The sequence below is a fragment of the Yokenella regensburgei ATCC 49455 genome (genome assembly GCF_000735455.1).
Classification (GTDB): domain Bacteria; phylum Pseudomonadota; class Gammaproteobacteria; order Enterobacterales; family Enterobacteriaceae; genus Yokenella; species Yokenella regensburgei.
The window spans coordinates 1-57,671 of the sequence record NZ_JMPS01000042.1; the positions used below are offsets into that span (position 1 = coordinate 1).

At 53.0% G+C, this 57,671-nt stretch carries 56 protein-coding genes and 1 pseudogene (1 of these 57 running past the window's edge); 5 read left to right on the forward strand and 52 right to left on the reverse strand.

The genetic code is table 11. The features are described from left to right. Nucleotides 1-349 precede the first annotated feature (349 nt). The 36 genes and pseudogenes from GYRE_RS12485 to GYRE_RS12650 all read right to left on the reverse strand — a co-directional run. Nucleotides 350-730, reverse strand: a complete 381-nt coding sequence (locus tag GYRE_RS12485; RefSeq protein ID WP_146748714.1) for a hypothetical protein — start codon at nucleotides 728-730, stop codon at nucleotides 350-352. A gap of 708 nt (nucleotides 731-1,438) precedes the next feature. Next, nucleotides 1,439-1,825: a hypothetical protein gene (locus GYRE_RS24510; RefSeq protein ID WP_146748713.1), complete on the reverse strand. Its 387-nt coding sequence runs from the start codon at nucleotides 1,823-1,825 to the stop codon at nucleotides 1,439-1,441. Nucleotides 1,826-3,114: 1,289 nt separating this feature from the next. After that, nucleotides 3,115-3,414 (reverse strand): hypothetical protein, encoded by a 300-nt coding sequence (locus GYRE_RS12490; protein ID WP_146748712.1) that lies wholly within the window; start codon nucleotides 3,412-3,414, stop codon nucleotides 3,115-3,117. Nucleotides 3,415-3,428: 14 nt separating this feature from the next. Beyond that, nucleotides 3,429-3,713 (reverse strand): PerC family transcriptional regulator, encoded by a 285-nt coding sequence (locus tag GYRE_RS12495; protein WP_038255637.1) that lies wholly within the window; start codon nucleotides 3,711-3,713, stop codon nucleotides 3,429-3,431. Further along, entirely contained in the window at nucleotides 3,703-4,416 is a 714-nt protein-coding gene (locus GYRE_RS12500; RefSeq protein ID WP_038255639.1) for a helix-turn-helix domain-containing protein, read from the reverse strand. Before GYRE_RS12500 ends, GYRE_RS12495 begins: the two co-directional genes overlap by 11 nt. After that, nucleotides 4,417-4,737 (reverse strand): Dabb family protein, encoded by a 321-nt coding sequence (locus GYRE_RS12505; RefSeq protein ID WP_038255641.1) that lies wholly within the window; start codon nucleotides 4,735-4,737, stop codon nucleotides 4,417-4,419. It lies immediately after the preceding gene. Next, nucleotides 4,703-5,524 carry a bestrophin-like domain gene (locus tag GYRE_RS12510; RefSeq protein ID WP_038255643.1) on the reverse strand — a complete coding sequence of 274 codons (822 nt, stop codon included), beginning with the start codon at nucleotides 5,522-5,524 and terminating at the stop codon, nucleotides 4,703-4,705. Before GYRE_RS12510 ends, GYRE_RS12505 begins: the two co-directional genes overlap by 35 nt. Before the next feature lie 234 nt (nucleotides 5,525-5,758). After that, the gene (locus GYRE_RS12515) at nucleotides 5,759-7,954 is read right to left on the reverse strand and encodes a DEAD/DEAH box helicase (RefSeq protein WP_038255829.1); all 2,196 of its coding nucleotides are present in this window, start codon (nucleotides 7,952-7,954) and stop codon (nucleotides 5,759-5,761) included. After that, complete coding sequence (locus tag GYRE_RS12520) at nucleotides 7,954-9,264, reverse strand: ATP-binding protein (protein WP_038255645.1); 1,311 nt, start codon at nucleotides 9,262-9,264, stop codon at nucleotides 7,954-7,956. Before GYRE_RS12520 ends, GYRE_RS12515 begins: the two co-directional genes overlap by 1 nt. 3 nt (nucleotides 9,265-9,267) lie before the next feature. Then, nucleotides 9,268-11,592, reverse strand: a complete 2,325-nt coding sequence (locus GYRE_RS12525; RefSeq protein WP_038255647.1) for a tellurite resistance TerB family protein — start codon at nucleotides 11,590-11,592, stop codon at nucleotides 9,268-9,270. A gap of 127 nt (nucleotides 11,593-11,719) precedes the next feature. Further along, entirely contained in the window at nucleotides 11,720-12,295 is a 576-nt protein-coding gene (locus tag GYRE_RS12530) for a MucR family transcriptional regulator (protein WP_051860957.1), read from the reverse strand. Nucleotides 12,296-12,485: 190 nt separating this feature from the next. Beyond that, the gene (locus GYRE_RS23785) at nucleotides 12,486-13,460 is read right to left on the reverse strand and encodes a TPM domain-containing protein (RefSeq protein ID WP_072009070.1); all 975 of its coding nucleotides are present in this window, start codon (nucleotides 13,458-13,460) and stop codon (nucleotides 12,486-12,488) included. Next, nucleotides 13,457-14,065: a LemA family protein gene (locus tag GYRE_RS12535; protein ID WP_038255649.1), complete on the reverse strand. Its 609-nt coding sequence runs from the start codon at nucleotides 14,063-14,065 to the stop codon at nucleotides 13,457-13,459. The genes GYRE_RS23785 and GYRE_RS12535 overlap by 4 nt, the downstream gene beginning before the upstream one ends. 43 nt (nucleotides 14,066-14,108) lie before the next feature. Next, the gene (locus tag GYRE_RS23790; protein WP_038255651.1) at nucleotides 14,109-14,375 is read right to left on the reverse strand and encodes a PAAR domain-containing protein; all 267 of its coding nucleotides are present in this window, start codon (nucleotides 14,373-14,375) and stop codon (nucleotides 14,109-14,111) included. 36 nt (nucleotides 14,376-14,411) lie between these two features. Further along, nucleotides 14,412-15,269, reverse strand: a complete 858-nt coding sequence (locus GYRE_RS24275) for an IdsF (protein WP_245939506.1) — start codon at nucleotides 15,267-15,269, stop codon at nucleotides 14,412-14,414. Between the two features lie 39 nt (nucleotides 15,270-15,308). After that, nucleotides 15,309-16,916 carry a hypothetical protein gene (locus GYRE_RS25005; RefSeq protein ID WP_038255655.1) on the reverse strand — a complete coding sequence of 536 codons (1,608 nt, stop codon included), beginning with the start codon at nucleotides 16,914-16,916 and terminating at the stop codon, nucleotides 15,309-15,311. Nucleotides 16,917-16,927: 11 nt separating this feature from the next. Continuing rightward, on the reverse strand, nucleotides 16,928-17,746 hold the full coding sequence (locus GYRE_RS12555; RefSeq protein WP_038255657.1) for a DUF4123 domain-containing protein: 819 nt from the start codon (nucleotides 17,744-17,746) through the stop codon (nucleotides 16,928-16,930). Next, nucleotides 17,739-19,715 carry a type VI secretion system Vgr family protein gene (locus GYRE_RS12560; protein ID WP_038255659.1) on the reverse strand — a complete coding sequence of 659 codons (1,977 nt, stop codon included), beginning with the start codon at nucleotides 19,713-19,715 and terminating at the stop codon, nucleotides 17,739-17,741. Before GYRE_RS12560 ends, GYRE_RS12555 begins: the two co-directional genes overlap by 8 nt. Nucleotides 19,716-19,861: 146 nt before the next feature. Then, on the reverse strand, nucleotides 19,862-20,380 hold the full coding sequence (locus tag GYRE_RS12565; RefSeq protein ID WP_038255662.1) for an Hcp family type VI secretion system effector: 519 nt from the start codon (nucleotides 20,378-20,380) through the stop codon (nucleotides 19,862-19,864). Nucleotides 20,381-20,759: 379 nt separating this feature from the next. After that, entirely contained in the window at nucleotides 20,760-22,112 is a 1,353-nt protein-coding gene (locus GYRE_RS12570; protein WP_038255664.1) for an SEL1-like repeat protein, read from the reverse strand. A 35-nt stretch (nucleotides 22,113-22,147) separates the two neighbouring features. After that, complete coding sequence (locus GYRE_RS12575) at nucleotides 22,148-23,578, reverse strand: VasL domain-containing protein (protein ID WP_038255666.1); 1,431 nt, start codon at nucleotides 23,576-23,578, stop codon at nucleotides 22,148-22,150. Nucleotides 23,579-23,624: 46 nt separating this feature from the next. Then, nucleotides 23,625-27,122 (reverse strand): type VI secretion system membrane subunit TssM, encoded by a 3,498-nt coding sequence (gene tssM, locus GYRE_RS12580; protein WP_038255668.1) that lies wholly within the window; start codon nucleotides 27,120-27,122, stop codon nucleotides 23,625-23,627. 28 nt (nucleotides 27,123-27,150) lie between these two features. Next, nucleotides 27,151-28,581, reverse strand: coding sequence for a type VI secretion system protein TssA (tssA, locus tag GYRE_RS12585; RefSeq protein ID WP_038255670.1), 1,431 nt, complete (start codon nucleotides 28,579-28,581; stop codon nucleotides 27,151-27,153). After that, nucleotides 28,581-29,153, reverse strand: a complete 573-nt coding sequence (locus GYRE_RS12590) for a type VI secretion system-associated protein TagO (RefSeq protein ID WP_038255672.1) — start codon at nucleotides 29,151-29,153, stop codon at nucleotides 28,581-28,583. Before GYRE_RS12590 ends, tssA begins: the two co-directional genes overlap by 1 nt. After that, complete coding sequence (locus tag GYRE_RS12595; protein ID WP_038255833.1) at nucleotides 29,129-30,664, reverse strand: sigma-54 interaction domain-containing protein; 1,536 nt, start codon at nucleotides 30,662-30,664, stop codon at nucleotides 29,129-29,131. The genes GYRE_RS12590 and GYRE_RS12595 overlap by 25 nt, the downstream gene beginning before the upstream one ends. Nucleotides 30,665-30,666: 2 nt before the next feature. Further along, nucleotides 30,667-33,255, reverse strand: a complete 2,589-nt coding sequence (gene tssH, locus GYRE_RS12600; RefSeq protein ID WP_038255674.1) for a type VI secretion system ATPase TssH — start codon at nucleotides 33,253-33,255, stop codon at nucleotides 30,667-30,669. Between the two features lie 12 nt (nucleotides 33,256-33,267). Continuing rightward, complete coding sequence (gene icmH / locus GYRE_RS12605; RefSeq protein ID WP_038255676.1) at nucleotides 33,268-34,044, reverse strand: type IVB secretion system protein IcmH/DotU; 777 nt, start codon at nucleotides 34,042-34,044, stop codon at nucleotides 33,268-33,270. A 16-nt stretch (nucleotides 34,045-34,060) separates the two neighbouring features. Continuing rightward, the gene (tssK, locus tag GYRE_RS12610; RefSeq protein WP_038255677.1) at nucleotides 34,061-35,398 is read right to left on the reverse strand and encodes a type VI secretion system baseplate subunit TssK; all 1,338 of its coding nucleotides are present in this window, start codon (nucleotides 35,396-35,398) and stop codon (nucleotides 34,061-34,063) included. A gap of 3 nt (nucleotides 35,399-35,401) precedes the next feature. Continuing rightward, the gene (tssJ, locus tag GYRE_RS12615) at nucleotides 35,402-35,926 is read right to left on the reverse strand and encodes a type VI secretion system lipoprotein TssJ (RefSeq protein ID WP_112471508.1); all 525 of its coding nucleotides are present in this window, start codon (nucleotides 35,924-35,926) and stop codon (nucleotides 35,402-35,404) included. An 8-nt stretch (nucleotides 35,927-35,934) separates the two neighbouring features. Then, nucleotides 35,935-37,146: a type VI secretion system-associated FHA domain protein TagH gene (tagH, locus tag GYRE_RS12620; protein WP_038255679.1), complete on the reverse strand. Its 1,212-nt coding sequence runs from the start codon at nucleotides 37,144-37,146 to the stop codon at nucleotides 35,935-35,937. Between the two features lie 2 nt (nucleotides 37,147-37,148). Continuing rightward, nucleotides 37,149-38,147 carry a type VI secretion system baseplate subunit TssG gene (tssG, locus tag GYRE_RS12625; protein ID WP_038255681.1) on the reverse strand — a complete coding sequence of 333 codons (999 nt, stop codon included), beginning with the start codon at nucleotides 38,145-38,147 and terminating at the stop codon, nucleotides 37,149-37,151. Then, on the reverse strand, nucleotides 38,111-39,877 hold the full coding sequence (gene tssF / locus GYRE_RS12630; RefSeq protein WP_038255682.1) for a type VI secretion system baseplate subunit TssF: 1,767 nt from the start codon (nucleotides 39,875-39,877) through the stop codon (nucleotides 38,111-38,113). The genes tssG and tssF overlap by 37 nt, the downstream gene beginning before the upstream one ends. A gap of 3 nt (nucleotides 39,878-39,880) precedes the next feature. Then, on the reverse strand, nucleotides 39,881-40,312 hold the full coding sequence (gene tssE, locus GYRE_RS12635; RefSeq protein WP_038255683.1) for a type VI secretion system baseplate subunit TssE: 432 nt from the start codon (nucleotides 40,310-40,312) through the stop codon (nucleotides 39,881-39,883). Nucleotides 40,313-40,318: 6 nt separating this feature from the next. Beyond that, a complete protein-coding gene (gene tssC / locus GYRE_RS12640; protein WP_038255685.1) occupies nucleotides 40,319-41,797 on the reverse strand; it encodes a type VI secretion system contractile sheath large subunit in 1,479 nt (492 codons plus the stop codon). Nucleotides 41,798-41,821: 24 nt separating this feature from the next. Further along, nucleotides 41,822-42,325: a type VI secretion system contractile sheath small subunit gene (tssB, locus tag GYRE_RS12645; RefSeq protein ID WP_038255687.1), complete on the reverse strand. Its 504-nt coding sequence runs from the start codon at nucleotides 42,323-42,325 to the stop codon at nucleotides 41,822-41,824. Between the two features lie 598 nt (nucleotides 42,326-42,923). Then, a pseudogene (locus tag GYRE_RS12650) lies at nucleotides 42,924-43,472 on the reverse strand (tyrosine-type DNA invertase); the annotation flags it as partial. 557 nt (nucleotides 43,473-44,029) lie between these two features. Here GYRE_RS12650 and GYRE_RS12660 point away from each other — a divergent pair. Next, nucleotides 44,030-44,842, forward strand: coding sequence for a DUF3658 domain-containing protein (locus tag GYRE_RS12660; RefSeq protein WP_038255691.1), 813 nt, complete (start codon nucleotides 44,030-44,032; stop codon nucleotides 44,840-44,842). A gap of 57 nt (nucleotides 44,843-44,899) precedes the next feature. After that, nucleotides 44,900-45,184 (forward strand): hypothetical protein, encoded by a 285-nt coding sequence (locus GYRE_RS12665; protein WP_038255693.1) that lies wholly within the window; start codon nucleotides 44,900-44,902, stop codon nucleotides 45,182-45,184. A gap of 211 nt (nucleotides 45,185-45,395) precedes the next feature. Here the strand turns inward: GYRE_RS12665 and GYRE_RS12670 are convergent, their stop codons facing one another. The 13 genes from GYRE_RS12670 to GYRE_RS24520 form a co-directional block, all read right to left on the reverse strand. Next, nucleotides 45,396-46,028 carry an ECs1377 family protein gene (locus GYRE_RS12670; protein WP_038255695.1) on the reverse strand — a complete coding sequence of 211 codons (633 nt, stop codon included), beginning with the start codon at nucleotides 46,026-46,028 and terminating at the stop codon, nucleotides 45,396-45,398. Between the two features lie 18 nt (nucleotides 46,029-46,046). Beyond that, the gene (locus GYRE_RS12675) at nucleotides 46,047-46,715 is read right to left on the reverse strand and encodes a DUF2913 family protein (protein ID WP_081874655.1); all 669 of its coding nucleotides are present in this window, start codon (nucleotides 46,713-46,715) and stop codon (nucleotides 46,047-46,049) included. A 98-nt stretch (nucleotides 46,716-46,813) separates the two neighbouring features. Beyond that, nucleotides 46,814-47,146, reverse strand: a complete 333-nt coding sequence (locus tag GYRE_RS12680; protein WP_038255696.1) for a glycine zipper family protein — start codon at nucleotides 47,144-47,146, stop codon at nucleotides 46,814-46,816. A gap of 111 nt (nucleotides 47,147-47,257) precedes the next feature. After that, nucleotides 47,258-47,611, reverse strand: a complete 354-nt coding sequence (locus tag GYRE_RS12685) for a hypothetical protein (RefSeq protein WP_038255698.1) — start codon at nucleotides 47,609-47,611, stop codon at nucleotides 47,258-47,260. A gap of 121 nt (nucleotides 47,612-47,732) precedes the next feature. Next, nucleotides 47,733-49,229, reverse strand: coding sequence for an L-asparagine permease (gene ansP, locus GYRE_RS12690; protein ID WP_038255700.1), 1,497 nt, complete (start codon nucleotides 49,227-49,229; stop codon nucleotides 47,733-47,735). A gap of 403 nt (nucleotides 49,230-49,632) precedes the next feature. After that, a complete protein-coding gene (locus GYRE_RS12695; RefSeq protein ID WP_038255702.1) occupies nucleotides 49,633-49,947 on the reverse strand; it encodes a BON domain-containing protein in 315 nt (104 codons plus the stop codon). 80 nt (nucleotides 49,948-50,027) lie between these two features. Beyond that, complete coding sequence (locus tag GYRE_RS12700) at nucleotides 50,028-50,366, reverse strand: DUF1283 family protein (protein ID WP_038255704.1); 339 nt, start codon at nucleotides 50,364-50,366, stop codon at nucleotides 50,028-50,030. Between the two features lie 558 nt (nucleotides 50,367-50,924). Continuing rightward, nucleotides 50,925-51,119: a hypothetical protein gene (locus GYRE_RS12705; protein ID WP_038255706.1), complete on the reverse strand. Its 195-nt coding sequence runs from the start codon at nucleotides 51,117-51,119 to the stop codon at nucleotides 50,925-50,927. Between the two features lie 35 nt (nucleotides 51,120-51,154). After that, a complete protein-coding gene (locus tag GYRE_RS24515) occupies nucleotides 51,155-51,253 on the reverse strand; it encodes a YoaK family small membrane protein (protein WP_146748706.1) in 99 nt (32 codons plus the stop codon). 289 nt (nucleotides 51,254-51,542) lie between these two features. Beyond that, nucleotides 51,543-51,779 (reverse strand): hypothetical protein, encoded by a 237-nt coding sequence (locus GYRE_RS12710; RefSeq protein WP_146748707.1) that lies wholly within the window; start codon nucleotides 51,777-51,779, stop codon nucleotides 51,543-51,545. A gap of 152 nt (nucleotides 51,780-51,931) precedes the next feature. Next, nucleotides 51,932-52,189 (reverse strand): hypothetical protein, encoded by a 258-nt coding sequence (locus tag GYRE_RS12715; RefSeq protein ID WP_051860961.1) that lies wholly within the window; start codon nucleotides 52,187-52,189, stop codon nucleotides 51,932-51,934. Between the two features lie 187 nt (nucleotides 52,190-52,376). After that, nucleotides 52,377-53,498 carry a porin OmpC gene (gene ompC / locus GYRE_RS12720; RefSeq protein ID WP_038255711.1) on the reverse strand — a complete coding sequence of 374 codons (1,122 nt, stop codon included), beginning with the start codon at nucleotides 53,496-53,498 and terminating at the stop codon, nucleotides 52,377-52,379. A gap of 149 nt (nucleotides 53,499-53,647) precedes the next feature. After that, the gene (locus GYRE_RS24520; RefSeq protein WP_146748708.1) at nucleotides 53,648-53,890 is read right to left on the reverse strand and encodes an ANR family transcriptional regulator; all 243 of its coding nucleotides are present in this window, start codon (nucleotides 53,888-53,890) and stop codon (nucleotides 53,648-53,650) included. A gap of 27 nt (nucleotides 53,891-53,917) precedes the next feature. On the opposite strand from GYRE_RS24520, the gene GYRE_RS25125 reads away from it, so the two are divergent. Beyond that, entirely contained in the window at nucleotides 53,918-54,046 is a 129-nt protein-coding gene (locus GYRE_RS25125; protein WP_258522000.1) for a hypothetical protein, read from the forward strand. 238 nt (nucleotides 54,047-54,284) lie between these two features. Further along, complete coding sequence (locus GYRE_RS25305; protein ID WP_418657816.1) at nucleotides 54,285-54,488, forward strand: ECs_2282 family putative zinc-binding protein; 204 nt, start codon at nucleotides 54,285-54,287, stop codon at nucleotides 54,486-54,488. Between the two features lie 256 nt (nucleotides 54,489-54,744). On the opposite strand, the gene GYRE_RS12730 is transcribed toward GYRE_RS25305, so the two are convergent. Beyond that, nucleotides 54,745-55,572, reverse strand: coding sequence for a LysR family transcriptional regulator (locus GYRE_RS12730; RefSeq protein WP_038255715.1), 828 nt, complete (start codon nucleotides 55,570-55,572; stop codon nucleotides 54,745-54,747). Nucleotides 55,573-55,681: 109 nt separating this feature from the next. Here GYRE_RS12730 and GYRE_RS12735 point away from each other — a divergent pair, with 109 nt between their 5' ends. Next, nucleotides 55,682-56,416 carry an SDR family oxidoreductase gene (locus GYRE_RS12735; protein WP_038255717.1) on the forward strand — a complete coding sequence of 245 codons (735 nt, stop codon included), beginning with the start codon at nucleotides 55,682-55,684 and terminating at the stop codon, nucleotides 56,414-56,416. Between the two features lie 97 nt (nucleotides 56,417-56,513). Here GYRE_RS12735 and GYRE_RS12740 read toward each other — a convergent pair whose 3' ends face one another. Together GYRE_RS12740 and GYRE_RS12745 are read right to left on the reverse strand one after the other, a co-directional pair. Then, on the reverse strand, nucleotides 56,514-57,590 hold the full coding sequence (locus GYRE_RS12740) for an alpha/beta hydrolase (RefSeq protein ID WP_169741881.1): 1,077 nt from the start codon (nucleotides 57,588-57,590) through the stop codon (nucleotides 56,514-56,516). A gap of 11 nt (nucleotides 57,591-57,601) precedes the next feature. Continuing rightward, nucleotides 57,602-57,671: the 3' portion of a 3-hydroxybutyrate dehydrogenase gene (locus tag GYRE_RS12745; protein ID WP_038255719.1), read on the reverse strand. Its footprint extends 716 nt past the window's final position; only the last 70 of its 786 coding nucleotides appear in the window; its start codon lies off the right edge, out of view; its stop codon occupies nucleotides 57,602-57,604.

A 57,671-nucleotide genomic window follows, 5' to 3' on the forward strand; every position in this document is an offset into this window, starting at 1 on the left:
GTTGCACCTCTGCACGCGTTAAATATAGCCTGCCTTTCATGAAGTTCACAAAAATTGTTAATGGGTACACATCATTAAGACTAGGATTAATCTTAGCAAGCGCTTAAGCATCACTTAATGTAAATTTAGTGACGAGAAACCATTTAAAATATGATCGAGCTGTATTTTTACACAGTTTTCCATCACTACGCCGTCCCGAAGACCGCTGCATACAAAAAACTCGCAGTGGACATCAGCATCAGAAAGGGGGAGTAGAGTCAAACAGGGGCGAATCACTTCATTAATGCTTCCGTGGTTGTATCTCCTGACTCGCCAATGTCTATGAATCACACACTACAAACCTCGTATCTTAGCGTTCAGGTCTGTAAGGCAATTCAAGAGGTACCTGCTTGTCCCACAGACCAGTACGACAGGCCACTAGGGGAGGTACTCCATTAAAGGAAAAGAATTGACGTTGTCGACTTTGATCCACAAACCACAGGTCACCGTTTTGAAAGCGGTAGAGCAGGACATTATCGCTGTCTGCAAGATGCACCTTACGCAACTGATGACCAACCAGAAAAATCGATCCCCATTGCACAGTTACCAACCCTCCACTGGACACAGTTGTTGTCATGACAGATCGTCCCGGGCACAACAACGTCTCCTTTTTAACAGCAAGAGCCGGCACTGAAAACACCAGGATGGCGCTCACAAATAGCAGTTCTTTACCGGTCTTCTTCAGCATCATATCCCCCCCCAACAGCAACAGCTCCCCCTTTTGGTTCACCCGGTAATTCTCCCAATTTTTTTAGTAATCTAGGTTGTAAAAAATTGGCACTCGTTGCGCTAATACCTCTCCGAATATAAAATTAGAGGTTAATAATGTCACATTACCTGCTTTACGAACTGCCGATAGAAATCATCACCCTCCATGACTCCATTGCCAATGAAAACCCAGGGCTTGTTCTGCTGCTGTACTGCATCATTGTCCTTTGGTTGATCCTACTATTCTCTCGTCACTGAAATATCCATGATATCTCAGCAGTAAACACCGTACATCATCAACATGACGGCATATGCAACCAAAAACGTAAGCATATCTGTCACAAAGAGACTAATAATGTATCAATGACACCATAAAACCTTCGCCTTCCGATATCGCTGATATATCCCGTTTTTGGAAAAGGGTCCTGAACTCCAATGCCACCGAGATAACTACGAAGGCACTCCGTAAACTATGTGAACGGTGGGAGGTGAGAGTAAAGTCAGGGATGCGCTAATGGAGCAATTGCTACCAAACGGATATAACATTGATGCCGCGCGCAAAGCGATAGCCCTTTGAGTTTATTGAGGAGTGGGTGGGTGCAGCGCAAACCACCCATGATACGCTGCACCCTGTCTGGAAACTGGAGTAGAAAACAGACAGGAAAAATAGTCTAAACGGTTCCCACGAGTGTCAACCACAACTCATCACTTTATTAAAATTAATTTTTACAGGACTGCCACTATTTTTCATTAGTGTATTTTTGTTTATTTCGTTCTCCAAATCAGAATAACGACAACTGTCATTTGAGAAAGGCAACCACTCAGACACCCCACCTTTTCTTAACGGTATTTCCAGTTCAATATAGCTACTATAGCCAGAATAGGATATATTAATCCTATTCCTAAACTCAGGGAGTTGAACTTCTAGTTTTTCCAAAATTGGTTCAGAGTCCCCATACGCATGCAAAGCAAACCAGACAAGTTCATCAGCAGTTATAGCATACTTATCGACTAATGGTTCGACTACAACATTACGCTCCCATGATACTTCAGCTCGCTTAATTTCATGGAGAAACACACATCGCAACTGCTATGAAAAAAATTAGCATTCTATTCATATTTTCACCTGGAGTGATTATGATAACCAGTAGTATTTATTAATACACCTTCGACCATCTTAACTTCTTGAATTTGAGACTCGGGTGCACCTCCCCATTTTTTACTGTACCATGTTCTCAACGGCAACAAATTTAAGGTCATTATATTGTTCGTAAATTTGTAAAGGGATATTATCAAATGTTATTTATGGAAGTAGTTATAGAGTATAGATATGCTACCGCGTACAGGGCATTCACTTTGAGTTTGAGGAAAGCCATCATTCTCCCTATCCTTCAGGAATAGTTGACAATTTTCAGACCCGTGCTGATATTCATTATGGGGAAAATCTTGAGTAGCCATTCAGTGTGCCGTCTATTCTGTCTGAGTAGGCTATGTTTCAACAGGCTCCTCCAGTAGTCCAGACTATTGATGCTCACCGGGTCCCGGCAGGAGGATATAGAAAAACACTTTAATGGAGACAACTTCATGCTCAAATTATTCATAGCACTAATCGCATCACTCTCCGGAGTTACAGCTATTGCTGCAGAGGTGCCCATAAACCCCAGAGACTTCCGCTCCGCTCCACCCACTTACTGTATTCGGGCCCGGACCAGTGATTAATCCGGATAATTCAAAGTATGCGGAAGGAGCAAGTCTTCAACCGCTTCATAATTCTCATCTCCGACACCATCATGGGTTGCTATCACCAACCAAAAATCAGTAACGAGAGTCGACAAATAGGCAATAGAAATGCATCTCGCTTACAGGCACTATGCCGTGTTTTTTTCGACTGTGACGTAACAATTTTACGTTTCGGCGCCACGCCCGGAAGGAACCAGAAAAGCTTTGCAGCATTACCCTGTAATTGCCATCGCCTGGTAATTAATCCCCTCAAGAAAAAGGTTATTACTGTTGAATAACATTCCGTTTTAGCGCCCTGGCTGCAACCACGATCTCACCATACACAGCGAGACAGAAATCAGCGATGTGGACGAAACCGCCTGCATCAACTGCTCTCACTGCGGGTGTACTATCCACAAGGATGACCTAACCCAGCAACCCCATGAGAGTGTATTAACTTCATCAGCATTAAGGGTTTCAGGGTTCTGCATGATAATTACGTTCCAAAGTAAAGATGGTAATACTGAATTATTCGGAATGGAGGATGGGTTGTGGTCTATTTTTAAAACTGGATTGGCCCCTATATTTCACAACGATACGCCTTATTAAATGACGGTTCTCTGTAAAAAAACCGCCCTGATTCATGACTTATTTAACCAGCGTGCTGACTGCTTTTTTCTTCGCCTTTCGCACTGCTTTCTTTTTAGCATGTTTTTTGGTGGCCTTTGTGGCTTCAGACTTCACCGTGGTACTCTGCGCATGCTGAATGGTCTGGCTCAATGGTGATACTGGCTCTGAAGCAAAAGAACCCGCTGCGAAAAGGGACAGCGTATCGCCCAGCAAAACACCCGATAACTTTGACATGGCAACCTCTCCGGTATTTTCAGGGAATATCACCGCTGAAAATGTGACCGGGAGACCCGCAGAGTCAATACAGGTAACTGTCACCGGTTCGCCAGGTATTATTTAGCCCTGTTTTTCTGTGGCTTAATTCTGAATGCTGCACCACCGGTCTGACTGATACCCATTTTTGCCTGCGCAACCGTGGCGGCTTTACTAAGGGCGCTGATATTCAGTTTCTCTGAAACTGGTAGCGCAATGTTTGAATAGCACTGGCGCCGCTTCTGGCTGACCCATTGCCGCTGCGCATCGGTATCACACAGGTCCATCACCGCCAGCCATCGGGCTGCTGCCCGTCGCCAGAGCCCGGCGCTCTCCAGTTTCTCAGCGACTGCATCACTGACCATATCCTGCTCTCCGTATTTCTGTTAATGATTGTTCGTCATTCTGGTTGGGCAGCGTGCCACCCGCCAGTTGTACCAGCACCGACGGTCGCAGTGCTGAGATATTCCTGCCACTGAACCGGAAAGCCCCCGCAGCCACCAGTCTGACAATTTCCCGCGCCACAGTTTCCGGCGTAACGCCAATATAATTCGCGATGTCACACCGCAGCACTGGCAACCGAAACTCCCGGCGTATGTATCCTGGATAGCCATAACGAACAGCGAGGTCGTAAATAAAATGTGCCAGTTTCTCTCCGGCACTCATATGCCTCAGTTGATGGAAGCGTGCCTTGTTAAGGCGTAAGTGCTCACTTATCATCTGGTAAACGTACTGGCGTCCATCACTGGTACCCATAAACTCGCTCAATTGCGTCGGGGGCAGGTTGTGTACCGCACAGTCATCAATCACCTGTGCATACCCCTGGTGCAATTCGCCGGGAAGCTCATCCACACCGATATACTCACCAGGCAGATAAAAACCGGTGATGTGCACCTCCCCGCTGGTATTAAGATAAAACGTTTTGACGGCTCCGAATTTAATCAGCCAGAGTCCGCTGCGTTTATCACCGGCACGCCACAGGTGCTTCTTTTTACCGTATTGCAGTGACGGTCTTTGCCTTATAATGTCCCTCAACGGACTTCTGAACATAGTCAATTCTCCGGTCATTTACCCACCAGCCATGTTTTCAGGTGCAAGCATAAAATCCAGCACAACAATATCCTGCAGTACCGGACGAAAAAGGGTTTTCAGCGCATCATGAGCCGGATGCGGCAGATAGTTCTGGCGGGCAGTTTCGTCTGCAAACGTCATCAGCACGCAGTGGGTATGGCCCGCATTTTTACCTTCCGGGCTGTTATTGATGCCCCATTCCACGCGGGTTACCCCGGTAACCTGTCGGGGTATATGCAGAAATGCCTGCCTGACCACATTAATCTGCTCAGGTGAAGCGTCATCAGTGAATGTGATAAACAGAATGTGTCGGATCATGTTGGGTGCCTGTAGAGAGTGGGGGAAGTGTGAACAGAACGTGCTCAAGGTCGTCCGGCATGACGCGGATGATGCCCTCGCCGGGAATATCGATTTCAGCCACCAGAAACAGCGACAGCGATATCATCACAGGCAGAACCAGCAGATACAGTCCGTGCCGACGGTCTGCATGTTGCCTGCCCGCCATGCAGCAGGTCATCATGGCAAGCAGAAGGATAACCAGCCAGGCTGCATCGGGGATATTCCGTTGATGCAACGCGGTGGTCTGTTGCTGTGCCGTTCTCAGTTCACTCCAGGACGACAACAGCTGCACCATGACCGGGGTAGGGTTGTGCTGCGCCTCAGCAACAACCAGCCCCCATAGTTGCTGCTGGCTCATCTCCGACTGCCGGTTCCAGCTTCGCCCGCCCTGCAGGGAGCTGTCCCTGAAAAAATGAATACGCTCATCCAGGTATTTTCGCATCTGCTCCTGTGCTTTCTGCTGCGTGGGCTCCGGTAACAGCTGCGTATACAGCCAGGCTTTTTCAATGGCCTGCGCCTCCCGGACCTGCGACTGCTTCAGCATCACAAAGCCGTTTATCGCCACCGAAAAGGCAAACCCAATAAGCAGCAGGGATAACGCCAGCGTTCCCGAGGTAATAACAATATCATTGCCTGTACTGACGTTTGCATGGAAATAATGACGAAGATAACGGTCGATATACGACGACATTATCAGTAATGATAAAATCACCGACAGTAATAAAACATCATCGACTGCCGGAAGCATGAAGTAATAAGAAAGCATACACCCATCTCGAAAAATAAAAAAATGAACAGCACGCCACTCTCAATAATAATAAAAAATAAAAATCAACAGATTTATTATGCCACCAATGAAGTGAAATAATTTTCATTTTAGGGGGTGATTATAATTTCAAGAAAAAGAGTCCTTTGCTTATTGGGGCGCAAAGCACAGACTCTCGACATATCACAACTTCCCCGTTCATCTCCTGGTTATGAAAAAAAGCGCCGTTGCTAATTACAGGTGCTCCTGCAACCATAACTTAACCTGTTCCATATTGAACGCACGTAACCCATATTCCTGCGAGAGAAGCGCTTCTGGTAAATACTCATCATATTTCTCAAGGCATTTTTCTATGATGCCTGCCGCCAGCTCTGGCTCTGAAGGCAATCCCTGCAGAAGAACCTTTGCCAGTGCATCCTTAACCTCCCGCACAGTACATTTGTCAACAACAATAACGCCTGCATATGAACTCGCTTTAAAACCACATTGCACAAGTAATGCCGACAACGCATTTACAGTTTGATCGCCCATCCATGAAAAAATACTGACATTTTGCCCCTGTTGAATAAAGCATTCTGAAGCAAGGTTATTATTACGGAAATAATACACCCCTTCCTCAAACAAATTTCTGGCTGTAGTATCTGCAAAATCAGCTTTGCGAGCGCCGACAGTAATACGGTAATCTCCGTCACGATAAATGGCGAGCATTTCCTGTCGAACAACATCATGAATTGACATTCCCTGCCCGCCAAACAAAGGAGGTTGTCCTCCCTTTGTTTCCTCGACATAGATAACTTTTTTATCGTTATCTATGTCGATCACTTTCCAGCGTCGGCCACCAAAAATAATATTCTGGTCAGGTATCAATGGAGAATCCACAGGGATAGCGCCCAGTGTTTTACTCCCTGTAACAATGCGAAACTCCTCCGGAACACTGAATACGGTATAGAAGGTGTATTGATTCACCAGGCGTTCACCCTCCACACCCAGTGTCATTTCCCCACTGGAAAGTTGCGTCAGAAACTGGTGTTCACCCATATGTTTTAACAGCGTTTTGAAATCATCAATGCTGACCTTCTGAAAGGGCCCCTGTTGGCATAACAGTCCCCAAAGCTGCTCCGCGCGTACCCCACCCCATTGTGCAACAATCGACAGGATCTGATGAAATAGCGTGGAATAGTGCATCTGCCTGGTATCTGCTGGCTCAAACCATTTGCTACCAATCAGTAAGCGTATCATTGCCAGAGACTGGACGAGCTGAAGCCTGAGCTGGTCGATAATTTCTGACGTCGGGGTCAGTTCATGTTCAGCAATCAACATTCTCAACACGGATGGCGAACCACGCCTGCCGGAACGGCCCATACGCTGGCGCAGACTGGCAACGGAATGCGGTGCAGTAACCTGTACGACGGAACTGACTTTACCAATATCGATACCCAGCTCAAGCGTCATGGTACAGATTGCTGTCGTCGGGAATTGACCTTTCTGAAGCCGTAGTTCCAGCATTTCACGCAAATCTCGGGACAGTGACCCGTGGTGTGGAAAGAACTCATTAGGAACAATGTTTATTTCACTGAGATCGCTTAGCGTGGCAGCAATACTCTCTGTCCGTTTGCGGCTGTTTGCAAACACCAGATGGGAATCTCCACGACAGAGGCGAAAAATATCATGGCAGATTTGCGTTTCTGCCGACAGGGACACTTGTTGCGATGAATCCGTCAACGGTTCCAGATAACCTTTAACCTGCACTTTTAGCGTAGCATGCGTTTCACTGTCAGTAACAATAACGCAGGGTAAGCGTTGATTTGCTCGCAGGGATAGCGGTACCTGTTTCAGTTCCCCCAGCGTTGCGCTGAGCGCAATTCTGGGAACGGGGTTATTGTTCCGTCCCAGCAGGTGATCAACACGGTTCAACAAAGAAAGAAGCTGCATCCCTCGCTCAGAACCAATGAATGCATGAAATTCATCAATGGCGATATAGGTCAGTTGAGAGAAAGCCTGCTTTACCCATCCCGCATTGCGGAGAATCATTGCTTCCAGCGACTCCGGGGTGATAAGCAAAATACCGGCTGGTTTTTTCTTCGCCTTTAGTTTTTGGCTCTGTGCGACATCCCCATGCCAGGGAGTGACCTGCATTTCCAGCGCGTCACCAAGGCTTTCCAGTCGTCGATACTGATCGTTTATCAGGGCTTTAAGCGGGCTGATGTACAAAATGCCAAAGCTTCCCTTAATATCCGCGATAGCAGAGCATGCGGGCAGAAAAAAAGCTTCTGTTTTACCTGCGGCAGTGGCTGCACTAATGAGCACATCCCGATCGCCTGCCAGTATTGGTGGTATCGCTTTTTTTTGCAGCGCCCTGAGATCTTTCCATCCCTGCTGGTATATCCACTTCTGGATGCGAGGTTCCAGTAAGCAGTATGCATCCATCATCATAATCTGAAGCCGGCCAGGCCGTCCTCATCCTCCGTCAAAGTGATTTCATCCATATCGCCCGGTTTCTCCTCCGCAACAGACACTTCACTAATCAATTGTGACCACTGAATGGACGGGTTTTGCTCCAGAACGGCGAGCATATCCAGGAAGGCTTTAATGGTATTTCGAGGCGTGCGGAAGTAAGCATCACCAATAGCGTTGCTGCAGTGACGCAAGAATGCCGTCAATGCATCATCAGGTACCAGATAGTTATCCACGACCCCGCCAGCGTAAACATGACGGAGGTTTTTCAACAGGATATAAAGCTCTTCAGGTGTCAGGCTGGCTAAATGCAGAGAAGGAGATGAGTAATCAATCACGCCAGCCCGCTGAGCAAAACTGTTTTCTGCCAGCCGTGACTGGAGAGCTTCGTAGCTGTACAGCCCCTTACGCGGATCGAACAAAAACTCGGGAGTGCCCCCCAGTAAAAAACCGATATACTCAGCTGTCCCCTGTAGACAGTCATTCAGAATACGCAGTATTTGTTCATAATTAGCAACCCTGGCCTGGGTATTTCCAAGCTTATAAAGATTGACCATTTCATCCAGGTTCACCAGCAATCCCGCATATCCGGCCTGTCGGACAAACAAGCTCATCAGCTTAAGCGAATCATAGAAGGAAGCATCAGAAATAATGGTACGCACACCAAGATCGGTACGTGCATCAGTTTTTGTTGTGTATTCCCCCCTGAGCCATCGAATAGCATTCGATTTTAATGTTTCGTTATCCTGCTCATGCCCCAGCCAGTAACCTTCAATGACTTTAGCAAAGTCATAGCCACCAACCATCTCAGACAGAGCAGTAAGCTTCTGATGAATAACTGTCGGGACCGGTGTATTTGTACCTTCCGCTTCTTTTCTGGCCTCCGTGATGAAACGTTCAACCACGCTCACTAAAGCATTGCCATCAGGCTTATTTCGGGTGGAAAGATTCTTCATCAATTCAGAATACAGATTTCTTGCCTGTCCTCCGGTAGCATGAATACGGCGATCCGGGGATAAATCAGCACTGACCGACACCAGTTTTTTTTCTAATGCAATTGAACGCACAACACTTAAAAAGAACGTTTTTCCTGAACCGTACTCTCCGATAATCAGGCGGAATCCTGCACCACCATCGGCGATGCGCTCAATATCCTGGCACAACGCTTTCATTTCGTTGATGCGCCCAACCTGAATATGCTGAATACCAATTTTAGGTGTGACACCTGTTTTCAGTGACTGAATAATCGTGTCCTTTTCTTTGAGTCGAATACGAATGCCTGACATAAATTATCCTTTAAGTTCCTGTACAATTTCCTGGTCAACGTAAATATCATCGTCGTCATCAAGGACTGGCGCATCAACCTGCGCATAGGACCAGTCATTAATCGTTTCGATCGCACCACTCAGCATGAGATTATACTGCTGACATAATTCAGTGACTTCATTGCGTGCCCAGCGTTCTTTTTCCAGCAAATGCTGATAGAGCTGGTAATGTGCTTTATCAAGACCCGTACTGGCGTATGACGGAATATCGGCTGATGGTTCATCAGCGGGGTCATCGTCGACAAAAATAGTGTTCAGCAACTGCTGTACGTCTACGGTATCTGACTCATGACGTGCAAGGTTTTGCTCGTCCAGAGAAAATGTTTTACTCGTTTCTGATGTGGTTCGTAAAGTGTCCATCGCCATTTTCTCTGTTGTTGACTGATGATGGATATCACTGATAACCGTATTGCTGTCCAGTCCAAGACTACTGTAAATTTTTTCCAGTTGCTTAATTTTAGCCGGAATGATTTTTCCATTGGCACAGGCAACTCTGACGATAATACTGGCAACAGACGCTTTGTCTTCCCCCTGAAGCAAAGCTATCCTGGCTTTCATACCGATCATGCTGGCAGGAGAATTAAGTCGCCAAATAAGATAGGCATGTAACGACCGTTTTTCTGATGGTAACAATCCAGTACTGTGGTCGACAATATTTTCAAGTGTCATTATTTCTGAATGGTCAACGTGCTTATCCATTTGTGTAACCATGACGCCTAAATGAATCGCTAAAGAGAGTGACTGGAATTCGGTTGAGGGTATAAACAACTCCTCGTGACGTTGAGAAAACAAAACGATATGACCATCTGATGCCGGTCTGGCATGGTGGTACCGTGAATCAGGTACGATGCCGTAACCAGCGCGTTCGGCAAATTGTCGCATCAGCTCAGCCTCTTTCTTATTGATCTTATCAGGGGCTGGCATATCCAGTCTTTTCCAGAAATCAGCAACCGTTGCCAGCCCTGAATTATCATGGATCATTTCATCTGCCCAACGCTTAAACTCTGTGAACAGGTGTTCTGCATTTTCAGTCAGGATTTCATCAGGAAGAAGCATAATGGCAAAAACATCACTTCGGGATGCTTCTTTTTTACCAAGGTAGCGACTATAGGCATCCAGCGAGTCAGTACAGGAGTCTGCAATTTTTAGTAGTTTTTGTACAGGGGCTCTTAATACTCTCGGATCCGGTAAGTCATGATGATTAATTTTAACACCACGAAGCGAACTGCTTGCTGGATAATAATTCACTTTCAGGCGGGTCTTATTCGGCTTAACAATCAGCCCCTTACCAAACGCTTCGGTATAACGTCGTTTAAACAAGGTAGCAAACTCTTCGGCACAGCGTCTCGCCGGAGTCCTGAGCGAATATTCCGTATGATATTTTATCCATGCAAAAGCAAGTTCATCCGATAGTTGTTCTCCTCGTGAAACAGCGGTAGCCAGACGAAACTGAAATAACAGTGAATCGCCAGAAGAATAACACTCGCTCTCGTCTCCGATCCTGACAGACTCAGGCCGAAGAAGACACATTAATTCCATTAACCGGGTTGAATAACGATAAAAAGAGTTGTTTTCCTGAAATACTTCCCTCAGGCGTAATACTTCTTTAAACAGCTCCTGAAATTCATCATCAGAAATGGCTTCCTGTATATCATCCACCAGAATACGACGCTCAAGCCCGTAAAAATAGATGAAAACATAACCAATTGGTGTCGCTGGATCATTACGTTCACCTGCCAGCCAGCTAAGATAAGCTCCCCGGCCACCGGGAGAGAGCGTTGAATAACTGGGCCAGTATCTCAGCAATTCATCCTGATAAAGTTCTGACTCATGTTGTACAGGGAAAACATCGCTCACCAGTGAGGCATCAGAACCATCGTTACAATAATAATGATGTTCTCCCTTCACATCTTTTTTAAACTGCCTGCCAAAATAAAATTTACCGAGAGAAATGACAACATTGTGAATGATAATACTCTCTCCAGGTTTTATCCAGCGTGCAGTTGTTGTCTCGCTTTTGTTACGGACAACGGGTGAATATTCGTCACTACGACGATGGTCAACTGCGCACCCATTAATGAGCGTAAACGTTGTCAGCTCATCCTCCCCGGAGGAAATGGCAGACACACCTGTCTGATGACGATTTATGTTGCAGACCAGTTGTTGTTGAGGATGTTCATTAACAGGTTCTGTTTTTGCTCTTGTAAATCCAGTGAGTGAAATAGTTCTCTTTTTTGAGAAAAATATCCAGAGGATAATCAGTGAGAAAGTTAATATCCAGAAATCCATATATTTATCCTGAATCAAGGATGACACCAGCAATTACTCCCGGGAATAACGATTTAATGACAGACCTGAACTGTAATGGTGGAAGTAATATCAGAGAGATTAATTGGCGCGATGAGCCCATTTTTCTTCATTCAGAAGTATCGGGGTGCAGCGACGTATCACCAGCCCAGCGGTAAAGTGCGCCTATGGAAATATTCATGTCTGCTGAAATATCTGCAACAGTTTCTCCAGTCTGGCGGCGGTATTTCATTCTCCTGACGGCTTCCTGCTTTATGGAGATATCGACCACTTTAATCGCCGGTGATTTTTCCCAGAGTTTGCGTTTTAAAATATCCTTGCGTATTCTTTCAATATCCATCGGCGAATAGACGATTTTCTTTTTTCCCTTACGAGCAACAGCTTCACGCATCATTTTTACTTGCTCTCCCGGGTTAAGTTCACCCTGCAAAATGCGCCTCCTGTTACTGTCACTGCGCATTTTCCTTATCTCAGTCCCCATCAGGGGTACAGACTGGCGGATGTTCCACTTATCCCGGTATTCCTCTATTGTCATTTCATGTACAAAACGGATATGGCGAGGCAAATACTGAAGAATTTTACCACATTCCAGACAAGCAAAGCGTTCCCTGTTGTGGTACTCAGCCGCCTCTTCCTGTGTGGAAAATGGTGTGGCTCTGGGTGGTACCAGCGGTTTCTTGCTCATCACTCGTTCCCCTTTCCAGCCCGAACAATCAGTGCGTAACTGCTCTGTAATTGCAGCAGATGCTGTGCAGCCTGTTGCGCCGCCACAGTCTGACTGCCATCGTTTTTTTTTGTTGTGACAGCTGACATAACTGTTCTTCCAGCGGCACGTTCTGGCTTAACACTTACTCGCAGCATCTCTGGACCATAAATTACCAACTTCCAGATGCACCACCTCCACCACTACTCCCACCACCTCCACGACTACTTCCTCCGCTCGATGAAGATGAAGTTGCGGAGTATGAGCAGGATGATGGAAATGAATGTGAATAACGGGAACGAGAATGTCTTCTAGTCCGAGGATCATAAATAGGATATTTGTTTTTTTTCAGCAATGGAATTTGTAGTTCTTCATTTTTGTATTTGATAAAGGATGTAATACAGGAGATTAAAGATAGAAAAACCAATGGGATAAGAATGATAAATGGCGTAAGTGCAGTTGGGATTAATAGATAAATAACAAAAGGAAAGTCTCGACAAAAATACATCATAATAAATGAGAGTGGAATTGGGTAAAAAACCAATTGTGGTAACCATGATTTCTTAAATTTCGTTATACCAATAACAATGAAAACCCATAAAAGTAATATCCACCACGTACCATTTTGAACCTCTGGAGGCTCCTGAAACTCAGAGCTAGCCTGATGATTTATCAGACCGTTAATACTTTCCACTCCAGATTTTATACCATTGATCAAACTCCCTTGTTTAAACTGTGGAATTATTTCATTTTTTATTATCCGACCAGCGATCGCATCTGTAATTACTCCCTCAAGCCCATATCCAACTTCAATTCGTACTTTACGATCCTGCCATGCGACAAGTAATAAAACACCATCATTTCTCTTAACATCACCGAGCCTCCACTCATCAAATACTTTTGTTGCAAACTGTTCGATCGTATCATCCCCCGTTGAGGGAATGACCAGAACACCGACCTCAGTTCCTGTATTTTTATTATTACCCTCTATAATTCCTCTCAATAAATCATGCTCATAAGGAGTGAGTAATTCTGCAGGATCTGTAAGATGCCCGGTCATAACAGGAACTTCTATTTGTTCAGCCTGAACAAAAGAGATAAAACCAGTAAAAACAAGAATTAATACATATCTATACACGGAACTCATGCTTTATGACCATTTGATATAGAACTGAAATCAATCACGGGAGACCGCTTTATGGATGCACCATTATCAGGGAAATAATTTTGTTTTTCCTGATACCCCATAGTTTTCGCCGTTAATGATGCAGGGAATTCTCTTATCGTAATGTTATAGTTCTCTACCGCTTTAATATACCGACTACGAGCCACTGCAATCCTGTTTTCAGTACCTTCTAATTGAGTTAATAAATCCTGAAAAAGTGCCTGGCTTTTCAGTTCAGGGTAACGTTCATTCACAATCAATAATTGGCTCAAGGCATGGGATAGATTCAGTTGTGCTGTATTCCATTTATCAATTTTCTCTTTATTTTCCAGATCATCATTAAGATTTGATGAAGCATGCTGTACCTGGCTACGAGCCTGAGTTATCGATGTGAGGACTGTGTTCTCTTGGTTAGTATAACCCTTTATTACAGACACAAGTTGTGGGACAAGTTCTGCACGCCTCTGATATTGATTCAACACTTCAGCCCATGTGGTTTTTATCTGCTCATCAGATCGTTGAATATCATTATAACCACAGCCAGATATATTAAAAATGATCACCACGAACAATAACAACCTGAACATCAAGAACCTCTGAATTATTTTTACGTTTATAACAATAGAGTATTTAACCAATATTCACGCTACCGCCACCAATTAACACCCCACCACAACTAACAACATCATTAGTGCGAGCCGCTGGTTTCCCATCAATAAAAACATTTGATGAGCCACTGCCAATCATTCGATTATGACCATGAGATATCAGAGCATCGCCTTTGCGCGCCAATGGTTTATTATCGACATTAACAGATGAGGAACCTGAACTCACTGGTGTAGGAGAATGGCTGTCATGACCAGTATCTTTATCTCCAACTTTTACTGCATTTCCCATATACTTCCCCATTGAATTTATTGATTTAGAAGACAATCAACGAACTAAAACAACCTGACCATTAATGATAGAAAAATATGGCCTATAGGTATAAACAATTTTTCCTTTTGAATTCTGAAATCTTAATGGTGAATTCTGAAAGTAACCGACCCCCATTCTGAATAAACGTCCATGGTTGTAGGTCATTAATTTATAATGATTCCAGTCAATCGGCACGGGTGTCAATGATTTATCCAGCACATGCGCAGGAAAGTCAGTAGAAACAAACATCATCCCTGTAGTCGTTCCTTCCGCATATGCCATCTCTGAGCTTGAAATTTTCGCAATCTCTTTCAGGCCATCAATGTCACGACGCTGCATCATCCACCAGATTTTTTCATATGCATTGCGAATCATGGGAAGATCTTTTTCTGTGACAGGCGTTGCCTTCTCCCATGTCCATAAAGGTAAGTCATGAACAATGAGATTGCTACTCAACTTATATAAACCATTATCATAATGATAACTCCTGTTATTGATTGCATCTCCTTCAATAATTTTAGAGCTATATGGACTACCGTCATAGTGCAAGGATTCACGAGCTGTGATTTTATGTTTATCGTTCACAGTCAATTTAAATCTGGCAATTTCTGTATGAAGATCATTTGTATCTTTACTAACTATAAGCTCGCAAGATGAATCTGGATATAGTGTTTTTGGATCATCTGTATCCTGTCCTCCCATAAGCAATTCAATGGAATTACTGCCATTACCCAACATAGATGATGCGTTAAACCCTGCCGAAATAGTTCCACTGTACACCAAAGTGTTTTCTATTGCCGGAATTTCATTCACTCTTAAAATGCAAGTGCTTTTATTCGTTTTAAAGGAAAAAAGATATTTTTCATTTATCATGTGATCGATTCCATATGAGGGAAATGTCAAAAATAAAAACTAAAAAAGAGTAATCCTGGCTGAAGAGTCTTTCTTTTCAAGTTTTTTATATATATTCCATTCAACATCTTTATTCACCTCTGAATCATTACTTATATTGTTTTTCTTGGTTCGACCACCATCATTATCGCCACCACCGCTTCCTGAATCTCCGCCCAAAGACCATGTATAACTGACATAAACCTTAGCAATAACATCACTATGGTAAAGCACTAAATCGACTTTACTCGGTTCACTGTGATTAGCTTCCAGCCCAACAAATCCTTCTGCCGATGCCTCACCACCAATCTTCAGAGCACCATTAGCTACATAAAACCGAACTCCAGCCCTGAAGTTTACATTCAGTGTTAAACCAAACTTAATGGCCGTATCTTCATTGTACTCTACGTGCCACTTCTCTTTCGTATCCGAGGTACATTGCAACGCTAAATCAAACTCACCTTCAACCACCAGCTCAAAAGTAGAACCGACATAAGCTGAGTTTTTCCCTTCCTTATAATCATCTTCTCCCGCATCCAGACCTTCCCTTGCTGCAGCCAGGACGACATCAGCATGATACCAGGCCGCAAATGCCTGCAATAAATCCAGTGTTAGTCTAACCCCAATAAGTGGGGACAGCTCAATTGATAAATTTCGCTGCAGATAAAGTTGTGTTGAGTTGCTGTCTTCCTTCAGCTCTCCACCACCTTTCATTTCAATTTGCGGATAAACTATTTCCGTACTCAGCAGTTTAATTTTCGCATCGTTTCCTTCATCTGTTGAGAATGTTTTAATGAATGTATTGATTAGTTCATCTGCTTTATTCAGCAACTGTACCTTCTTCTCCTTTCCCTTAAAATCCTTCTTCAGTCTGGGAGAATAATCATATGGAAGAGCACCAAGAGAGCAGTTCAGTTTTCCTTCCATCTCCAGAGCATTACTGATTTCATATTGAGGTTTTTTTGTCCAGCCACGATTCCCGCGCTGACTTTTACCCTGAGATTTATTTTCCGCTTTCTGCTGTTGCTTCCTTTCTTTCTCTGTGTACTCCTTTACTTCATGTTCCAGCCCGATTGCCAGATCCACTTCCCATTTAAAACCGGCAAAGACATGGATCCTAGTTGACAAAACATCAAGTGGGGGTATCGATAATAGTGGAGATGCACCATTGATAAAACTCAGTGACTGACTAACAAAGGCATTACCTTTACATTCCCCCAATCGCAATAGATAATCCGTTTTCGGTAACACATCGAGTACATCAGGTGCAAGGATATAATCCACCAAAAAATCAACCGAATCAGTAACCTTAAAATAATTAACTCTTGGTAAAAAATGCAGAGAATAATTCGTCAAACCTTTATTAAAAGTCTGTAATGTTTTATTGTCTGCCGGGCTATAAATCATCCCTTGTGGACAGGCCGAGTTATTCGACACACATACCTTATCTACCAGAGAAAGTGATAGAGGAACCCCTTTATTACTGACATCCACTACATCCAGGGCAGTAATAAAATTAGCCTGCTTATATACAAAATCACGAGTTCCAGCAGTCATGGAAAACATGTGGATGCACGTATCCGGATTTTTACAGTTACATACCGGAGAACCGGCTTTTAAACTAATCATCGTTTTCCTTATTATACTTGTGGCAAACAACCCATTTCGCGGAGCAGCAGTGATTCCGCCTTAAAAACTCCTGCTTCGTTAGGGTCATTTAGTGCCGTGCGATATTCAGGTGGGAGCGTAGCCAGTGTCAGATATCCCCGTTGATGAAACAGCCGGAATAACCCCAGAATGCTACGTTCATCATCAATACCCTGTTTCTTCAGCCAGTGAAATATTTCACCAGTTGCTTCAGTATTTGCAGGTTCACTATCAGATTCTGACCAGCTGTTGATCTTACCTACCAGTGTTTCAACATATCGCTGGTTAAATATTTCAGTCAGCTTGTCCATCTGCACCTGTGATATTTGCAACATTTTCCGTCGTGAACCACTCTGCGAATGAAAGGTCTTTCTCAGCTCAGTAAAATGTTCACGGCGCTCCTCCCCCTGCCAGTGGGTTGTAATCGCATTTATCGGCCCAAGAAATGAATGTAACTCCCAGGGAGATAAGACCGATATCAAAGGCCAGATATTGCGGGGATCATAGAAGCGAAAATAAACCGGTGTTTTCTCTCCGGGGAGCAGGACATGCAAATATTTACGAAGATGCTGACGCAGAGTGATCATATTGGCCTGACTTTCCAACAGTATTCCCCAGGGCGGCCGACGCACTTTGAGCCATGCAAGTACATCCTGTGTCGCCAGTATCAGAAAGGGTGCCACGTTGAGGATTTCGTCTGTTACTGGTTTGGCATACAAGCAGGTATGAGGTGGATCTAGCGTGTCCAGCATGGTGAAAACTTCTGGCTCCGCCGCCGCGTCCACAATTGCCCAGGTAATAACATTATCCATTGTTTTGTGCCTCCATCGGACAATGTTCTACAAACAAGGCTCCCTGGGCCGCTGCCGCTTTCAGTATCGCCGGTTCTGCGGGGACCAGTAGATCTCCCGGACTGCCACCAGAGTTGAGATTGATAGTGACGCCCTTCGAATCCACGCCACCATCATGCAGAGCAATAAATGTATTACCTACACGTAATGTCAATTTGCTTTTGCTCTGCAACGTGAGATCGCCATGGCTGTCAACACTGAAGGCACCGCTTATCTTTTGTGCTAGGTCCCCCTTAACCGTGACCCCAAAATCCCCATCAGTCTGCTGCAGATTATTACCACTGATTTTCTGATCCTGATTCCCTTCCACCGTCACTTTGCGGTCATTGGCAACCACCAGTTCTTCATCATGTCCGATGCTGCTGGTCCGGTTAAATTCAACGCGTTCGTCTTTTGAATTAAGGACCCGCACAGCCATATTTTTTTGGGCCCGAAGAAGAACCTCTTCACTGCCAGCGGTATCTTCAAAAGAGAGTTCATTATAACCGTCCCCCTGAACTGAGTCTGAACGCAGAACCATCCTGTTCTTATGTAATGGTAACGGATAGGGTGCCAGATTGACCGCATGGTAAGTACGCCCGGTAATGATCGGCTGGTCCGGATCCCCTTCCAGAAAACTCACCACCACTTCATGTCCAATACGCGGAATGGCGACCATCCCGTAACGACCGCCCGCCCAGCCCTGGCTCACCCGCACCCAGCAGGAGCTCAGATCGTCGCTGTTACCATAGCGGTCCCACGGAAACTTCACCTTCACGCGCCCGTGTTCGTCGCAGTAGATTTCTTCGGTAGCTGGCCCGGTGACCGTCGCTATCTGCGGACCGTCCACCATCGGGCGCACCGGTATCAGAGCACGCCAGGCAGTACCGTCTTTGATGACCCCAAATGTATTGGTAAAGGTGGTTGGTTTGTCCCCGCCCTCCTCTTCCAGCGCCTGAGGCTGTTTGCCCTCATGCTTCACAGTTACCACCTGCCATGGCGCATTAAACGCATCGTTCAGGTGCTCTGAGAGCGTAAACACCAGCCCGGGACGTAACTCTGCACAGTTTGACAGTCCATTTCCGGTGATCGCCTCAGCCCGCAGTGCATCCAGCCGGTACGCGCTGAACGCTTTACCGCTTTCGGCCTGCTTGTAACGCCCCGGATAATCATAATGCTCGTAGGCAGTACGTTGATGGCTCAGATCGTTACTGATTTTCTTGTTCGACTGGTTGTAGGCCGGATTTTTAAAGCTATAGTCCCGCAACTCCACGGATGAAGTCTTTACCGCTTCGCGGTAGCTGAACTGGCGGACATAAGCCCCCTGCTCAAGCCCCTTATTCTCCAGCGAAAAAAACAACGATTTCTCTTTCTTCTCCAGCGCCCCGGCCCCGGTATGGTCTGCAAACACCACCCGGTGCGTATCTGCTTCAAACTCGTGGAAAAAGAACATCCCCTCTTCTGCGGCCAGTCGGGTAATAAAAGCCAGATCGCTTTCCCGGTACTGCACGCAGTATTCGCGGGCGGCATGCTCCTGACGCAGCGAAAAGGCATAATCCTGGATGCCCGCCTCTTTGAGGATCTCCTCGATAATATCCTGCGGCTTCTTCGCCTGAAAAATCCGGCAGTTGGTACGAAGTTCTGTGCGCCACAGCGCCGGTCGCACGACGGCCTCATAGCGGGTACGGTGAAAGCCGGTATCCCCCTGCGCAAAGTCGCTGACGATACCGCTGACACGACGCTGCAGTTCGCCGTTGTACCAGACCATCAGCTCGCACGACTGATCGAGCACATCAGCAAAATCAATTCCGGTCTGTGGGCTGGCTAATTTCAGCGTCAGCGTAAATGGCGCATTCAGCGCCTCATCCAGCTCAAATTCTGCCACCGCGAAGGTGCTGGCGGGTAAATCGCCTACCGTCACCGTAAACTGCAGTCCTGTACCGTCCGCCACGTTATTTCTCCTTGTTCAGGGCAATGGCTACCGCACGCCCGGTGTTCACCGTGCGGGGAGTCGATTCATATTCTCAGCGTTCAGGTCTGACCAGCATCACACCTCAGCGCTGAATTACCCGGGCCGGAGCCCGGGTAATGTCGTCGTTATGCGGTAACCGGCTTACGCCAGTCATCGCTGCCGGAAGAACCGGACTTGAGGTGATCCCAGGTGATTTTGCGGTAGGCCAGAGAGACCTCAACCAGTTGGGTGAAGTCGGATTTCTCTGAATCCTGGCAGTGCGGCATATGCAGATCGATATCGACAATCGTGGCGTCCTGCAGCGTGGTGCTGAAGAAATGCTCCTGCTTTCCTTCCACGGAAGTGCGGTACCACTTGAGGGTGACATTTTCCAGCATCTCACCGGAAGCCAGTGCGTTGTACATCAGCGGTACGGCTTTGTTCAGCGCGACGGTGAATTTCAGCGGCTTGTGCACGCGCTGGCCGGACGGCTGGCCGGACTGCGGATCGGTAGGGACGGTCACCTGATGCTTCACTTCCTGCACCAGCATTTCGTCTTTGTGGCCTTCCACATAGATGTTACCGACTGAAGCCGCAGTGAACGCGTTCTCGGTAATGTTGCCCTGAGTTTTACCCTTGATGCTGATATAACACGGTGTTGGCATTTTATTTCTCCATTAAAGTGATGTGTACTTCCGTCAGATATATAGCAATATCCATGCCATATTTTTATGTTGTTGTTTTTGCTTAACTTTGTGTTTTTACCCTTCCAGCAAAAAACGGGGTTGCGCAAGATCTTGCTCAAAACCCGGCAAAAAGTTGCGCAAACCTCGCACTTCCACGGCATCCATTGCGTAAAAAGTGTTTTACTCTGAAAACTCAGCAAGAAGTTGCGCAGATTTTGTTTTTATTCTTTTTCCGGTGCTTTTATGTTCGATTCTGTAATTATTTTTGTGACGTGCATCACTCACAAAATCATTCAGCCGTGTGTGTGGCGATTAAAAAACCACCACACCACCACTATCTACCGGGCGAAAAATCCGGTCAGGGTGTCACCTCGTTCTGTCCCTGAGCGATACGCAGGCTCCACTCCCGGGCCAGCTTTTGTGCAGCCTGTATCTCATTCGGCCTCATTTCTGCTTCCATCGCGTTCAGCGCATCCACCGCCACCTTCATATTTTCCGTTGCCGCCAGCGAGTACCAGGCATAGGCCTGAATACGGTTACGCGGCAACCCCAGCCCGGCCTGGCTCATCATCCCGGCCCGGTACTGCGCCATCCGGTTCCCCGCCATGGCGCTGAGACGGTATTGTTTAAAGGCCTGTGCATAGTCGGGTTTTCCGCCAGTGCCGAGACGCAGCATGTCACCGTAGTGACAACGACCTTCGGCATCGCCACGTTCAGCCAGCTGCTGCCAGGCGCTTCTGGCATTCACCTCATCCCCCTGCGCGTCATACCACGCAGCCAGCGTACGCGCGGCCTGCAGGTCACCGCCTTTCGCCGCAAGCGTCAGATACTTCAGCCGTAGCTCATCGCTCTGCTGGTACTGGCTGTAGAGATACTGCGCACGGGCATCCCCCTGACCGACCGCGCGTCCGAGCCAGGACAGCCCTTCGCGCTCATTTTGAGGGACACCGTCGCCATTCAGGTACGCCTGCGCCAGAACACGTTGTGCCGTGGCATCCCCGCCCTGCGCCGCTTTCTGATACCACGAGAACCGCTCCGCCCCTTCGCTGTGCTCTGCCATCCAGCGCTGCGCCTGCGGGTTACCCAGTGCCGCTGACTGACGGTAATCACGACGGGCGATGTCCGCTGACCTGTCGACGCCGTTTCCGGTGTCATAGCGCCGGGCCAGCAGAGCCAGGGCCACGGGCTCTCCCTGAGCAGCGGCTTTCTGCAGCCAGGAAAGCGCGATTTTCTCACCCGAGGGTTGGGTCTGATACCAGCGGGCCAGCATCAGCTGCGCCTGCGCACTCCCCTGCCGGGCCGCTGTCTCATACAGACTGATACACGCCGTTGCCGGAGCATCACCATGGGGTGCCTGGCACAATCCGGCGAGATTCATACTGGCCTGCGCGTTGCCCAGCGAAGAGGCCCGTTCCCACCAGTGACGGGCAAGCAGCTCGTTGCGGGGTTCGCCCAGCCCGGCGTGATACCAGTCTCCCGCCTGACGTGCTGCATCCGCCCGGGTCGTCCGCGATGCATCCGATGCCGCAGACTGGCTGGCGACCTGTTTCATCAGCGTCAGCGCCTGCGGATAGTCCCGACGTGCCGCCAGCCTCCCGGCCAGCACGTACTGCGCCTGTGCCTCTCCGGCTTTCGCTTTTTGCGCCAGCGCGGATTCCGGGAGCGTCGTCAGTGGCGTACTGCAGGCGCTCAACAGCACGACTGCCAGCATTACTGCTCCCCGTGGCGGCAGAAATGGATACAACCTCATTCCCTGTTCCCTGATACGGGCTGTAGCTGATACAGACGCACGCTGTACGATTTCAGCGTGGCCTGCAGGGTCTCCAGCTCCGCCGGACTGACGGTCTGGTTTGCCTGCTGCTGCGCTTCAAGACGCTTCAGACGAAGGGTAAAAGGCGTGTCGCGGTCCATTTCCCGGCGGATATCGTAAAGCGAGGATTTCAGGTACGAGATGGTGACCGTTTTGTGCTGCCGCTCCAGGGTCTGCAGTTCGGCCAGCAATGCATCCACCCGCTGTGTGGCATCAGGCCAGGGAGAGGCCGAAGGGTCCTGACCACGCTGTGCGGTCAGCATCTGCTGCCACTGGCTGTCCATCGCGCTGACCGCCAGCGACTGCGGGTAGAGCATACGCAGCGACTGACGCAGCCCGTCGGCATACTGATACGACCACAGCGGCGAAAGCTGTTGTACCCGGACCATCTGCGCCTGGTAATCACGGGTTATCTGTGGCTCCATATCACGCAGTGCCTGTTCACCCAGCGCCAGTCGCACATCGCTCAGCCGGGCCGCATCGGGGGCAGCAGGCCAGCTCAGCGCCTGCGTTTCCAGCATCGCCGTCGCGTCATGCAGACGGGTTTCCTGTAACTGACTCCAGTGGCTCCACCCGGCAAGCAACAGCACCGGTATCAGTGCGCTCGCCATACCGCTGGCAAACCAGAACCACGCCGGGCGGGGTGCCTTTTGCGTCCGGATTTTCAGCACCCTCGGTTTCAGCGTGCCTTTTTCGCGCCCGACGATAATGCTGCCGGTCGGTAACGGCGTCATATCCGCTGCTTCACTGCCGCCCGGATCTTCAGAACGGAAATACACCACTGGCGGCACCTGCATCTCTTGCTTCCTGGTCTCCGGCTCCGGGGAGACAATCACAATCTCCGACTCGTCAAAGAGACAGGTATACCCTTCAATAAAGTGCAGCAGGTTCTCGATTCGGGGGACCCGGCTTAGCCCGACGTTGTGCAGCTTCTCGCTGATAAGCTGCAGTGCCCGTTCACAGCGATAAAGCAGTCGCCGATCGTCATGCCCGACGGGGTACTGACGCACCACGTCGCTGACCCGGGCAATAAACCAGTCCAGCATCTCCACCCGTGCACGGGACTGATGGACCGGCGGCCAGACGTTATCCCACTGCGTAACGATTAGGTTGCTCAGAAACTCGCAGCCTTCGGTAAAGCCGCTGAGGCCGTGCAGCCGGGCGCGGGCCAGGGTAAAGTAGAGGGCTGTCTGCAGATCCACCCCCTGCTTTTCAAAAATGGCCTGCGCCATCTGATGAACCAGCCCCCAGTCCACCGCCGGTCTGGAGACGTGGCTGAGTTTATTGATTTCATTGCGCAGTCTTTCGTATTCCGGCAACACGCGGGGATCGCGTCCCACGTTCAGTGCCTGCTGTGTATCATGCATCCGGTGCTTTCCGTCGTCTGATGAGGGGGATGTCGCCCCCCGGTAATTAATAAAGGGTATCCGGCAAACGGAACCGGCTGAACAGACCGATGGCAAACGGGCTGTGATCGGCGTCGCTGTACACTCGCCAGGTCATGGTACCGTCATCCACGCTGAAGCGGGCATCGAACGAACCGCGACGGGCCTGCGTCCGGCTGGCCGCGTCCAGCAGACGGAACATCGCCCACGGCCCGGTATAGCTCAGGCTGCGCGGTGAGCGGGCAGTATCATCCGGCACCAGCGTCAGTTTGCTCTCCGCCCCGTCCCGCAGTGAGTTAGGCCACACCAGCGGCACCTTCTGACGCCGTCCGTGGCTGTACTCCACCAGCTGACCGTCAAGGTTCAGCACGCTGCGGCGTTTGTTGGCGGTCAGCTCCATTGGCTCCACCACAAAATGCACTTCAGGCTGCCCCTGGGCGTTAAACAGCGCATCCCGGATCAGCTGAGCCTGTGCCATCTGGCGCATCAGTGCCTGCAGATTGCCGTTACCCGCCTCCTGTTTCAGCATGCCGCTGTCCAGCAGCGGTTTCAGTTGTGCCTGGTAAAAGCTGTCCAGCGTGCCGCCCGGTGCGAAGAAGCGCGTCACTTCCGACAGGGACGCATCCTGTTCCGAAGCCGGATTAAAGGGGTAGCGGTCCGCCAGGGCGGTATTAAACGGCGTCAGCACCTGCTCGTCCCAGGACTGGTTCAGTGACGACATGGCAAGGGAGGTCGTCACACCGGCGACCTGTGTCGCTATCTGGCTGACCCAGCGATCCAGCGGCGCGGGCAGACCGCGCGCATACTGTTGCAGCGTGAAGGTCGGATCGTTGTACGGGTTACTCTGGCGCAGCTGCAGGGCCTTAAAGGCCGCAGCGCCCGGATCACCGGCTCCGTTGATCTGCTCCAGCCACTGTGCCAGCGCGGTAAGCTTCTGGTTCAGCTCCTGAATCTGAGACGCACTATCACCATGACCTTTCAGCGTCTCATCCAGTTGAGTGAACGGTCGGGCTATCCGCTGGCTGGTGTCACGTTGTTGCACATCCCCCTTGCCCTCGGGAGGGCGCGTTGCCGTGTTATCGCCAAGCAGGGACACCACATGCCGGAAGGGCTGCTCATCACCGGTAATGGTATTCAGCATCGACAGTGCCTGTTCAGGTGTGTCAAAGGGCTGAATATCCAGCGCGGACAACAGCTTCTGCCAGTGCCCGGTATAGTCGCTGATATAGCGATCGTTCACCTGACGCTGGATTTCACGGCGATCGGCATCGCTCAGATGCACCTCATCGCGTTGCCCCAGCACCCACGCATCCAGCCCTGTGAGGTCAAACAGCGTTTTATTCTGATTAAGGAAAAAATCCCGGTAGCCGGACCAGGTGAACAGACGGGGTACCGACCCTGCCTGCGCATCACGCAGCGCAAACACGCTGTCGAAGCTCTGGCCGATCTCATCCTGCACCCGCAGGTCCGGCGGCAGCGTTGAGGAAGCCCGCAGCAGCAGTCCCTGATACACCCGCTGATACAGTGGCAGGCGACTCAGCTCCCGCTGCGCCTCCGCCACCGGCTGTGCAAACGGCGTCCAGGCAGCCATCGCGGCCGGATCCTTTTGTTCACGGGCCTGATGCCAGTCGGTATGCCGGAGGGCATAATCCAGGTGCTGCATCATCTGCTCCTGAACCGCCCCCTGTTCCGGAAACGCCTTTTGCCAGCGCTGCGCCATATACTGCTCCACCAGCGGAATGCTTCGCCCTGAAGCGTCCTCCGTCATACGCATGACGCGCAGCACCGACATTTTCGCTTCGCTGGCGGGAGGCGCCTGCTGCAGATCCTGCTGAAGTCCCGCGAGTACCGCCGGAAGAAACTGCTGCTGCAGTAAGCCGAGGTAAGAGGTTTCAACATAAGGGCCAATACGACTCCCCTGATACAGCCCCATGTCGGCAAGCGGCGAGTTTTTGCGCCGGTAATCGCCAAAGGACAGCGTGGCCTCACGGATAAGATTGAGTCGGGGTAACAGATCCGCACCAAAGGCCTGTTGTCCGCCGGTGTCACGCGCGCTGATGAACTGCCGGGCAGAAAGCAGGACGTTGCGGCCCGCATCGCGGTTAGTCAGGTAATAGTGATACCCGCCGAGGCTGAAAGCACAGGCCACCAGCACCGTGACCGTGGTACCGATGGTCATCCGGCGGCGGCGATACATCTGATGTAAGCGGCTTTCCCCGGCAAGATGAGCCTGTGGAAACACCACATCAGTAAACAGCTGACGCCCAAACCAGGTGGTGGACTCCCCGCGCGCGGCAGGATAAACCGCATCCGCCAGACGGTAACGACGGGCCGTTGCCCGGGAAAATGCATTGAAGGGCACGCCCTGCTGGTAAACGGAGCTCAGATAAAGACCGCGTACGGAAAACGCGGCCATGTCGTCGCCCGCCAGCATGTCGGTCAGATACGTCTGCAGGTACGACTTCAGGCCATCCAGCTGGCGCAGGAACAAAAAGGCGTCTGTCGGTGTTGTCTGCACCGGGGGATGCAGCATCGTGCCCGTCAGTGCCGCATTGAGCTGACTCAGCCAGAGATCCCAGAACGTCTCCAGCTCACCGGCCCAGGACGACTCACCGGTTTTCTCCGGGCTGAAGCTGACGCCCAGTATCGACTGGCGGGTCTGCGTATCCAGTTGACGGAAAAAGTCTCCCGCCCCCTGCAGCAGGTCGACATGGGTGAGTACCACGTACACCGGCAACCGGGTGTGCAGCTCATCGGCAATGTCCATCAGCCGGGTACGCAGCAACTGTGCACTGGCCTCGCGGGCTGAGGTCCCCATCCGCGACAGCTCCCCCAGGTCAAGGGTCAGGACAATACCGTTAAGCGGCTGACGCCGACGGTGCGTTTTGAGCCAGGTCAGCAAATGCCGCCACAGACGGGTATGTCGCTCGCCGTCCTGCGCCGTTGCCTGTCCTGTCTGATGCAGGAGTGCGCCATCGGGGTCGACAATCACCGCCCCTTCCCCCAGCCAGCAATCCAGCTTCTGCCCGTCACGCTGCGCCTGCAGATCGTGATGTAAGCGGGCATTGAGTTTATTGGGCGGACAGGCGCGCTGCAGCAGACTGCTTTTTCCACTGCCCGGCAGACCCAGCATCAGGTACCACGGTTTCGCGTACAGCGCACCATGACCGGGCAGGTTTTTCAGCGCCAGCGACCAGCTGTCCAGAAACTGCTGCTGACCGTCGACCACCGTCTGCAGCGGATCCTGCTGTCTGCCCGCCAGTAACTGCTGCTCCCTTTTAACCTGACGGAGATGACGACCTACCCGCCAGAGTATCGCGATGCAGGCCACCCAAAGCCAGGCCAGGGTGAACACCACCCGCGACCAGACAGAAACCAGAGGGCTGACACCGTACAGGGTGAGGCGGGGTCCGGCCCACCAGGCCGTCACCAGGATAAGGAGCCAGAGCACCGCCGCGAGCAGTTGCCAGGAAAAGGTGATTTTCGGCAGCCCCTGACGCAGAAAGCCGATGAGTTTATTCAGCATACCGTACCATTATTATCTGTATATCCTGTTATCCGTGCGCCTGAACCCGACGCTCCAGCCGCGTCACCAGCCCCGGCTCCCACTGCGCCAGCGCAAGACGCTGCGCTTCCAGCAGGAGCTGCCTGTAATGCGTCATTGCCAGCTGTTTCATCCCTTCCGCCTCCAGCAGTTCTGCCAGCATCAGTCCGCTGTAAAAGCGTTCGCGCGGCTCGCTCTGCGCCTGCATGCGCGCGTCCAGTAACGCCAGCGCAGCGTTCAGCCCCTTTTCCTCACAACAGGCCCGCAGCGCGTCCGTCAGATCCGTTGCACCTTCCGCCGGAGTCTGTACCACCTGCGCACTGCCGAGCCATGTCTGGCAACGCGGTGACAAAAAGGGCGTACCGTCGCTGAATGCCAGGGTTGTCAGTACCGGCAGACGGGCCAGAAACGCCTGCAGCTCACCGACAATGGCCTCCGCCACCTCAGGAAATCCAAGATGAATGGCGACCCGGGCTGACAACCAGTGACCGTCGAACCAGTAGGGGGACAGAGTGAGGCTCTGTTCAATCTGCCCCCACAGGGAGATATCCGCGTTCGAAAGTGCAGATTCGTATTCGCTGACCCGGTCAGGGGACACCGCCGCGAGCGGCGTTCTGTTCTCCCGGCTGATAACCGGTGCCGAAGTGATGGTGTTCCAGATCGCATGACGACGCAGCCGGTAGCCCATCGCCACGCCGGGCTGCTGTTCAACCAGGTGCGCCGCGACTTTCAGCAGCGTCTGCTGCCACGCCCGTTCGTCCAACGTATCTATCTGCGGGACCGCCTGGGCAGTGCGGGGGGCGGGTACAGACTCAACTGCGGCCTGTGTCACTGCGGCCGTCGGCGCTGAAGACTCCGGCGGTGTTGTACTGAGCAAAGGTTCTTGCGAAGGTTGTTCCTGTCGCTGTCGTCCGGCCCGTTGCAGGGTAGCGAGCAGCCCGTCAAACAGCTCCCCTTGTTCTGGTACGAGGGTTTGCCAGGTCTGAATCAGCGTCTGTGTCAGCGCCAGCACGTTATCCAGCTCCGGCGCCGTTGCCTGCTCACACATTCGGGCCTGCGTGCCTTCAAAACGACGAACCACCTGCACCATCAGACGTTGCTTTTGTACCGGGCTGCCCGGCCAGCCACGAGTCCAGTACGCGGACAGCCAGTCATCCAGCAGGACAAGCGCCACTTCCCACGACGAGGCCGTCGCCGGATGCTGAAGGCAGCGCACCAGTTGCACCAGCACCCGCATATCTTTGGTCCGGGTCTCCAGCAGCGTCAGGCAGTCACACGCCACCGCCTGCAAATCCACTTCACTGTGGGCAAGCGACCCCAGTTTCACCAGTTCGGTCTCCACACGCTCCCACAGAGGATCGTCGGCACTCACTGCCGCACCAGTCAGCTCATCAGGAAGGACGGCCAGCACCTGCTGGCTCCAGGGATGACGAAAAGCCATCACGGGCCCTCCCAGTGACACTGCTGTTGCAGCGGTTTAATGGCGGTGTCCAGACCGTCCAGCGGCAGGCGGATCGTCTGCCCGTGGAAATCTGAAAGCATCAGCGTCTGGTGCCCGAACCAGTGACGCAGCTCATCAATCGCAGGCAGTCCCCGGGCAAACTCCAGCAGTTGCCCCCGGTCACGGACAAACCAGTTGCCGGAGGCCGGGATACCATCCACTCCGGCATTGACCGTTCCGCCCCGCCAGGGAACAGCGGGTTGAATTGTCAGTTGGGTGATCCCACTCCGACAGGCAATGGTGAGCACACCGACCGACACAACGGTACGGGTCAGCACCCGATCCCCACTGGCAGGCAGCGTCTTCAGTTGATATCCGCTGTCGTGAATCGGTGTTTTCACCGGAGCATGATGTAAACGGGCCAGAGCGTCATAACAGGCAAGACGTAACGTCGGATCCTGTTCAGTCTGGCAACGTTCCAGATCACCGGTATTCGCAGGATGCCCCGCCAGCGATGCAAGCAGCGGCAGTAAGGTCAGCATCCCCATCACATCTGCTCCCGTTTCTGGCATTTGTGGTCGAGGGTCCGGCGCGGCACATTCAGGCTCTCCGCCACACGCTGGCGATTTCCCTGAAAAACACGTAACCGGGACTGAATAACGTCAGACTCAAACTGCTGCACGGCTTCACGTAAATCACGAATATGTGCATAGTCGTCGGGACCGCCTTCTCTTACGGGAGAAGCTGCCTGCGATGTGCTCAACACCGGAAGCTCGTCAATCCACTGACCGTCGGCGGTACGGGCGCAGGCAACCTCCATCATATTTCGCAGCTCACGGATATTGCCCGGAAACGTATAACCCAGCAGTTGCCTGAGTGCCTCCTGACTGAGTCCGGCAGGATGTTTATGGTCGCGCTCGCTGAAATCAGCGATAAAATGACGGCATAACAGAGGGATATCCTCCGGACGTTCACGCAGTGGCGGAACCGCAAGCGCACACTGGCAAAGACGGTGGTACAGATCCGGGCGAAACCGTCCCTCCGCCACGCGCTCCCTGAGCGAACGATGCGTCGCGGCAATCAGCCGAAAATCGGAGTGCTGCTCGCCCTCGCTGCCCAGCGGCCGATACTGGCGGGTTTCCAGCACCCGCAAGAGCTTGACCTGCATGAGCAGCGGCATATCCCCCACTTCATCAAGAAACAGCGTGCCGCCGTTCGCCTGGGCAATCAGACCCGTTTTGTTACTGTGGGCACCCGAAAACGCCCCCTTCTGCCAGCCAAAGAGTTCACTTTCAATCAGGTTTTCCGGCACCGCCGCACAATTCAGCGCCACCATCGGCTGTCCGGCGCGGGAGGAACAGGCATGCAACAGCTGCGCCACCACCTCTTTACCCACCCCGGTTTCACCCTCAATGAGCACCGACAACGAATGGCCCGCCGCCGCGCGAATATCCGCCCGCAGCTGTTGCACTGCAGCCGACTGGCCCACCAGCCGGTTTTCCAGCAGTTGTGTGAATTCGTTGAGTTGCACCTGTTCATCGGTCACCCGCCGCAGCGAGTCCCGCAGGCACCGGCTTTCGCGCTGGTTATGCTGCAGACGTTGCAGACGCTCACGCTGACGGGAAAACAGGCGAAGCAGCAGCCCGGGTTCGTCACGGTCAGACCACTGCTGAAGCGTGCCGGATTGATCAAACAGACCCAGCACCCCGGTGATGTTTTGCCGTTCATCGCAGACCGGCAGCACCAGCAGACCGGTGGAGGCGGGCATCGTCATCAGCAGTTCACGAAAGTCCGGATGTTCGGTTCGCGCGCCACCGTGCAGCGTGTCCCAGAGATGCGGGACGTTGTCCTGCACCACCGTTGCCAGCGGATGGCTGAAATCAGCCACCGGCAGCGCCATACGGAATACCCCGCCACGATGCCATCCGGTACACTCAAGCAGTCGCCCGCTGTAATCACACAGCCCCAGGATAATCCCTTCAGGCTGCCAGTGTTCGCGGAACGTCGACAGCAGCCATTCCACCAGCCCGGCCTCGTCGTCAGGCTGGACCAGCGCATGTGAAAACTGCAGCGCCTGTTGCAGACTCACCCTTCCACCACCGACACAAACTCACCCGCATCAAGCCCGATACCAATCCGGGAGACCTGTTCCGCTGATGACATCCTCTGCAGCAGTTTCAGCGACAGCGGTGGCAACAATGCGCCGTCAATAATGGATTCCAGCATACGGGCGCCGTTCTCACTGCGGGTCGAGCGACGCAGAATTTCCTCTGCAACCGCGTCGTCCATGTCCACCGTCGCGCCAAAGCGTTGTTCCAGCAGGGTGCACAGGTGAGTCAGTTTGCCCTGAATAATGGTCAGCAGCGTATCCGGTGACAGCGGCAGATAGGGGATCACTTCCATACGGGCCAGCAGCGCCGGACGGAAAAACGCGGCCAGTTCCGGATACAGCGCATCATGCAGCGCCTGTGGCGCTGCTGCATGGTCGACAATAGTCTGCGAGCCCAGGTTGGAGGTCAGAAAGAAGACCACGTTTTTGCAGTCAATCAGTCTCCCTTCACCGTCGGCCATTTCGCCTTTATCAAAAGCCTGGTAGAACAGATTCAGGACATCCGGATGGGCTTTTTCCACCTCGTCCAGCAGGACTACCGAGTACGGTTTACGGCGGATGGCCTCGGTCAGCACGCCCCCCTCACCATACCCGACGTACCCCGGCGGGGAACCAATCAGCCGTGAGACCGTGTGTTTTTCCTGGTATTCGGACATGTTGATGGTGGTGAGATACTGACGCCCGCCGAAGAGCAGATCGGCAATCTGTATGACCGTTTCCGTTTTTCCGACGCCGCTCGGTCCCGCCAGCAGGAAGGCCCCCAGCGGTCGCCCGGTACGACGCAGATCCGCACGCGCGGTCAGCAGATGTTTGTGCAGATGCGCAATCGCCAGAGACTGGCCCCGGATGCTTTCTCCAAGGTATGCGGGCAGGTTCGTCACCACCTCCAGCTCGCTCTGTGAAATCCGGTTGACGGGAACCCCAGTCCATTCAGCCACCACAGCCGCTATCTGCAGGGCATCAACGTGCGCCGACACCCGCACCGAAGAGACCTGTAATGCGTCCAGTTCCCCTTCAAGCTGGCGCAGCGCGGCAACCGGAGCCTCATCTTCCTGCTCTGATGTCAGCAACTGCTCCCGTTTTGCAATGATGGCCTGTACCAGCGTCTGCTGCGCCTGCCAGCTGGCCTCTTCCTGAATCAGCTGCTCCCGTTCCGCCTGTTCGATGGCATAGAGCTCACGGAGGCGCACCTGATGATCGCCAAGCCCGATGCGCGACTGGCGCTCCAGCTGGACGATTTCCAGTCCGCGCTGTTCGAGCCGGGTCTGCAGGTGGCTGACCTCACGCGGGGGCGTGGTCAGGTTAATCGCCACCCGGGCGCAGGCCGTGTCCAGCACGTCGATCGCTTTATCCGGCAGCTGTCGCCCTGCGATATAACGGGCCGACAGGGAGGCCGCCGCCTGCAGCGCCTCCTCATCAATCAGCACACCATGCGCTTTCTCATAGACACTGCGAAGCCCGCGCAGAATAACCGTCGCCTGCGCGACATCCGGCTCGCCGACGTTCACTAACTGGAAACGACGCGACAGCGCCGCATCTTTCTCCACGTATTTCTTGTACTCACTCCAGGTGGTGGCCGCAATGGTGCGAAGCTCCCCCCTCGCCAGCGCGGGTTTGAGCAGGTTGGAAACATCCAGTCCCCCGGCCTGATTTCCGGCGCCAATCAGCGTGTGTGCCTCATCGATAAAGAGAATGACCGGTCGCGGTGAGTCCTTTACCTCCTGCATCACGCCCTTAAAGCGCTTTTCAAACTCCCCTTTCACCGCCGCCCCGGCCTGCATGGCACCTAAATCCAGGGACAGCAGTTCCACATCCCGCAGTTTCTCCGGCACCAGGCCCGCCACAATGCGCAGGGCCAGTCCTTCGGTAAGAGCGCTTTTTCCCACGCCCGCTTCACCAACGATAATCGGGTTGTTTTTGCGACGCCGGGACAGGATGTCGATCATCAGGTCAATTTCATCATCCCGGCACAGCACCGGATCGAGTCGCCCCTCACGCGCGTCCTGCGTCAGGTTGTGGGTAAACCGTCCCAGCAACTCACCGGTGCCCTGCGGCACGGCAGACGTTTTTTCCGCTGGATCCTTGCTGTCACTCTCCGCCGAGCCGCTGACCCATTCCTCAAACTGCTGTGTCAGCAGTTCCCGGTTAATCACCGCCAGTTCGTGGGCCAGTGCAGAAGACACATAACGCCCCGGCGTCGTCAGCAACGCCAACAGCAACACGCCGCTGCGCAACTGCGAATGGCGCATCTGCGCCGAGGCCAGTAACCAGCCATCCTGGAGTAATTCCACCAGTAAAGGTGAAAACGCCGGATAGCCAGGCATCAGGGACTTGTCCATGCCCTCAGACTGCAGCTGTGTCCGTAACACCTCCACTGAAACACCGGCCTGCGCCAGGATCAGACGGATATCACTTAGCGGGGTGTCCAGCGCTTTCAGTAACACATGCTCAATACGAATTTCAGCGCCCTGCTGGCTGACGCACAGTGCCGCCGCCTCTTCGAGAATATGGCGACAGACAGGATGAAGACGTTCAACCAGAACGTGTAAATCAATGCGGATCACGGAGTCACTCCCTCACTTTAATAGTTCACCCAACTGACTGAGTACGTCCTGCGTCTGATTGCTGAGCAGATGATGAAAAAAAACAAAAATCCCGGTCATCAGCAGACCGGCGGTAACCACAACGGTACGCAACGACACCTGCCGGGAGAGACGGTAAGGCGCCGCCTGCTGACCAAAATCAAGATGCAACACCGGGGGCTGAGTGGCCGGCTCCGGGTTCAGCTGAAGATGAAGCGACTGGCTTATCTCCCGGAGCATTTTTTTGCCGTCCGGCATGAGGCGATAGCGCCCCTGAAAGCCCATCAGCAGACACAGCAGAATAAATTCCAGCACATCGCGGTAGCGCGTCGGATCCTCACGCAGCTTATCGAGGACGGCGAACACCTTTTCACCGCCCCAGGTCTCACCATGAAACTGCGACAACAGGGAATTTTCTGCCCACACGCTCTGACTTCCCCACTCATGGGCCATCACAGCTTCATCAATAAACGAGCACAGTACATAGCGAAACGACAGGAGAGCGCCATTCTCATAGCCAGACTCCCGCAGCTCCTGCTCGATGGCGCGGATTTCCGTTACCACCGTCTGCCAGAGCCCCGCCACATCGTCATGGCGGGTCAGCGTGCGCACACGGGCGACCATGCCGAAAAGCGGCGTGGCCGCATCAATCACCGGATTCAGGCTGTTGCCGCGCATCCGGAACGCAAAATCAGGATCGCTGTCCGTCAGGCCCGCCTGCTCATGAAGCAGCCCCTGCAGCGGGTTGTCGTACATTCCATCGGTTGACATGGTTTACCCTCATGGTTTACTGGCTGCGGACAGCCCAGAGCTGCATATCGAGTTCAGGAAACTCACCGGCAATATGGAATGCCAGGGTGTTTCCGCTGATAAGTGACGACCAGGCCGGACTCTGCCGGTCAAGCTGGAAATAGCTGTACCCCGCGTGATAGGGCAACTGGCGCGGGGCCACCGGCAGTGGCTGAAGCGGGATCCCCGGCAACTGCAGACTGATCAGCTCACGAATTTTCTCGCCGGAAGCCACCTTGACCTGCTGTAGCAGCTGTTTGCGCAACTGGTCCTGCGGCATCCTGGCCCGCACGGCCAGCACGAACATGGCGTTCTGCAGCAGTTCACTTTCGCCAATCACCGCCAGGTACACGCCATACGCCTGTTTGCTCAGTTGCAGGGAGACCGCACGCGGCGACAGCACCGTGCTGAGCGCCTGACGCAGGGCCTGCATCACCGGATCAAAACTCTGACGCGGATCGTCATGGCGGTAAGCCGGAAACTCCGGCGGCAGGCGGGATTCGTCGGTAAACGTCATCAGCTCGCCGCAGAACGATACCAGCGTCTCGTACAGACGCTCAGGGTGCAGCGTGCCAAGACGGGCCAGATGTGACAGCCTGGGCTGAATGCGGTTAAGCAGCTGCAGCATCATGAACTCGGCCACATCGGCCACACCCTGCTGACCAGGCGCTGCAATGCGCTGCGCCAGCGTACGGGCGCGCTCGGCCACAAGACCAGCAGACTCCCCGAGAAAACGTTTCAGCACCGGGATCGCCGCCACCGATGAACAACAGGGCATAAACGCTGACTCCAGCACCAGTCCCCCGTCCGGACGACGCTCCTGAATACGGGCAATCGCGAGCGTAGTCCAGGCGCTCCTGTCGTCACGCTCCAGCATCAGACGTGGCGTAACCCGGCCAACATCAAGAGAGGTGACATCCCCCCCGTCGCTGTGCAGGTCCCGGACATCATAGCGATGCGCCTCCAGGCGGGTGGCTACCGACTGCTCCGGTTGACGGACTTCATTAACGCCGCTGACCGCCAGCGGGAGCGCCAGATACACCTTCTGCCCCGTCACAGCATCGTCCGTAATTTCCAGCGGCGGCGGCAGTGCATCGTCTGCTGGGATGTTAAACACCGTGCCGTCCGGCATCACGCCCCGGGACCCGACCAGCGCGATACGCCCAAAATTCAGGTACTCTTCATTAATGTCCAGTGACTGGAGGCCACAAAAGTAATCACTGATAGCGCTCAGGCGCGCCTGCAGCGTGTAATCCACATGACGCTGCTGTTGCTGAAAATGCTGGGGCTTGATAAAGAGCCCTTCGCGCCAGATAACGCGGTTACGGATAGACATTCGTTATTCTTCTGTTTGCGGTTGTAAGTCCACTTCATCCATACGCAGATGCACCAGCACCTGGTAATGCCGTCCCGTACTTTTCACCGGGATCACCTTGCGCCACTGTGCGCTGTCCGGATCGGCATAGTGCGCAATGACGCCGATGTAGCGCGTTTTTTTATCCAGTTCGGCGGGAGGCAGGTATTTAAACTGCCCCGGTAACAGGGTGTAGTCCTGATGATCGAGATAGTTCTTCGCCAGCGCTTTGGGCAGGTCGGTGGTCACCTGATCGTAATCACTGGCAAGCAGCCGGGAATCTTCCGCCAGCATGACTATCTGAAACTCAACCGGTGAGGCATCGCCACTCTCACCGGGGTTCATCTCCGGCTCCCCCACCAGACTGAAAGAGACCGTGGAGGGCTGGCTGTCATCACTGCCAACCTGGATATCGGGATTGGCGGCAACTTTCGCCATCTTGCCCATGGTGGTACAGCCACCGAGAGACAGTGACAGCAGCAGCATCAGCGCCATTTTTTGTATCGCCATTGTCCGCATTACGACGACTCCAGCCCGTCGCGCACCGCACGGTCATACGCCTGGGCGTAAACCTGGCGAAACAATTTTTCAACCCCCTGCTGGCGTGAAGAGGTCAGCTCACTGAAATAGTGCTGATACATCTCCCACTCCCATCCGGCATTTTCGCCCTGACCGTTCCGACGGTATTGCGCGAAACGGGCCAGCAGTCCTTCCGGGGAAAAGGCCTGAAGCACGCTCTGCAGCGCAACGCGGGTCGCATTCTGACTCGCCGCATGCTGCAGACGAATATTACTGAGGATTTCTGCTACCGCGGCTGGTGCGGACAAATGCACGGGGCTTTGTCCTTCGGCGAACAGCAGCGACACGGTGTCGTGATAATTCAGCCCCAGGCGCAGCGGATTATCTTCAATCGGGCGCAATAGCTTGTCGGCAAGGGCCCCCTGCTCCGCCTGCAGTGCCAGTAACCCCTCCACCAGCGCGCGCAGGGTCCTGCCCAGATCGGACAACATGTCAGCGGCCAGCACCGGATCGGTCACCGTCAGGTTGCTCCCCAGACCGGCCATCACCGTCTCCAGTGCCGCCACCATCCCTTCATCAGAAGTCAGTCCTGTCCGTCCCACCCCGGGTAATTCAATAAACGTCTGATTCATGGTTTCTTTCCCTGCGGAGATCTCTTCCGTCTGTTGCGGTGATGCCGGTGTGATCGCCATACCCGATACCAGTGCTGACACGCTGTGGTTATCCTGTCGCAGCGCCCCCAGCGGATCGTCATGGCGGGGAGTTGTCGTGACCGGATGAGACACTCCGGCATCGTGAACCGGCCCGGAAAGCCAGTCATCCATGTTGCCCTGTGGACGGTTATCAATCAGTTCATCCAGTGCCGGTCCCTGTTGCCTGTTCCCCAGAGAGACACGGATCTGAAATGGCCCTACGGTCAGCTCATCACCTTCACTCAACCGGACGTGTCTGTCCCCGCCAACCGGCGAGCCAGCACCATTGATAAACGTCTGCCCGCTTTCGTCGTGCAGACAAAAATGCCCGTCGACGAGCACAATTCGCGCATGTCCCGGCAGCACGGCGCCCAGACTTTCCCGAAGCTGCCAGCTATCCCGATCCGATGCGCCCAGCGTTCCACCCTCAGGTCCGAATTGATGCTGAACCTGCGAGTTTCCCTCCAGCAGGGCGCTGTTAAGTACCAGTAATGAAAGCTGCTGTGCGCTGTTGTTCATACCTACTCCTGCACGCATATCGTGACCCGGGCCACCTCAGGCGGCGTCCCCAGAAAACTGCTCCAGCCGAGGCTTGCGCCCTGATGCCTGTCAAGGCGCATCCCGCTGGCCTGCTGATGTCCAAAACCGAGGCTCAGATCCCACGCCAGCTGATCGCGCAGAATGAAGGACATAAAGCGCACCAGCGGCTGATACTGATCGCCATCCGGCAGAAAGCGGAGAAAATCACGAGATGAAAGATGATTGATTTTTAAAACAAACTTTCCGGCACAGTCACTGACACGATCGCCGGAAATGAAATCCTGCCCGAGCCGCACGTTGTCCTTCCCGAGACGGTTCTGCTGTTCGTCACAGACCACCACCTTACGTATCTGCCAGTCATCCACCACCACGTCCTCAAGGTCGAAACAGTGCATCACCAGACCGGCGATGACCTCCGGTGAACGACTGGGGCTTGCCAGCATGCCTGCATAAGAGAGCATTTTGGCCCGGTTGACCGGCAGGCTGTCGCGTACGGCCTCATTACCCAGCCCCACCAGCGCAAACATCAGACGGGAGAAGCCGTCCCGCCCCTCATCCTGAAAGCGGACGTGGTAGCGGTATTTACGCCATACCCGGTGCAGCAGGGTCAGCAGACGGTGATGGAAAAAATCGAGAAACAGCCCCAGACGCGGCTCCTGCCAGGCGTATTCCCACGCCAGTTCGTCAAGGTAATAGCCCGGCATCGGGGACTGGCTGCCATGGAGCCCGAGAAATGCCACTTCGAGATGGCGCAGGCCGCTGCCGTCCTCTTCCAGGCTGACGATATCGCCGGGATGAAATCCCAGCGACGCCGTAGATTTGAAGCGCACCCGCTCCTGTTCCGGGTAAATGTCCTGGTCAGCTTCGGGATCCACGTTTTCCAGCACATAAAGTAACTCCACCAGCGGGAAGAAGGAAAACTTCGCCAGCTCCCCCCGGGCAATCACATCATCGAGTGCTGACCTGCCTGTACCGGCCATCGGTAACACTCCTTGTTGTCCAGGTTATACACTTCCAGCAGATGAAAGGCGTTCACGCTGGCATAGAGGGAGAGGAAATGTGCCAGCACCGTGCTGAAAAGATAGAGATCGCCTTCTCCGCCAAATGCCGACTGACGCACGGAGATCCGCGATTTCAGGCCGCGAACCGGCATGCCGCGTACCATTCTGTCAACCGGCGAGGTTTCTATACCCTCTATCCCGGCCAGCCGCTTGCGCGAGGCCTGTTCAGCCTGTTTGTCATACAACGCGGGAAAATCATAGGTACGCAACACCTGCATCAGCGCATCACGGCTCAGCAGGGACACATAGTTCAGCGACAGGTTAGAAATCAGCATCCACTGCAGGCTGCCGTCCAGTACCGGACGCAGCGAACGCGTGGGGCGGGTAATGTTACGGAACGTGAAAAAATGGGGCGTGGCGTTGGTCGGGACACAAATATCCCCCACCTTCAGCTGTGCCGCACGCTCCCGGTTGGTGCAGGTCATGCTGACAGAAACCGCTTCATCCTTACCGACCACCTCGGTTTCGTCCCCCCGAACGAAGGAGAGCGCATGCTCAAAGCCCTCGCCACTGGCGGCTTCACGGACCCTGAGGCGGTAATACAACGCCAGACGCCCGCTGGCGCGTTCAATCTGATGCTGAAAACTCTCAAAAGGCTGATAAACACGGTGACCGCCGCGCGCACGTCCATCCGGTCCCTGCACCCAGCCTTCCACGCTGTCCACGGAGAAGATTTCGTAACTGTCAGGATGGCTGTAGCTGGCCCTCAGGGGGTACTCGGCCTGCCGACCGGTGAGCGCCACCGGCTCGCTGTCGTGGTGAAACAGATTAATGGCCGGGACGCAGTTCAGCATAAAGGCATCCTGGCGGATCTTCAGTGCAGACGGTAGGGGCCGCTCAAAGCAGAAATGCAGCTTAAAGGCAGAGACCGCCCGTGGTTGCTTCGGCCAGTCGCCACCTGCCAGATGGAAGAACAGAAAACTTTCCGGGAAACAAAAATATTCCTGCAGGATGCGATAACCTGAATAAATATTACCGGGGTACGGCAGCAGCGCCTCTTCCCGGGCAAACCCGCTGGTCTTCAGAATGCTGGCGGGCTGACGAAAACGCGTACCGTCAATCTCCAGCTCAATCCAGGCCAGACGGTCCGATAACCAGAAATAGAGTTCACGCGCCGTCCATGGATCGCCGCCAAGATAGAAACTCAGCTTACTTAGATCCAGTTGCTCCAGCGGCACCGGCACCGGTAGCGTCAGATCCAGAGTGATCGCCGAGATATCCGTCCCGCTGTGGGCGCTGACATTCTCAAGCGTCGCCGGAAAGATCCACACATCGTGGCAGGTCTGAAAATGACAGGTTGTCTCATTCTGCACCACACTGTCGAGGGGACAGCCGCGCGCCAGAAATGCCGGTTGTGCCAGCGCACCGGCCGCGGGTGTAAACTGAATGATGGTCATGGAGGGTACGGGGCGCAGATAGTTCGGCCACAGCATGGTCAGCAGACCGTGCGTCAGTTCCGGGAACTCGTCCTCAATTTTGGCGCGCAGGCTGCCCGTCAGAAACGCAAACCCCTCCAGCAGCCGTTCCACGTCGGGATCTGTACTCTGCTCAGATAAAAAGCGCGTCAGTTCGGGATGGGACTCTGCAAACTGGCGCCCCTGCAGGCGCAGCCAGCTCAGTTCATCCCGGAAATAGTGTTCCAGCGACATAAATCACATCATTCTGTAATGGCGGTTACTGTCCAAATGGACATCAAACGAGGCGACCTGCTCAAGCGACGCCAGACGTACCGCCGCATTCACCCGGAAGGTCATACCGGGCACGGTCGTTGTGTTGTCCACCGTAAAAACCTCAACACGGGTAATGCGGGGTTCATAGTCACGGATGCAGAGACGGATGGCTTCCCGGATCCGCCCGCCGAGATCAACCCCACTCTGCGTGGCATCGTTGAGATCCACCACGCCGAGACCCGGCGAACTGCGGCAACTTCCACTGCGGGTATTAAGCACCCGTTCGAGCTGGCGTTTGACCGAGCCGATAAGCCCGTCCAGTGCATCAGCGGGCGGGATGTCCGCATCCTCGCCCCTGATCCTGTCGAATAAGCTGGCAGTACCTCCCCGGTCCCATAGCGAGAGAGAAGACACGGCGGCTTATTCCTTATCCAGACGGCCTACCAGCGAGAGCTCAAAACTGGCCCCCATGTATTTGAAGTGCGGGCGAACCGAAATCGCTACCTGATACCAGCCCGCTTCCCCTTCCACGTCCATCACCTTAATGTGCGCGGCACGCAGCGGACGGCGGCTGCGCACATCGGCTGGCGGGTTCTCCTGGTCGGCCACGTACTGCTTGATCCAGCCGTTCAGTTCGCGCTCCAGATCCTGGCGCTCTTTCCAGGAGCCAATCTGCTCGCGCTGCAGCACTTTGATGTAGTGCGCCAGACGGTTGATGATGAACATGTACGGCAGCTGTGTGCCCAGACGGTAGTTGGTCTCCGCCTCTTTACCCTCACGGGTATTGGGGAAGACTTTCGGCTTCTGCACCGAGTTGGCCGAGAAGAAGGCGGCGTTATCACTGTCCTTACGCATGGTCAGGGTGATAAAGCCCTCTTCGGCCAGTTCGTATTCGCGGCGATCGGTGATAAGCACTTCCGTCGGGATCTTCGCCTGCAGCTGTCCCATCGCCTCATACACGTGCACCGGGAGATCGGAGATCGCCCCTCCACTCTGCGGGCCGATGATGTTCGGACACCAGCGGTATTTTGCGAAACTGTCCGTAAGCGCGGTCCCCATCAGGTAAGCGGTATTGCCCCACAGATAGTGATCGTGGCTGGCGCTGATATTTTCCTGATAGTTGAACCCTTTTACCGGGTTCTCCACCGGATCGTACGGCAGACGCGCCAGGAAGCGCGGCGCAGTTAAGCCCAGATAGCGGGCATCTTCCGACTCGCGCAGGGCGCGCCATTTGGTGTAGGCCGGGCCTTCGAAGACCGATTTCAGATCTTTGATGGACGGCAGGTCGGTGAAGCTGTCCACGCCGAAGAAGGTCGGCGCCACTGACGAAATGCAGGGAGCATGGGCCATCGCGCCCACCGCGCTGATATACTGCATCAGCTTGATATCCGGTGAACTCTGGGTCAGCATGTAATCGCCAATCACCGCGCCCACCGGTTCACCGCCAAACTGACCGTAGCCGCTGGAGTAAACGTGCTTATAGAAGCCAGACTGGGTGATTTCCGGTGCGAACTCAAAATCATCGAGCAGCTCGTCTTTGGTCGCGTGCAGCATCAGAATTTGAATGTTCTCGCGGAAATCGGTGCGCTCAACCAGTACCTTAGCCGAACGCCAGGTGGATTCCAGCGCCTGGAACTCGCGGGCATGCAGCACTTCATCAATCTGGGCGCTGAGTTTTTTATCCAGCTCCACAATCATGCGGTCAACCAGAGCTTTGTTGACCGGTTCGGCGGCATTACCGCTGTCGAGGATGTTCGAAATCAGCGCAGTGATGCCCTGCTTTGCCACGTTATAGCCTTCATCGACAGGGGTAATACGCGCCTGCGCCATGATATCGTCAAGCAAAGAGGAGGAGGCCCCGGCAACGTCGCTGCGGGCTTGTTCTTCGGTCACAGACATTATGTTTCCCTTACAGTCGTTGCGTTATTCTTCTGGCTTGATGAGATCAAGCTCTTTCAGCAGTTGTTCACGAGCATCCGGGCTGGCAAGTAAATCCTGCAGACGGTTGCGAAATGAGGGGATATTACCGAGCGGGCCTTTGAGGGCAACCAGCGCTTCGCGCAGCTCCAGTAATTTGCGTAATTCCGGGACCTGTTGCGCGATATTATCCGGGGAGAAATCGGCAAGGGAGGCAATATTCAGATGCACCGGCAGGTCATCTTCACTTTCTTCTTCCAGACGGTTCGGCACATTAAACGCGAGGTCGATTTTGCTTTCCCGCATCACTGCATTGAAGTTATTTTTATTCAGAGAAACCGTCTGACGTTCTTCAATCGGTGTCTCTTCCGTACGGCCTTTCAGATCGCCGACAACCATCAGCGTGAGCGGGAGCTCAATTTCCGACTGCTGACCGTTGGTCGCAGGGACATATTTGATATTAATGCGCTCTTTTGGTGCTACAGAAGCCCCGTCAGTTCCTTTACTCATATTCACACCACTTCACGTTATTCAGTTACGCTACACTGGAGACACCATATTGATGGATACCTGCCAGTTGCTTTACATGGGGGCGAATAGTAGGAACGAGAGAAGTTAAAATCAAATCAGCAGGTTTTTAATGCTTCTTACAGTAAATAGGCGATATTTTGTATTGAAATGTAATAATCGCTATTTTTAAGATTATTATTGCAGGTCTGTAATTGACTGATGGTAATTATCGTTGCTATAGAACCCCCATTAAAAATGAACAATAACCAGGCAATTACGCCCCGTAATTAATCGTATTATCATTAACTGAATCTTTTTTAACGTTTGCAACAAAGTGTTTAATTACGTTCAACTTGATCTACATCACATAAAAAACCTTCCATGTCACGTTTTTGCAACGTTCGGGCACACGCTCGCATAAAACAACGGGATACGCTGCCGGTATCCCGTCCTGGTTATTACGTATTCACCGCTGTCATCGGCCAGTCGCTACAAACGGAGTGTAAAAACGCCTTGCCAACTGACGCAGCATTACCGACATTCGACGCACGCAGACGCCACCAGCGCTTCGCTCTTCCTCATCGGTGACCACCGCCAGACGCTGCTTTTTCCACGTCTGTGCGAAGCGGGCCGCGTTACCTGCCGTGTAATGCACTGTGTGACGAATATTGCGGTGCCCCAGGTAATCCTGTATCAGTCGTGTATCCATCCCCTGTTCGGCGAGTTCGTAGCCGCAGGCATGGCGCAGCATATGCGGGTGAACCCGTACCGCCAGTCCGGCCAGCAATCCGTAGTGCCGGAGTATCTTGTACATATACTGGCGGGTAAGGTGTTTTCCCTTTGTATTAGGGAACAGCCATCCTTCTTCCGATAACGGTCTGCGGCTCATCCACTGTTCCAGCAACTGCCGTTCATCCGGCTGGAGCGGATGCACGGTACTGAAACCGTTCTTCAGCCGCCGGATGAAAATAGTCCCGCCCGCTAAATCGATATCCCGGATGGTCAGCCCGGTCAGTTCACTTATCCGCAGCCCATGATAAAAACACATCATGATCATGCACCGATCCCGCAAGCCATTTTTTGTACCTTCCGTTGCCAGCAGTATTTGTTCTGTTTCGTGTTGCGTCAGATAAAGTCTGCTTTTCACAATGCTATTCCACCATTAAGAATATTTTTATTGTTTGTTTAGTGAATGTTTATCATTGTTAACTGAATTTAAATTCAACTTACAGGTATGACCTGTGATTTTTTTGTTAACTGTGCGGCGGGTAAAAAGAACGATGCAACGGATGCAAAAGTGCTGTTATTGCTGAACCGGGAGTGTCAGGTAGCTGATCAGCATAACGGTATCTCGCTGTTTGAGCCGAATTTGACAATCGCCAGTCCCGTGCCGACGGTTAAAAAGCGACGTTAAGACAATCGCATCCTGATGATTATTGCTCCAACTTTTCCCTTTGCCCGTGTCTGCGGGCATTTTTTATGTTGCAGTGACGGTCTCAGGCTAGATGCCCCGACGATTTCGTCATATCACCAGATCGGGTATTTTCGGGATACTTTGTACTTTGACGATAATGTCGTGAGCCAGTATAACGCTTCATGACAGCAGACTCTGGTGCCCACCAGCGCGAGTAGCGGCCAGGTGAAGGCACGTTTGAGCATTTGAGTCTGGCAGGCACACAACAACACGATCTCGGAGGAACGCCAATGAAGACTAATATCCGGCACGTATGCCAGGCTGGCTCTGCCCCGATACGCCTCGAATCGTTGTTTGATACGGGTATCACTGAGATTGCCGACGACTGCAGCACAGGTCCCTTAGCCGACGTTGATACTGCCTCTCCGGTTCAGCGCAGCACTTTCTGGCATGATTTCTTTACTCTGGCTTATGGTGATGCCGGACCCAACTGGACGACCGTTTTTCAGGGTGTCCATCAGCAGCTTTGCTCCCTGAGCGACGATACTGATGAAATCGTCATCTGGTCGGGGACACATCCTGTCGAACAGCTACTGCGCCGCCGCGTTTACTGGTGGCTACGTAATAGCGCCACAAAAGTGACTGAGGTACTGATTGATACCCGCGATATGGACAATCCGGGAGAGCGACCTTACGCCGCTGTCGCACAGATTGCCACTGAACGGCTTAAAATGCGTTTCGCTGAACGTCAGTCCATACCACCAGCCCTTTGCAGGCAACTGGCGGATGAGTGGGTCACGCTTCGCGACCAGGGGACAGGGATTCGCCTTATTGAAAAGAACGTTCTGGTTGAACGTCCTATAGTGTATTTCGATAACGACCTGTTGTCGCTTGTGAGAGAACAGCCTGTCCAGTTGAACCGCACCATCGGGCAGGCAATGTCGGAGACGGGAATGGGGGATACGTTCTGCAAATGGCGCTATGTCACACTGATTCAGCGTGGGGCACTGACGCTAATATCGGGCAATCTCCACGACGAATACAACTCAGCGATGATTGGCAGACCAGGGAACACAGGAAATGATGACACCAGTAACAATTGATGCTGTCCCGCTCCCGGCGGGAAGCTATTGGCTGATCTAATAAATGGAGGTAACGGTATGCGTCAATTATCAGCAGCAGTGGTGGTCGCATTTCTGTTCGGGTTCAGCGCTGTTGCTGCAGATATGCCCGCAGACTCAACGCACAGTTCAGACACTTCTGCTCCGACACGCCCACCGCTCGTATTCGGACCCGGCCCGGTCATTAATCCGGAGAATTCGCAGTATCTGGAAGACAAAAACGCCGCGATGAAAAAAGATCAACAGGAGCCCGCCACGCAGCAGCCTTCAAATCCCCACCGCAGGCTGCATCATGGACTGATACCACCAGACAACAATCAGTAACGATCGTCAGTCCACGCCTTATCCTGAGGATGAACAGATGATGTGTTGCGGTGCCTGGTGCCTCCAGGTAAGCCGTTGGTCAGCCATCGTGGCTCGTGGTCTTTTAAGCAAATCCTTCGTTGAATTTCCCGCTGTTTCACCCCGACGCTAGTGGGATCCACCGCAACCTCCACACGCTCCCGCAGGGAGGCAGCATAAGGCAAGCTTCGAATCACTGTCTGGCAGAAAGCCGATAAACCGGGATCCGGCAAGTCGTACCCGTGAGGTTATCGGACACCTCTGTTTCGGCTGTGGAGATCGCCATACCCGATTTGCAAAGCCGCTGCACATCAGCGGCGATACGCTGAATACCAAACCAGAACAGCCCATCCAGTGCCGTCTCCTGCAGGCCACTTTCCAGCGCCATTTTTAAACGTTCTCGCGGCGCTTTCACCGCTTTTGCGATCTGCTGATAAGGAACCGCCGTCACTCCGGTAGGATCTTCCCGCCGGATGCGGGTGACCATGCGGTACTGAAATTCATCGGGTACTGCACTCAAATCGGCCTTCAGGCTCCAGACGCAGCCAAAACGTTTACCATTGAAGAGTACGTTCTTCTGGCTGAGCTGCAGTTCATCGCGCAGACCCGCGATCAGTTGTGGCGTGCGGATCAACAGCAGTCGAAAAGGCAACTCAAAGCTGGTGACGTAATCGACATTCAGCAGGGCAATGCGCAGACGGTCTTCTGCTCCGGCGTTTAACTGACGACACCCCTCCAGCACATCGGCCCACTGCCGGGTCAGACGTGGCGGTTCGTCAGCACATGAAAACTGATATTTTTCAGGCTGGTAGTCGATTCGCCCCACGGTCGTTTTCCCTTTGCGTTAACATTCGTTCATCCGCGCTTCAGAGCGCTTTGCCGCAAAGTGCGTTTCTTCCGCTGGCAGCAACGACAACAAACACCAGCCTGCATGTTGCTCACGAATTGCATAACGCAGCTCCCGCGCGTCCAGGGCATCGCTCACAACGCGGCTGTCGCCAACCACGATGAAATCCACCGGTGCGGACTGCTTACCTTCTTCAGTAAAATGGCGCTGCAGTTCAGATTTTCTCACCAGCAACGCGGATACGTCGGCGTATTCGGTATACAGCGACACCGGAACCCATTCCTCATCGGTCACCACCGCGTTAACCCAGCCCTGCGAGCGCAGATATTCAATGGCGTGTGTCAGACGGAACAGGTCCGACTGCTGCATCAGTGGCTCCGAACAGGACTGGTGGAGGTATTCCAGCCGCTTTAACAGATTAGCGGCCGGACCTTTCTGTCGCCCCAGGCGAAGCAGGCTGTCGATATCGGGGGCCACGGAACGGGGTAACCGCCGCTGTTTTTGCGCGTCGGCAAGCCAGCGCACCAGAAAGGTATGGACAGTCAGCGGCGACAGCGCCTGCCCGTCCTGCTGGGCCAGACGTAAACCCACAAGTGCACACCAGGCAAAATGCGCCAGGTCGGCCATGGACTCTTCAGGAGGTAATGCGGTGTGATTCTTTTTCATACGGGGAATTATAACGAGGTCACTGCTGGCGGAAAAGGTGGCGAATCATCGCTTCGGGGACCACAGTTGCCGGGCAGCGCTGACCACCCGGCTTTTCATCAGTGTGTGGCTTTACCCACAACACCACCGGTACCGGCTCCCAGCGCAGCACCTTTCAGCACACTGTGCCCGGTCACTGCGGCAACGCCTGCCCCGGCAGCAGCCCCCACGACACCGCCTTTGCGTGCTGCTTTGCCTTTATCGCCTTTCTCCAGCATAGCTCCGCTTCCCGCGCCAACCACAGCTCCGCTTGCGGTGGATTTCAGACTTTTTCCCGTTGCGGCTCCAATCACAGCACCCGCGACGGCCCCTTTGGTGGTTTTCTCTGCCGCCATGCCTGAGGCACTGAATAATGCAGCAACAACAATAAACGTTCCGGTGAGTTTTTTCATTGCAGGGTTTCCATAGTGACCAGTATTCCACTGATATCTGCAAACGGGAGCCATCTAAAATCAAGCCTGCCGCAACACTGTCCGCATCCAGCCACCAACATGAGAAGGTCGTTAACCACAACCGGACATCGTTCTGGCTTCATCCGGGATTTGAGCAAACTCACCCACATCACGAACCTGTATTTTCCTGCAGACAACATGACCACTTTCACTGAACCTGATGATAGCTGTGGCATCGATGTGCATAAAATGACGTCCGCGCGTACTGTCCACCCGGTAAGACGAAAGGACAACCGACACATCCGGTGCTTTTTTAATATCCGGATAATACGCATCAATGGCACGTTCCACCGTATTGAGGGCGATATACCGGGATACCGCGTCATCTTCGAGGCCAGATACGCAGACCAGCGCCACCAGGATAAGCATAAAAACGAAACACCACATCACTTTCGAAATAGTCATCGCGAAATATCCTTTTCATTTGACGGTTTTCCATTGCCTGTTCAGTATCACTGATGTGCATTGCCACCTGCCAGCGGCAATGCATTTCTCTGTAATCCGACAGATGCAGGGCTGATACCAGTCAGCGGGAGTATTCCTCAGCCAGTGGTCTGTCGTGCTGTGCATCATCCGGATGTACCGGCGCGGTACGGTGAATCTCATTCACGCGCTCACGCACACCAGACCAGCCCGCCACCAGCAGAACGGCCAGCAGCGGTATCGACGCGATGGTGTACGTGCCGTCCGGATAGTCAAACGCCATCAGCACCAGCACGCCGAACAAAAACAGCAGCGTCAGCCAGGAAGTCACCGGTGCGCCGGGCAGCTTAAAGCTGATATCCGCCGCCTTACCTTCCTTAATGGCCTGACGCAGACGCAGCTGGCATACCACGATAAAGGCCCAGGAGGAGATAATCCCGAGTGAGGCCACGTTCAGTACAATCTCAAAAACCTGCGACGGCACCAGATAGTTCAGGAACACTCCCACCACATAAACTGCCAGCGTTGCCAGAATCCCCGCATACGGTACATGCTGTTTACTCATTTTCGACATGAGCTTTGGCGCCGACCCGCCCATTGACATCGAGCGCAGAATACGACCGGTAGAGTAAAGACCGGAGTTCAGACTGGATAATGCTGCGGTCAGCACCACCAGGTCCATGATGCTGCCGATATACGGCACCCCGAGCTTAGAAAAGAACGTCACAAACGGGCTCTGACCTGCCTGATATGCCGTCCACGGCAGCAGCAGAACCAGCAGCATCACCGACCCAAAATAGAACAGACCGATACGCCAGATAACGCCGTTGATGGCTTTGGGGACTGTCTTTCCCGGGTTCTCACATTCTCCGGCCGCCGTGCCCACCAGTTCAACCGCCGCAAAAGCAAACACCACGCCCTGCACAAGCACCAGCGCAGGCAGAAGACCATGCGGGAACAGTCCGCCGTTGTCAGTTATCAGATGAAACCCGGTGGCATGACCGTCCAGCGGCTTCCCGCTACCCAGAAACACCGTCCCCACAATCAGAAACGCCACAATCGCCAGCACTTTGACCAGCGCGAACCAGAACTCCATTTCAGCGAACCACTTCACACCGACCAGATTCATGGTGCCGACAATCGCCAGCGCCCCCAGTGCAAACACCCACTGCGGCACGCCGCCAAACGCGCCCCAGTAATGCATATACAGCGCCACGGCGGTGATATCGACAATGCCGGTCATCGCCCAGTTAATGAAATACATCCAGCCTGCCACAAAGGCGGCTTTTTCGCCGAGGAACTCGCGGGCATACGAGACAAAACTGCCGCTGGTTGGCCGGTGCAGTACCAGCTCGCCCAGCGCGCGCAGGATAAAGAACGAGAATATCCCGCAGACCAGATACACCAGCGCGAGTGCCGGACCAGCCACCTGCAGACGTGCCCCGGCACCAAGGAATAAGCCGGTGCCAATTGCACCGCCAATGGCAATCATCTGTACCTGGCGGTTATTCATGGCTTTGTGATAGCCGTCATCATGAGCATTGAGCCAGCGGCGTTTTTCTGCGTGATGGTCTTCTGAAGTTTTATGCTTTCCTGTCATTACGTTATCTGTCTGATTTTTTCTTTCTGGTTGAATGTCTGAGCCTGAACGCACTGTTTACCGCGAACGGTCAGCCAGTGGCCTTATACCGCGCCACATTGTTTTGCTGTTGTGGTGAGATGCGCGGCGGCGATTCAGAAACGCCGCAAAATGTAAACGACGGCGAGTGAACGAGCTCGCCGGTATTGGTATCGCTTTTTAGCGGGAGGGTACCGGTTGTCAAAGAACGAACCCTGTACACCCGTCAGCATAAAAGGCTCAGTGGAGACTCTTCACGGGACGGGGAGACCATCAACCGATGAGATCACAAATTTAACATTCAGGGGATAACCTGGAGGTGGGCGTCCGGGAGCCGAAACATCCGTTCCGGCCCTCTTTTCTTTACACTTAACACAAATCGCGTTTATCTGATCCGCATGTCATTCTCAACGGCCTGTACACCGCTGACTTTTTGCGTAACGGCCACGGCTCTGTTCACCGCATCCGGTGACGAGACAAACCCACTGAGCTGGACACGGCCTTTAAAGGTCTCCACGCTTATCTCTGTTGATTTGAGAGATTTTTCTGCCAGCAGTGCGGCTTTGACTTTCGTGGTGATCACCGTGTCATCAATATAACCTCCGGTACCTTCCTTTTTAGCGCCTGGCGCACAACCGGCCAGCAGTGCCGAAAGAATTACCGACAGGCAAAAAGTGTTAACGACGTTAATACGACCCATTGGGTTCTCTCCTTGTATGATAAATGGAGCCATAGTTCAGTAATCAGCAGTCTGAAGCAGTGCCTCGCATGTGGCTCCGGCTAGGGGGTGATAACGTGACCGGTACTGCGATCCAGGCAACGGCGGGTATCCGGCTCCCAGTACGCATTCACGTTCGCACTTTTATCGCAACGGTCACGATCATCAAACGCGGCATCGGTTTTATCCCACTCTTTTTCAGCCCGTTTGTTCACTTTCTGGCGTAACGCACGGGTATCATTCCACTGCTCTTTTTCCATAGCAGCCTGCTGACGACTGAGCGCATTATCACCCGATTCAATCGTCAGCCTGCTGGTTTCAGCCTGTGCTGATGCCGTAAACATCACCACACCGGACAGCATGGCGGCCAGATAAATACGCTTACCGAATCTCATGTCCATCACCTCTTAATAATTGTCGGCCATCATTACGGCAGTGTCGTCACCGGGTCAGATATGCCAGACAGGCAACCTGTCACGCTCAAGAGCAGGGAGCAAAAAAGCATGACCTCCACGAAGGGAGCCAACAACGCCCCTGCTGACGAATTGATATTCAGAACAGGAGACTGGCTACGGCGGAGGTGGTACTTTCAGGGGTACCCCCTTTCGCTGTGTAAAAGAGGATGAAAGTACCACCATTGAATCAGGTACAGCGCAAACCACCCGTTATACGCTGTACCCGGTCTGAAAACCGGCATGGAAAACAGACACAGAAAAGTGTCGAAACGGTAGCCCGAAATGTCAATGGCAGGCGTCGTCAGGGCGAGGAGCGCTCACTGGAAATTATCGCCCCCGGTAACCAGCGGTATATCTCCAGGCCACAGAGTCCCCCAGAATGACCTTACGGCTTACGGGATCTAGCCACGTGGTGTTTACTCTGGGGCTTTGCTTTAACGAATGACCTGGCTGTTGATACGCCAGCAGGTCCACCGTCCCGGTCCATCGCCAACAGCCGCTGTTTCAGCGATGTAAATGGGGCTGTAGTCGTTTTTCATAATCATCCCGACAGTCTGCATCACAAAAATGCACGTCCTTCAGGGGAGCGCAGCAATTGTGGCACAGCCCGGTCAGCGGCAGCGACGCCCGGATTCTGCTGTGAAGCAGCTGTGCCAGTCTCATCTGTTCGGCCTGGCTGGCCTGATCCACTTCATCCATTACTCATTCCTTAACATTGAAATCTGGCATCCAGATCACTGCCCTGGCTGCGCATACCCGCCCAGGACAAACCACAACAGCAGAACCACAGCCGCCACAAAAATGGCAACGGGAAACAACCATCCGTTTTTCATATCAATCTCCACACAAGGAACAGTACCAGGCCGATACATCCCGGAATTAACCCGCGACGACGGGCCCGGGTCTGCCTGACCATGTCCGAATGCCGCCTCTGCGTAAGTGCCGTGTTATCCAGCGGCTCAACGCTGGTGATAATCCAGACCATTAAAAAGCATCCCGCGCAGACCAGCCCCGGCTTCAGTTTTGCAGCAAAGGCATTATCCACAGCGTTCAGCCCCTTCTGTCGGTCTGAAAAAACGCAATGATCAAATGGTATCCGAAAAATGCATCGCACCGGTTCGCTTACGGTGTACCGGTCAGTGACTGCGAGTAATAGCCGATCTGCCCTTTCGCCGCGCACATCCGGTGGTCAAAGGGTAACGTCAGCGCTCCCCCGCTCAGACCCAGTGAAACAAACGCTGGCCGGATACCGTTGCCGCTGCCAGACGCATCGCCGGATACCCAGCCCTGCAGTATCTGCAGCCCGCAGTCTGCCTGTACAATTACCGGCGGCAGCACCAGGGAGAGTACGTATCGCATCGGCACATACTCCGTGATAATGCTCCCGGCAGGCTCCATCAGGAACTGAAAAAAAAGCGCAACACAAAACAATCCCTGTGTCGCGCGCGATATAAAATGAGGGGGAGTTATCCCCAAAATAACAAATGAAGCAGTGGCATATAACAACCCTATTAGCACAACGGGTACCCCGGCAAGTCAACCCGGACAACTGTCCTGTGCCCCCGCGCCTGGACACCGTTAATCACCCGCGCACGAAAACGGCGCTCATGGTCGTCACGGCAGTCGGCATCACAGAAACATCCTTCGTCCAGACGTTCCGCGCAGTTATGGCACTCACCTGTGAACGCCAGCACCGGACGCAGTCTGCCGTTCAGCAGACGGGCCATCCGCGCTATTTCCTCTTCCTGAGCCAGATCCACAATATCCATCCCCCCTCCTTTGTTAAAAAACTACCAGAGCATATTTTTCAGAACGGGCGCACTACCATGACTGTGATATGACACACAAAATGCTGGATAATGAGCACCACACAGGTCAGACCGTTTGAGATTTGTCGTTATTCCGGCAAAAAAATCGGCCAACAAGTGACCGATTTGCATCCGGGAGGATATTAAATCAGAACTGGTAAACCAGACCGGTAGCCACCACGTTATCCGTCGGAACACCAGTATCGCGGGTGAACTGGCTGTCGTCGATCAGGTTGATTTTGTAGTCAACGTAGGTGGACATGTTCTTGTTGAAGAAGTACGTGGCACCCAGGTCGATGTAGCTCAGCAAATCCTGGTCACCGTAGCCCTCAATATCCTTGCCACGAGAGTGCAGGTACGCGATAGAAGGACGCAGGCCAAAGTCTGTCTGGTACTGGGCAACCACTTCAAAGTTTTTCGCCTCATTGGCAAAACCGTTAGTATGGTCGCCGTCGTTGCGGCCAAAGCGGGTGGCGTTGTAGCTCTGGGTGTACTGGGTCGCCAGGTAGATGTTGTTGGCATCGTACTTCAGGCCGCCGGTATAGGTGGTGGCCTTGTCACCGTTGCCAAAATCCAGACGGTTCTGATCGTCCGTGCGTTTCGAGCTGGCGATGGCGGTACCGACGCTGAAGCCTTCACCAATATCGTAGGTCAGGGAGCCGCCGAAGCCGTCGCCGTTCTGGTTCATGGCGTCACGACCGTTATTGGTCGGCCCGGTGCCTTCGCCCTTCACGCTGCCGTTTTTCCCCTGGTACTGCAGGGCCAGATTCAGGCCGTCAACCAGACCGAAGAAATCGTTGTTACGGTAAGTGGCCACGCCGTTAGCGCGCTGCTGCAGGAAGTTATCCGCCCCGTAGGTGTCGCCGCCGAACTCCGGCAGCACGTCGGTCCAGGAGGTCACATCGTAGACCACGCCGTAGTTACGGCCATAGTCGAAAGAGCCCCACTGACCAAACTTCAGGCCGGCAAAGCCCAGACGGGTCCAGGACTGGGAATTGTCACTGTCACCTTCAGTGTTATTTGCCTGCACGTTGTATTCCCACTGACCGTAGCCGGTCAGTTGGTCGTTCACCTGAGTTTCCCCCTTGAACCCCAGACGCACATAACTCTGATCGCCGTCCTGGCTCTTGTCATCAGAGAAGTAATGCAGACCGTCAACCTTGCCGTACAGATCCAGCTTGTTGCCGTCCTTGTTATAAATTTCAGCTGCGTGTGCAGCGCCTGCGGCCAGCATTACTGGCACCAGCAGGGAAAGCGTTTTTAATTTCATTAAGATAGCCTCTGCTTTGATTTATATCACGGGAACGGAGCACAATACGGAGAGATGAATTCACCGTATCTGTTCCGGATATGCCACATGCATATCGGGAGCACGTTCACAACGGGTGTCCCCGAAAATCAACACGCGGCATAACATATTCAGGGAGTGTCTGGCTGTGACAACGGGGCCCGGTGCCAGCGCTCACACAGGCTGGCCCGGGATTCATGCCAGTGCTGCTGGCGTGGATTGCGGGTGACTTCTGCGGCCATCCTCCACCATCGGGCAGCTTCACCATAGTTGCCTTCCCGTTCCAGTCCTGCGGCGGTTTCTGCCCTGGCGGAAACGTTCTGCATGTCAGGGGTTCCGCCGTCCGACTGACGTTCAGTAGTATGTGATGTCATGATGATGTTCTTATCCAGGTGATCGTGATGGTACAAGTACCGGGGATCCTCACACCGGGTGGCGATGTCGTGCAAAAAAAATCGTTACAGGTTATTCCTGACGGAGGAGCAGAGCGTCGCGGAGATGGCGATTCGTCGCCAATGACGATTCAGTAAGGGCGACTGGAGGGAAAATAGCTCTTGTATTCGATAACCGCGGATGCAAACCGATAAGGAAACGATCTCAGTTCGGCCCAGAACAATTCGCTAACCATGTCGTGTTTTTTCGTCTGTGATGTGCTCACTTCAACGCATCGACGGTGATTCGGGACAGGGGCTGATAAGCCTTGTGGCATTGACGCTGTCGTTGCTACGGTCAGACAACTAAACCCCTCGATCAAAAAGGTTATCAATGATGAGTAACATTCCGTTTAAGTGCCCTGGCTGCAACCACGATCTTACCGTACACAGCGGGACAGAAATCAGCGATGTCAACGATGCTGCCGGAATCACTTGCGTTCATTGCAGCAGAATTGTCAACAAAGAGGATATCATTCAGCAGGCCCGTGACCATGCTGCGGTTCTTGTCAGAACTCTTCTCGGGGAGCGCTGCAGATAAACGCTGAATCCGGAAGCGAAAACCACTGCTTACGGTATATCATCTCACATACAGACAACAAAACTTCGGCAGATTATTGTGGTTTTGGCATGAATCAGGGGACGTCTGGTCATTGTCGCCAGCCCTCTCTTCCCCGTCATACGGTCAGGGTCTGAAATCTGACCTGCCAGATAGCCAAAAGTCCATTCATTAACATTGACCTGAAAAGGATTGCGGTGCAGGGTGCCATGCTGTTTGCGCCCCTGCACGCTCTTGATCAACATGGAGTTCGCGTCAAATGCTGGATGAGTTGATCCACGGCGGGAAATGACAGTGACTGAACTGCATAACAGACTCCCGTTCGTCTTGAGAGTGGGTGTCCAGGCAGGGCTCTGGTCACGACCTGCGAATGTTCACGTGCCAGTGACGCCGGCACAATAGCAACCCCAAGTCCCTGCGTGACAAGTCTGAGCGCCAGAGAATACGTCCCGGCATTTGCTGCCGGTGAGTTTGCCGTAGCTCCATAAACCGGGAGCAGACGCTGGTGTGATGTCAGCTCAGGACACATGATCCAGCACAGACCATGAAGATCCGTTTCGGTCACCGTCGTTTTCTCTGTCAGCGGGTGATTGACCGGGAGAGCCAGGAGAAACGGCTCGGTATGCAATGGTAAGAACAGCTCATCTTCGCAACGCAGTTCCTCACAGCCAAAACGAATATCCCCCGTACAGCCTGGCTCCAGCATCACCAGCAAACAGAATTCCGGATCCCGGATGTGCTGCAGAAAAGCGTTTATCTGACTGTCTGCAATGTCATGCTCGATACCGATGTTAAGGGGCTGTCGGCGTCTCTCCCTTCTGAAGCTCCGGGTTAATGTATCCAGTTCAGCCACCATACGCCGGGCATGCGGGTAAAGGATCCTTGCATCCTGCGTCACCTCCACACCGCGTGGCTGGCGCAGAAATAACAGTGTCCCGAGATCGTCTTCAAGCATTTTAATGGTGGCTGACAAGGCGGGCTGCGTGAGGCAAAGCCGACGGGCTGCACCAGTAATATTTCGCTCCTCGAAAACAGCGATGAAAGCATGAAGCTGGCGATAATCCATAATATTTAATGATGCCTGCGAGAAGAAAAAACCATTTTAAAGCCTGAAATGGATGAATTACAGTCCCTCCGTCGCTTTAGCTATCATTTTTAATTATGTGGAGTTCAGCATGCAATATGAAAAGAAACCCCTGATTGTTATCACTGGTGCCAGCTCCGGTATCGGCCTTGCTACCGCCCAACTGTTATCGGCAGAAGGGCATCCCCTTTTGCTGATCGCCCGCCGTAGTGAACCAATGAAAGCGCTAAACCTGCCTGATACGCTCTGTAAGTCCGTGGACGTTACTGACAGAGATGCATTGATTCTGGCGGTCAGAGACGCTGAGGCGCGTTTCGGTCCGTCGGACGCACTGATTAATAATGCCGGTGTGATGCTGCTCGGCAATATGACCACGCAAAACCCTGAAGAATGGGAGCGCATGCTGGATATCAATGTCAAAGGCGTGCTGAACGGTGTGCATGCCGTAGCGGCGGGTATGGTGAGCCGCAAACGTGGCACCATTATCAATATCAGCTCGGTGGCAGGGCGTAAAACGTTTCCGAACCATGTTGCTTATGTGGGGACGAAATTTGCTGTGCACGGTATTTCCGAGAATCTCCGTGAAGAACTGGCTCCACACGGCGTCAGGGTTATCACCATTGCGCCGGGGGCCGTTGAAACGGCATTGTTGAGTCATACCACGGACGAAGAAATCAAGTCTGGTTATCAGGCCTGGAAAGAGGATATGGGTGGTATTGTGCTTTCTGCTGAGGATGTGGCTAATACCATTCGCTTTGCTTACCTGCAGCCTCAAAACGTCTGTATCCGCGAAATTGTGCTGGCAGCGACCAGACAGCAGGCTTAAAAGGCTGCGTTTCTGTCCCAATGAAAACAAATCACGCCACGAACAGGTAATTCGTTAACGAAATCACAGGGGCAGTTGCGGAAACTGCCCCTCAGACCTAATGGGCTGGTGTGGCAATGAAATCAGCGGTAGCCTGATAAACCTGTGCAGTTTGCTGCGGCACCAGATTTTCAAGCATCAGAAATGCATGTACCATCCCCGGGAAGTGGATATGCCTGACCGGCACTCCGGCGCTTTTCAGTCGGGCAACAAAAGCAAAATCCTCATCACGTAATGGATCCAGACCGCCACTAAAAATAAGTGTGGGCGGAAACGCCCGCGTGACTGATCTGTACAACGGTGAAAGCGACGCTCTGTCTTCACCATGCTGAAAATACTGACTGAAGTACCAGGCCACTTTGCTTTTATCAAGCAATTTACCCTGCCCATTTTCATCAGCGGAAGGCCAGGACAACGTGTAATCCAGGCTGGGATAAATCAGCACCAGGCGGGAGATAAAGCCCGGGTGTTCAGTCTGTAAATCGCCGGCAAGCGTGGCGCTGAATGCCCCACCTCCGCTGTCTCCGGCCAGAGTCAGTTGCGGTTTCCAGGGAACATGGTTCTGATCCAGTACAGCGTAAACCTGCATCAGGACATCACGCGCATCGTGAAGTCCCTCCGGATAGGGGGACTCCGGCGCCCGCCGATAGTCCACTGCCACGACGGTATTACCGGTTGCAGCCGCCAGATGACGGGCTATCGGGTCGTAAACATCCACCGAACCACTCAGATGCCCCCCACCATGAATGAAGAAAATCACCCCGGTTGCTATATCCGGATGCGGGTTGTAGATCCGTACCGGAATTTTTCGTCCCGGCACCGCGACATCCACATTGATAATTCGGGCTATGGATTGTTTATCCGTCACGTACTTTTGGGTCAGCGCAGTCAACGCATCACGGCTGTCGAGCGTATTATACTCGGGGTTATTGCTGTTTTTGGGTAGCGATGATAACAGCGTCGCCAGGGGGGCCGGAGGCGACAACGTCAGCGGGCCATTTTCTTTCTCCCACATCTGTTGATACTGTTTCTCCATTGTGCCGAGGGTATCGCGGGTTACCTGAGCAGATACTGCCCAGGCCCCATGACAACAGGAAGCCACCAGCACCAGGGCTGAGAGCAAACTGCGTTGCATGGTTTTTCTCATCAGCGCATTCCCCATCCGTGGCTGACCGTAATTGACTGTCCGGTGAGCGCCATGGAAGGAAATGTCACC

Excerpts from the sequence above, each read along its gene's own strand:
- GYRE_RS12485 (WP_146748714.1), bottom strand. The coding sequence starts at position 730 with ATGATGCTGAAGAAGACCGGTAAAGAACTGCTATTTGTGAGCGCCATC.
- GYRE_RS12495 (WP_038255637.1), bottom strand. The coding sequence starts at position 3,713 with ATGGTCAGTGATGCAGTCGCTGAGAAACTGGAGAGCGCCGGGCTCTGG.
- GYRE_RS12500 (WP_038255639.1), bottom strand. The coding sequence starts at position 4,416 with ATGACCGGAGAATTGACTATGTTCAGAAGTCCGTTGAGGGACATTATA.
- GYRE_RS12505 (WP_038255641.1), bottom strand. The coding sequence starts at position 4,737 with ATGATCCGACACATTCTGTTTATCACATTCACTGATGACGCTTCACCT.
- GYRE_RS12510 (WP_038255643.1), bottom strand. The coding sequence starts at position 5,524 with ATGCTTTCTTATTACTTCATGCTTCCGGCAGTCGATGATGTTTTATTA.
- GYRE_RS12515 (WP_038255829.1), bottom strand. The coding sequence starts at position 7,954 with ATGATGGATGCATACTGCTTACTGGAACCTCGCATCCAGAAGTGGATA.
- GYRE_RS12520 (WP_038255645.1), bottom strand. The coding sequence starts at position 9,264 with ATGTCAGGCATTCGTATTCGACTCAAAGAAAAGGACACGATTATTCAG.
- GYRE_RS12525 (WP_038255647.1), bottom strand. The coding sequence starts at position 11,592 with ATGGATTTCTGGATATTAACTTTCTCACTGATTATCCTCTGGATATTT.
- GYRE_RS12530 (WP_051860957.1), bottom strand. The coding sequence starts at position 12,295 with ATGAGCAAGAAACCGCTGGTACCACCCAGAGCCACACCATTTTCCACA.
- GYRE_RS23785 (WP_072009070.1), bottom strand. The coding sequence starts at position 13,460 with ATGAGTTCCGTGTATAGATATGTATTAATTCTTGTTTTTACTGGTTTT.
- GYRE_RS12535 (WP_038255649.1), bottom strand. The coding sequence starts at position 14,065 with ATGTTCAGGTTGTTATTGTTCGTGGTGATCATTTTTAATATATCTGGC.
- GYRE_RS23790 (WP_038255651.1), bottom strand. The coding sequence starts at position 14,375 with ATGGGAAATGCAGTAAAAGTTGGAGATAAAGATACTGGTCATGACAGC.
- GYRE_RS24275 (WP_245939506.1), bottom strand. The coding sequence starts at position 15,269 with ATGATAAATGAAAAATATCTTTTTTCCTTTAAAACGAATAAAAGCACT.
- GYRE_RS25005 (WP_038255655.1), bottom strand. The coding sequence starts at position 16,916 with ATGATTAGTTTAAAAGCCGGTTCTCCGGTATGTAACTGTAAAAATCCG.
- GYRE_RS12555 (WP_038255657.1), bottom strand. The coding sequence starts at position 17,746 with ATGGATAATGTTATTACCTGGGCAATTGTGGACGCGGCGGCGGAGCCA.
- GYRE_RS12565 (WP_038255662.1), bottom strand. The coding sequence starts at position 20,380 with ATGCCAACACCGTGTTATATCAGCATCAAGGGTAAAACTCAGGGCAAC.
- GYRE_RS12570 (WP_038255664.1), bottom strand. The coding sequence starts at position 22,112 with ATGCTGGCAGTCGTGCTGTTGAGCGCCTGCAGTACGCCACTGACGACG.
- GYRE_RS12575 (WP_038255666.1), bottom strand. The coding sequence starts at position 23,578 with ATGCATGATACACAGCAGGCACTGAACGTGGGACGCGATCCCCGCGTG.
- tssM (WP_038255668.1), bottom strand. The coding sequence starts at position 27,122 with ATGCTGAATAAACTCATCGGCTTTCTGCGTCAGGGGCTGCCGAAAATC.
- tssA (WP_038255670.1), bottom strand. The coding sequence starts at position 28,581 with ATGGCTTTTCGTCATCCCTGGAGCCAGCAGGTGCTGGCCGTCCTTCCT.
- GYRE_RS12590 (WP_038255672.1), bottom strand. The coding sequence starts at position 29,153 with ATGCCAGAAACGGGAGCAGATGTGATGGGGATGCTGACCTTACTGCCG.
- icmH (WP_038255676.1), bottom strand. The coding sequence starts at position 34,044 with ATGTCAACCGATGGAATGTACGACAACCCGCTGCAGGGGCTGCTTCAT.
- tssK (WP_038255677.1), bottom strand. The coding sequence starts at position 35,398 with ATGTCTATCCGTAACCGCGTTATCTGGCGCGAAGGGCTCTTTATCAAG.
- tssJ (WP_112471508.1), bottom strand. The coding sequence starts at position 35,926 with ATGGCGATACAAAAAATGGCGCTGATGCTGCTGCTGTCACTGTCTCTC.
- tagH (WP_038255679.1), bottom strand. The coding sequence starts at position 37,146 with ATGAACAACAGCGCACAGCAGCTTTCATTACTGGTACTTAACAGCGCC.
- tssG (WP_038255681.1), bottom strand. The coding sequence starts at position 38,147 with ATGGCCGGTACAGGCAGGTCAGCACTCGATGATGTGATTGCCCGGGGG.
- tssF (WP_038255682.1), bottom strand. The coding sequence starts at position 39,877 with ATGTCGCTGGAACACTATTTCCGGGATGAACTGAGCTGGCTGCGCCTG.
- tssC (WP_038255685.1), bottom strand. The coding sequence starts at position 41,797 with ATGTCTGTGACCGAAGAACAAGCCCGCAGCGACGTTGCCGGGGCCTCC.
- tssB (WP_038255687.1), bottom strand. The coding sequence starts at position 42,325 with ATGAGTAAAGGAACTGACGGGGCTTCTGTAGCACCAAAAGAGCGCATT.
- GYRE_RS12660 (WP_038255691.1), top strand. The coding sequence starts at position 44,030 with ATGAAGACTAATATCCGGCACGTATGCCAGGCTGGCTCTGCCCCGATA.
- GYRE_RS12665 (WP_038255693.1), top strand. The coding sequence starts at position 44,900 with ATGCGTCAATTATCAGCAGCAGTGGTGGTCGCATTTCTGTTCGGGTTC.
- GYRE_RS12675 (WP_081874655.1), bottom strand. The coding sequence starts at position 46,715 with ATGAAAAAGAATCACACCGCATTACCTCCTGAAGAGTCCATGGCCGAC.
- GYRE_RS12680 (WP_038255696.1), bottom strand. The coding sequence starts at position 47,146 with ATGAAAAAACTCACCGGAACGTTTATTGTTGTTGCTGCATTATTCAGT.
- GYRE_RS12685 (WP_038255698.1), bottom strand. The coding sequence starts at position 47,611 with ATGACTATTTCGAAAGTGATGTGGTGTTTCGTTTTTATGCTTATCCTG.
- ansP (WP_038255700.1), bottom strand. The coding sequence starts at position 49,229 with ATGACAGGAAAGCATAAAACTTCAGAAGACCATCACGCAGAAAAACGC.
- GYRE_RS12695 (WP_038255702.1), bottom strand. The coding sequence starts at position 49,947 with ATGGGTCGTATTAACGTCGTTAACACTTTTTGCCTGTCGGTAATTCTT.
- GYRE_RS12700 (WP_038255704.1), bottom strand. The coding sequence starts at position 50,366 with ATGGACATGAGATTCGGTAAGCGTATTTATCTGGCCGCCATGCTGTCC.
- GYRE_RS12705 (WP_038255706.1), bottom strand. The coding sequence starts at position 51,119 with ATGGATGAAGTGGATCAGGCCAGCCAGGCCGAACAGATGAGACTGGCA.
- GYRE_RS24515 (WP_146748706.1), bottom strand. The coding sequence starts at position 51,253 with ATGAAAAACGGATGGTTGTTTCCCGTTGCCATTTTTGTGGCGGCTGTG.
- GYRE_RS12710 (WP_146748707.1), bottom strand. The coding sequence starts at position 51,779 with ATGCGATACGTACTCTCCCTGGTGCTGCCGCCGGTAATTGTACAGGCA.
- GYRE_RS12715 (WP_051860961.1), bottom strand. The coding sequence starts at position 52,189 with ATGGATATTGTGGATCTGGCTCAGGAAGAGGAAATAGCGCGGATGGCC.
- ompC (WP_038255711.1), bottom strand. The coding sequence starts at position 53,498 with ATGAAATTAAAAACGCTTTCCCTGCTGGTGCCAGTAATGCTGGCCGCA.
- GYRE_RS24520 (WP_146748708.1), bottom strand. The coding sequence starts at position 53,890 with ATGACATCACATACTACTGAACGTCAGTCGGACGGCGGAACCCCTGAC.
- GYRE_RS25125 (WP_258522000.1), top strand. The coding sequence starts at position 53,918 with ATGGTACAAGTACCGGGGATCCTCACACCGGGTGGCGATGTCGTGCAA.
- GYRE_RS25305 (WP_418657816.1), top strand. The coding sequence starts at position 54,285 with ATGAGTAACATTCCGTTTAAGTGCCCTGGCTGCAACCACGATCTTACC.
- GYRE_RS12730 (WP_038255715.1), bottom strand. The coding sequence starts at position 55,572 with ATGGATTATCGCCAGCTTCATGCTTTCATCGCTGTTTTCGAGGAGCGA.
- GYRE_RS12735 (WP_038255717.1), top strand. The coding sequence starts at position 55,682 with ATGCAATATGAAAAGAAACCCCTGATTGTTATCACTGGTGCCAGCTCC.
- GYRE_RS12740 (WP_169741881.1), bottom strand. The coding sequence starts at position 57,590 with ATGCAACGCAGTTTGCTCTCAGCCCTGGTGCTGGTGGCTTCCTGTTGT.